The 55,697-nt window shown below is 75.1% G+C and carries 55 protein-coding genes (2 of these 55 only partly in view); 29 read left to right on the top strand and 26 right to left on the bottom strand.

What is annotated here, in order from left to right; genetic code table 11:
* The 6 genes in view from G8D98_RS04375 to G8D98_RS04350 are tightly spaced (at most 1 nt apart) and all read right to left on the bottom strand, a layout consistent with a single transcriptional unit that may run on beyond the window.
* Positions 1-1,409: the 5' portion of a dipeptide ABC transporter ATP-binding protein gene (locus tag G8D98_RS04375; RefSeq protein ID WP_166099583.1), read on the bottom strand. It extends 268 nt beyond the left edge of the window; 1,409 of the gene's 1,677 nt are visible here — the first part of the coding sequence; the start codon lies at positions 1,407-1,409; its stop codon lies off the left edge, out of view.
* Complete coding sequence (locus tag G8D98_RS04370; protein ID WP_166099580.1) at positions 1,406-2,569, bottom strand: serine hydrolase domain-containing protein; 1,164 nt, start codon at positions 2,567-2,569, stop codon at positions 1,406-1,408. Before G8D98_RS04370 ends, G8D98_RS04375 begins: the two co-directional genes overlap by 4 nt.
* The gene (locus G8D98_RS04365) at positions 2,566-3,756 is read right to left on the bottom strand and encodes an anhydro-N-acetylmuramic acid kinase (RefSeq protein WP_166099578.1); all 1,191 of its coding nucleotides are present in this window, start codon (positions 3,754-3,756) and stop codon (positions 2,566-2,568) included. The genes G8D98_RS04370 and G8D98_RS04365 overlap by 4 nt, the downstream gene beginning before the upstream one ends.
* Positions 3,756-4,640: an ABC transporter permease gene (locus G8D98_RS04360; protein ID WP_166099575.1), complete on the bottom strand. Its 885-nt coding sequence runs from the start codon at positions 4,638-4,640 to the stop codon at positions 3,756-3,758. The genes G8D98_RS04365 and G8D98_RS04360 overlap by 1 nt, the downstream gene beginning before the upstream one ends.
* On the bottom strand, positions 4,637-5,614 hold the full coding sequence (locus tag G8D98_RS04355) for an ABC transporter permease (RefSeq protein WP_166099572.1): 978 nt from the start codon (positions 5,612-5,614) through the stop codon (positions 4,637-4,639). Before G8D98_RS04355 ends, G8D98_RS04360 begins: the two co-directional genes overlap by 4 nt.
* A gap of 1 nt (position 5,615) precedes the next feature.
* Positions 5,616-7,142 carry an ABC transporter substrate-binding protein gene (locus tag G8D98_RS04350; protein WP_166099570.1) on the bottom strand — a complete coding sequence of 509 codons (1,527 nt, stop codon included), beginning with the start codon at positions 7,140-7,142 and terminating at the stop codon, positions 5,616-5,618.
* 166 nt (positions 7,143-7,308) lie between these two features.
* Here G8D98_RS04350 and G8D98_RS04345 point away from each other — a divergent pair, with 166 nt between their 5' ends.
* The 13 genes from G8D98_RS04345 to G8D98_RS04285 all read left to right on the top strand — a co-directional run bounded on the left by G8D98_RS04345 (position 7,309) and on the right by G8D98_RS04285 (position 20,372).
* Positions 7,309-7,944: a LysE family translocator gene (locus tag G8D98_RS04345; protein ID WP_166099567.1), complete on the top strand. Its 636-nt coding sequence runs from the start codon at positions 7,309-7,311 to the stop codon at positions 7,942-7,944.
* A 79-nt stretch (positions 7,945-8,023) separates the two neighbouring features.
* Positions 8,024-9,292 carry a serine--tRNA ligase gene (gene serS / locus G8D98_RS04340; protein WP_166099564.1) on the top strand — a complete coding sequence of 423 codons (1,269 nt, stop codon included), beginning with the start codon at positions 8,024-8,026 and terminating at the stop codon, positions 9,290-9,292.
* 84 nt (positions 9,293-9,376) lie between these two features.
* Complete coding sequence (locus G8D98_RS04335; protein ID WP_166099562.1) at positions 9,377-10,768, top strand: sensor histidine kinase; 1,392 nt, start codon at positions 9,377-9,379, stop codon at positions 10,766-10,768.
* Positions 10,765-11,469 carry a response regulator gene (locus G8D98_RS04330; RefSeq protein WP_268238619.1) on the top strand — a complete coding sequence of 235 codons (705 nt, stop codon included), beginning with the start codon at positions 10,765-10,767 and terminating at the stop codon, positions 11,467-11,469. The genes G8D98_RS04335 and G8D98_RS04330 overlap by 4 nt, the downstream gene beginning before the upstream one ends.
* Positions 11,470-11,520: 51 nt before the next feature.
* Positions 11,521-12,405, top strand: coding sequence for an ABC transporter ATP-binding protein (locus G8D98_RS04325; RefSeq protein ID WP_166099556.1), 885 nt, complete (start codon positions 11,521-11,523; stop codon positions 12,403-12,405).
* Positions 12,402-13,589, top strand: a complete 1,188-nt coding sequence (locus G8D98_RS04320) for an ABC transporter permease (RefSeq protein WP_166099554.1) — start codon at positions 12,402-12,404, stop codon at positions 13,587-13,589. The genes G8D98_RS04325 and G8D98_RS04320 overlap by 4 nt, the downstream gene beginning before the upstream one ends.
* Before the next feature lie 272 nt (positions 13,590-13,861).
* The gene (locus G8D98_RS04315) at positions 13,862-14,917 is read left to right on the top strand and encodes an iron-siderophore ABC transporter substrate-binding protein (RefSeq protein ID WP_166099551.1); all 1,056 of its coding nucleotides are present in this window, start codon (positions 13,862-13,864) and stop codon (positions 14,915-14,917) included.
* Positions 14,914-15,966, top strand: coding sequence for a FecCD family ABC transporter permease (locus G8D98_RS04310; RefSeq protein ID WP_229661863.1), 1,053 nt, complete (start codon positions 14,914-14,916; stop codon positions 15,964-15,966). Before G8D98_RS04315 ends, G8D98_RS04310 begins: the two co-directional genes overlap by 4 nt.
* 2 nt (positions 15,967-15,968) lie before the next feature.
* Positions 15,969-17,021, top strand: coding sequence for a FecCD family ABC transporter permease (locus tag G8D98_RS04305; RefSeq protein ID WP_166099549.1), 1,053 nt, complete (start codon positions 15,969-15,971; stop codon positions 17,019-17,021).
* Positions 17,018-17,854: an ABC transporter ATP-binding protein gene (locus tag G8D98_RS04300; protein WP_166099547.1), complete on the top strand. Its 837-nt coding sequence runs from the start codon at positions 17,018-17,020 to the stop codon at positions 17,852-17,854. The genes G8D98_RS04305 and G8D98_RS04300 overlap by 4 nt, the downstream gene beginning before the upstream one ends.
* Positions 17,851-18,684 (top strand): siderophore-interacting protein, encoded by an 834-nt coding sequence (locus G8D98_RS04295; protein ID WP_166099544.1) that lies wholly within the window; start codon positions 17,851-17,853, stop codon positions 18,682-18,684. The genes G8D98_RS04300 and G8D98_RS04295 overlap by 4 nt, the downstream gene beginning before the upstream one ends.
* A 44-nt stretch (positions 18,685-18,728) precedes the next feature.
* A complete protein-coding gene (locus tag G8D98_RS04290; RefSeq protein WP_166099541.1) occupies positions 18,729-19,523 on the top strand; it encodes an HAD family hydrolase in 795 nt (264 codons plus the stop codon).
* 54 nt (positions 19,524-19,577) lie between these two features.
* Positions 19,578-20,372: a DUF1206 domain-containing protein gene (locus G8D98_RS04285; protein ID WP_166099538.1), complete on the top strand. Its 795-nt coding sequence runs from the start codon at positions 19,578-19,580 to the stop codon at positions 20,370-20,372.
* Here the strand turns inward: G8D98_RS04285 and G8D98_RS04280 are convergent.
* A complete protein-coding gene (locus G8D98_RS04280; protein WP_166099536.1) occupies positions 20,357-21,088 on the bottom strand; it encodes a phosphatase PAP2 family protein in 732 nt (243 codons plus the stop codon). The two genes, G8D98_RS04285 and G8D98_RS04280, sit on opposite strands and share 16 nt — an antisense overlap.
* Positions 21,085-21,831 (bottom strand): phosphatase PAP2 family protein, encoded by a 747-nt coding sequence (locus G8D98_RS04275; RefSeq protein WP_166099534.1) that lies wholly within the window; start codon positions 21,829-21,831, stop codon positions 21,085-21,087. The genes G8D98_RS04280 and G8D98_RS04275 overlap by 4 nt, the downstream gene beginning before the upstream one ends.
* A gap of 59 nt (positions 21,832-21,890) precedes the next feature.
* Between G8D98_RS04275 and G8D98_RS04270 the strand changes: the two genes are divergently transcribed.
* Complete coding sequence (locus tag G8D98_RS04270) at positions 21,891-22,697, top strand: TrmH family RNA methyltransferase (RefSeq protein ID WP_166099531.1); 807 nt, start codon at positions 21,891-21,893, stop codon at positions 22,695-22,697.
* A 99-nt stretch (positions 22,698-22,796) separates the two neighbouring features.
* On the top strand, positions 22,797-23,432 hold the full coding sequence (locus tag G8D98_RS04265) for a VOC family protein (RefSeq protein ID WP_166099528.1): 636 nt from the start codon (positions 22,797-22,799) through the stop codon (positions 23,430-23,432).
* Positions 23,433-23,459: 27 nt separating this feature from the next.
* Here G8D98_RS04265 and G8D98_RS04260 read toward each other — a convergent pair whose 3' ends face one another.
* Genes G8D98_RS04260 through G8D98_RS04245 form a run of 4 tightly spaced genes read right to left on the bottom strand, consistent with a single transcriptional unit; the run spans position 23,460 to position 28,178 of the window.
* Positions 23,460-25,784: a heavy metal translocating P-type ATPase gene (locus G8D98_RS04260; RefSeq protein WP_166099526.1), complete on the bottom strand. Its 2,325-nt coding sequence runs from the start codon at positions 25,782-25,784 to the stop codon at positions 23,460-23,462.
* A gap of 1 nt (position 25,785) precedes the next feature.
* The gene (locus G8D98_RS04255; RefSeq protein ID WP_166099522.1) at positions 25,786-26,106 is read right to left on the bottom strand and encodes a metal-sensitive transcriptional regulator; all 321 of its coding nucleotides are present in this window, start codon (positions 26,104-26,106) and stop codon (positions 25,786-25,788) included.
* Positions 26,107-26,156: 50 nt separating this feature from the next.
* Positions 26,157-27,608, bottom strand: a complete 1,452-nt coding sequence (gene purB / locus G8D98_RS04250; protein WP_166099520.1) for an adenylosuccinate lyase — start codon at positions 27,606-27,608, stop codon at positions 26,157-26,159.
* 57 nt (positions 27,609-27,665) lie between these two features.
* A complete protein-coding gene (locus G8D98_RS04245; protein WP_166099518.1) occupies positions 27,666-28,178 on the bottom strand; it encodes a low molecular weight protein-tyrosine-phosphatase in 513 nt (170 codons plus the stop codon).
* Positions 28,179-28,253: 75 nt separating this feature from the next.
* On the opposite strand from G8D98_RS04245, the gene G8D98_RS04240 reads away from it, so the two are divergent.
* Genes G8D98_RS04240 through G8D98_RS04225 form a run of 4 tightly spaced genes read left to right on the top strand, consistent with a single transcriptional unit; the run spans position 28,254 to position 31,268 of the window.
* The gene (locus G8D98_RS04240) at positions 28,254-28,484 is read left to right on the top strand and encodes a FeoA family protein (RefSeq protein ID WP_205859699.1); all 231 of its coding nucleotides are present in this window, start codon (positions 28,254-28,256) and stop codon (positions 28,482-28,484) included.
* Positions 28,481-30,448: a ferrous iron transport protein B gene (gene feoB, locus G8D98_RS04235; protein ID WP_229661864.1), complete on the top strand. Its 1,968-nt coding sequence runs from the start codon at positions 28,481-28,483 to the stop codon at positions 30,446-30,448. Before G8D98_RS04240 ends, feoB begins: the two co-directional genes overlap by 4 nt.
* On the top strand, positions 30,445-30,759 hold the full coding sequence (locus G8D98_RS04230) for a hypothetical protein (protein WP_166099515.1): 315 nt from the start codon (positions 30,445-30,447) through the stop codon (positions 30,757-30,759). Before feoB ends, G8D98_RS04230 begins: the two co-directional genes overlap by 4 nt.
* A 38-nt stretch (positions 30,760-30,797) precedes the next feature.
* Complete coding sequence (locus tag G8D98_RS04225; protein WP_308788818.1) at positions 30,798-31,268, top strand: DUF1003 domain-containing protein; 471 nt, start codon at positions 30,798-30,800, stop codon at positions 31,266-31,268.
* 28 nt (positions 31,269-31,296) lie between these two features.
* Here the strand turns inward: G8D98_RS04225 and G8D98_RS04220 are convergent, their stop codons facing one another.
* Both G8D98_RS04220 and G8D98_RS04215 read right to left on the bottom strand, forming a co-directional pair.
* A complete protein-coding gene (locus G8D98_RS04220) occupies positions 31,297-31,851 on the bottom strand; it encodes an NADPH-dependent FMN reductase (RefSeq protein WP_166099512.1) in 555 nt (184 codons plus the stop codon).
* 175 nt (positions 31,852-32,026) lie between these two features.
* Positions 32,027-32,755, bottom strand: coding sequence for an AIM24 family protein (locus G8D98_RS04215; protein ID WP_166099510.1), 729 nt, complete (start codon positions 32,753-32,755; stop codon positions 32,027-32,029).
* Between the two features lie 109 nt (positions 32,756-32,864).
* On the opposite strand from G8D98_RS04215, the gene G8D98_RS04210 reads away from it, so the two are divergent.
* On the top strand, positions 32,865-33,329 hold the full coding sequence (locus G8D98_RS04210) for a hypothetical protein (RefSeq protein ID WP_166099508.1): 465 nt from the start codon (positions 32,865-32,867) through the stop codon (positions 33,327-33,329).
* Positions 33,330-33,351: 22 nt separating this feature from the next.
* Here the strand turns inward: G8D98_RS04210 and G8D98_RS04205 are convergent, their stop codons facing one another.
* The 9 genes from G8D98_RS04205 to G8D98_RS04165 all read right to left on the bottom strand — a co-directional run bounded on the left by G8D98_RS04205 (position 33,352) and on the right by G8D98_RS04165 (position 43,146).
* Positions 33,352-34,194, bottom strand: coding sequence for a M56 family metallopeptidase (locus G8D98_RS04205; protein ID WP_166099506.1), 843 nt, complete (start codon positions 34,192-34,194; stop codon positions 33,352-33,354).
* Between the two features lie 142 nt (positions 34,195-34,336).
* Positions 34,337-34,777, bottom strand: a complete 441-nt coding sequence (locus G8D98_RS04200) for a BlaI/MecI/CopY family transcriptional regulator (protein ID WP_166099504.1) — start codon at positions 34,775-34,777, stop codon at positions 34,337-34,339.
* Between the two features lie 2 nt (positions 34,778-34,779).
* Positions 34,780-36,429: a thiol reductant ABC exporter subunit CydC gene (gene cydC, locus G8D98_RS04195; RefSeq protein ID WP_166099502.1), complete on the bottom strand. Its 1,650-nt coding sequence runs from the start codon at positions 36,427-36,429 to the stop codon at positions 34,780-34,782.
* Positions 36,426-38,012 carry a thiol reductant ABC exporter subunit CydD gene (gene cydD, locus G8D98_RS04190; protein WP_166099500.1) on the bottom strand — a complete coding sequence of 529 codons (1,587 nt, stop codon included), beginning with the start codon at positions 38,010-38,012 and terminating at the stop codon, positions 36,426-36,428. The genes cydC and cydD overlap by 4 nt, the downstream gene beginning before the upstream one ends.
* Positions 38,013-38,031: 19 nt before the next feature.
* Positions 38,032-39,063 carry a cytochrome d ubiquinol oxidase subunit II gene (gene cydB, locus G8D98_RS04185; RefSeq protein WP_166099497.1) on the bottom strand — a complete coding sequence of 344 codons (1,032 nt, stop codon included), beginning with the start codon at positions 39,061-39,063 and terminating at the stop codon, positions 38,032-38,034.
* A gap of 17 nt (positions 39,064-39,080) precedes the next feature.
* On the bottom strand, positions 39,081-40,538 hold the full coding sequence (locus tag G8D98_RS04180; protein ID WP_166099495.1) for a cytochrome ubiquinol oxidase subunit I: 1,458 nt from the start codon (positions 40,536-40,538) through the stop codon (positions 39,081-39,083).
* A gap of 249 nt (positions 40,539-40,787) precedes the next feature.
* Positions 40,788-41,807, bottom strand: a complete 1,020-nt coding sequence (galE, locus tag G8D98_RS04175; RefSeq protein ID WP_166099493.1) for a UDP-glucose 4-epimerase GalE — start codon at positions 41,805-41,807, stop codon at positions 40,788-40,790.
* Positions 41,808-41,849: 42 nt separating this feature from the next.
* The gene (locus tag G8D98_RS04170) at positions 41,850-42,236 is read right to left on the bottom strand and encodes a phage holin family protein (protein WP_166099491.1); all 387 of its coding nucleotides are present in this window, start codon (positions 42,234-42,236) and stop codon (positions 41,850-41,852) included.
* Between the two features lie 67 nt (positions 42,237-42,303).
* The gene (locus G8D98_RS04165; protein WP_166099489.1) at positions 42,304-43,146 is read right to left on the bottom strand and encodes an aldo/keto reductase; all 843 of its coding nucleotides are present in this window, start codon (positions 43,144-43,146) and stop codon (positions 42,304-42,306) included.
* Between the two features lie 59 nt (positions 43,147-43,205).
* On the opposite strand from G8D98_RS04165, the gene hisC reads away from it, so the two are divergent.
* The gene (hisC, locus tag G8D98_RS04160; RefSeq protein ID WP_166099487.1) at positions 43,206-44,324 is read left to right on the top strand and encodes a histidinol-phosphate transaminase; all 1,119 of its coding nucleotides are present in this window, start codon (positions 43,206-43,208) and stop codon (positions 44,322-44,324) included.
* Between the two features lie 29 nt (positions 44,325-44,353).
* Entirely contained in the window at positions 44,354-45,415 is a 1,062-nt protein-coding gene (locus tag G8D98_RS04155) for an NAD-dependent epimerase/dehydratase family protein (RefSeq protein ID WP_223179076.1), read from the top strand.
* A gap of 24 nt (positions 45,416-45,439) precedes the next feature.
* On the opposite strand, the gene G8D98_RS04150 is transcribed toward G8D98_RS04155, so the two are convergent.
* Positions 45,440-46,825, bottom strand: a complete 1,386-nt coding sequence (locus G8D98_RS04150) for a hypothetical protein (protein WP_166099482.1) — start codon at positions 46,823-46,825, stop codon at positions 45,440-45,442.
* A 125-nt stretch (positions 46,826-46,950) separates the two neighbouring features.
* Here G8D98_RS04150 and G8D98_RS04145 point away from each other — a divergent pair, with 125 nt between their 5' ends.
* Genes G8D98_RS04145 through G8D98_RS04130 form a run of 4 tightly spaced genes read left to right on the top strand, consistent with a single transcriptional unit; the run spans position 46,951 to position 49,884 of the window.
* Positions 46,951-47,610: a glycosyltransferase family 2 protein gene (locus G8D98_RS04145; RefSeq protein ID WP_166099478.1), complete on the top strand. Its 660-nt coding sequence runs from the start codon at positions 46,951-46,953 to the stop codon at positions 47,608-47,610.
* Positions 47,607-48,272: a TIGR04282 family arsenosugar biosynthesis glycosyltransferase gene (locus G8D98_RS04140; RefSeq protein ID WP_205859698.1), complete on the top strand. Its 666-nt coding sequence runs from the start codon at positions 47,607-47,609 to the stop codon at positions 48,270-48,272. The genes G8D98_RS04145 and G8D98_RS04140 overlap by 4 nt, the downstream gene beginning before the upstream one ends.
* The gene (locus tag G8D98_RS04135; RefSeq protein WP_223179078.1) at positions 48,269-49,462 is read left to right on the top strand and encodes a molybdopterin-dependent oxidoreductase; all 1,194 of its coding nucleotides are present in this window, start codon (positions 48,269-48,271) and stop codon (positions 49,460-49,462) included. Before G8D98_RS04140 ends, G8D98_RS04135 begins: the two co-directional genes overlap by 4 nt.
* Entirely contained in the window at positions 49,459-49,884 is a 426-nt protein-coding gene (locus G8D98_RS04130; RefSeq protein ID WP_166099474.1) for a hypothetical protein, read from the top strand. Before G8D98_RS04135 ends, G8D98_RS04130 begins: the two co-directional genes overlap by 4 nt.
* A 27-nt stretch (positions 49,885-49,911) precedes the next feature.
* Here G8D98_RS04130 and G8D98_RS04125 read toward each other — a convergent pair whose 3' ends face one another.
* Both G8D98_RS04125 and G8D98_RS04120 read right to left on the bottom strand, forming a co-directional pair.
* Positions 49,912-51,708, bottom strand: a complete 1,797-nt coding sequence (locus tag G8D98_RS04125; protein ID WP_166099471.1) for an alpha/beta hydrolase — start codon at positions 51,706-51,708, stop codon at positions 49,912-49,914.
* Between the two features lie 91 nt (positions 51,709-51,799).
* Positions 51,800-52,294, bottom strand: coding sequence for a hypothetical protein (locus G8D98_RS04120; RefSeq protein ID WP_166099469.1), 495 nt, complete (start codon positions 52,292-52,294; stop codon positions 51,800-51,802).
* 169 nt (positions 52,295-52,463) lie between these two features.
* On the opposite strand from G8D98_RS04120, the gene pdhA reads away from it, so the two are divergent.
* The 3 genes in view from pdhA to G8D98_RS04105 are tightly spaced (at most 15 nt apart) and all read left to right on the top strand, a layout consistent with a single transcriptional unit that may run on beyond the window.
* A complete protein-coding gene (pdhA, locus tag G8D98_RS04115) occupies positions 52,464-53,663 on the top strand; it encodes a pyruvate dehydrogenase (acetyl-transferring) E1 component subunit alpha (protein WP_373868499.1) in 1,200 nt (399 codons plus the stop codon).
* Positions 53,660-54,631, top strand: coding sequence for an alpha-ketoacid dehydrogenase subunit beta (locus tag G8D98_RS04110; protein WP_166099467.1), 972 nt, complete (start codon positions 53,660-53,662; stop codon positions 54,629-54,631). Before pdhA ends, G8D98_RS04110 begins: the two co-directional genes overlap by 4 nt.
* A gap of 15 nt (positions 54,632-54,646) precedes the next feature.
* Positions 54,647-55,697: the 5' portion of a dihydrolipoamide acetyltransferase family protein gene (locus G8D98_RS04105; RefSeq protein ID WP_166099464.1), read on the top strand. The gene runs 458 nt beyond the window's last position; 1,051 of the gene's 1,509 nt are visible here — the first part of the coding sequence; it begins with the start codon at positions 54,647-54,649; its stop codon lies off the right edge, out of view.

The following is a 55,697-nucleotide window of genomic DNA, read 5'->3' as shown; positions in this document are numbered from 1 at the left end:
ATGACGACGAGCTGCGGGTCGAGCGCGAGCGCCCGCGCGATGGCGACCCGCTGCCGCTGGCCCCCGGAGAGCTCGTGCGGCCGCCGGGACGCGAGGTCGGCGGGCAGCGCGACCCGCTCGAGGAGGTCGCGTACCGCCCGGCGGCGATGCCCCGCGTCGCCGACGCCATGGACGACGAGCGGCTCGGCGACCACCTGCTCGATCGTGTAGCGCGGGTCGAGCGAGGCGTAGGGGTTCTGGAAGACCGGCTGCACCGCGCGCCGGAACCCGCGCAGCGCCCTCCCGTGCCGGTGGGTGACGTCCTCGCCGGCGAACCGCACGGTGCCGGCGTCGGCGTCCTCGAGCCGCAGCGCCAGCCGGGCGGCCGTCGACTTCCCCGACCCGGACTCCCCGACGACGGCGACCGTCTGCCCGCGCGGCACCGCGAGGTCGACGTCGTCGACCGCCACGAGCGGCTCGCGCCGTCCCCGCACCCGGTAGCGCTTGACCGCACCGGAGAGCACGAGCAGCGGTTCCTCGCAGCCACCGGAACCCGACGACCCACCGGAGCCCTCGGAGGCGCCCGCCCGCCCCTGGACCGGCTCGACCACCGACACCTTCCGCTCGGCGATGCCCGGGGCGGCCGCCAGCAGGCGCCGGGTGTACTCCTGCTGCGGGCGCTCGGCGACCTGCTCGGCCGGCCCGGTCTCGACGACCTGGCCGCGGTACATGACGACCACCCGGTCGGCCCGCTCGGCCGCGAGCGCGAGGTCGTGGGTGATGAGGACGACGGCGGCGCCGACGTCGGCGGCGAGCTCGGCCATCTGGTCCAGCACGAGCCGCTGCACCGTGACGTCGAGTGCGGAGGTGGGCTCGTCGGCGACGAGCACCTCGGGCCGGCAGGCCAGGGCCATCGCGATGAGGACCCGCTGGCGCATCCCTCCGGAGAACTCGTGCGGGTACTGGTCGACCCGGGTCGCGGCGTCGGCGATGCCGGCCCGTGCGAGCAGGTCGGCGGCCTGCGCCCGGGCCTGGCGCCCCTGGGCGCGGCCGTGCACCTCGAGGGCCTCGGCGATCTGGGCCCCGACCGTCATCACCGGGTTGAGCCCGGTCATCGGGTCCTGCGGGACGAACCCGACCCGCCGGCCGCGCACCTCCCGCAGGGTGCGCTCGTCGGCGCGGGTCAGGTCCAGGTCGCGCAGCATCACCGTGCCGGCCGCGATCCGGCCGTTGTCGGCGAGCAGCCGGGTGACGCATGCGGCGAGCGTCGACTTGCCCGAACCGGACTCGCCGACGACGGCGACGGTCTCGCCCGCGGAGACCTCGAGGTCGGCCCCGCGGACCGCCTCGATCTCGCCGCGTGAGGTGGCGAAGGCCACGGTGAGGTCGCGGACGGACAGCAGCGGCCTCGCGGGAGGGAGGGCGGTCATCGGCTGGTCTCCTTCGGCGGATGCGCCGCCGCGAGGACGACGTCGCGGATCTGCTCGCCCGTGGCCAGGCCGGCGAGCGGGCCGGGGCCCCGGGAGGCCGAGGGCCGGGTGCGCAGCGGACCGGTCGTGCCGTGCAGCCGGGTCGCGCCGCCGGCGACGACGGTGCCCGAGCGCGGCTCGAGCGCCCAGACCGTGCCGGTGAACCCGCCGTGCCACAGCCAGGTCACGGGCGCGCCGTGCGGGCCGGGCCGCTCGAGCAGACGGAGACCGAGCCCCTGGGTGGGGTCGGCCGGAGTCGGGTGGGCCGCCGCCTCGAGGGTGGCGGGTGCGAGCAGTGTGCCGTCGCACAGGGCGGCGCCGAGGGCGAGCAGGTCGGCGGCCTGGCCGAAGAGCCCGGCATGGCCGGCGGCCCCCCCGAACGCGTGCGCCGCGTTGCCGTCGTGGGTGTCGCCGCGCACCGGGGTGCCGCGCCAGCCGGCGAAGTCCTCCGGCGAGGCCTCCACGGGGTAGGGCTCGCCGCGGGCGACCATGACCTGCTCCACGACGTCGCTGTCCGCGCTCGTCGCCGCCCACACGGCGGGCACCGGCCCGAGCCGCAGCGAGAGGCCCAGGGGGGCGGCGACGTGCCGGCGGAACGCGGTCGGCAGGTCGAGCCCGGTGACCCGCTCCACGACGTGCCCGGCGAGGACGAGCCCGAGGTCGGAGTAGCGGCGCACCTCTCCGGGGGCGCTCACCAGGGGCAGGCCGACGACGGCCGCCGTCGCCGCGGCGACGTCGGTCGCGCGGCAGTACAGCGGCTCCCAGGCGGCCAGGCCGGAGGTGTGGGTCAGCAGGTGTGTGACGGTGACCCGCTCCCGGCCTCCGCCGGCGAACCCCGGCACCTGCCGGGCCACCGGCTGGTCGAGGTCGAGCTCGCCGGCATCGGAGAGCAGGAGGAGCAGGAGGGTCGTCGCGGCGACCTTCGTCACCGACGCCCAGTCCAGCCAGGTGTCCCGGGTCATCGGCACCCCGTCGGACTCCTGCGTCGGCAGCACGGCCCACCCGCCGGCGGCGACGGAACGCCGGGCCGGCGTGTGCACCCCGACGACCGCGCCCGCCGGGGCGCGCCCGAGGTCGCCGAGGGCGAGCAGCCGCTCGAGGGGCTGGGCGAGGAGGGTCATCGGGTCGCGTCCTCGACGACCAGGCGGCTCGGCCACCCGGCGAGCGGTGCGGGCGGCAGCCACCCGCCGGTCGGCGCGGGGGTGACCCGGCCGAGCACCCGGGGCCCGTCGGCGCCGGTGCAGCTCGGGACGTTCCCGGGCAGGCCGTGTGCGGTCGCCCAGCCGATGAGCGCGAACGCCAGCGCCTCCTTCTCGCCCGCGGGGACCCCGAGGTCGTCACTCGGGCGCAGCGGGGTCGGCGCGACGAGCTCGGCGAGACGGGCGTGGAGCACGCGGTTGCGCACCCCGCCCCCGGAGGCGACGAGCACGTCGAGGCGCGCGTCCGACACCGCCCGGGCGACCGTGCGCGCGGTGAGCTCGGTGAGCGTCGCCACGAGGTCGGGCAGCTCGGGCCGGGTACCGACCGCGTCGAGCGCCGCCTCGACGTAGCCGAGGTGGAACAGCTCCTTGCCGGTGCTCTTCGGTGGCGGCAGCGCGTAGTACGGGTCGTCCAGCAGGTGCTCGAGCAAGGGCTCCTGCACGCTACCGGCGGCGGCCAGCCGGCCCCCGTCGTCGAAGGCCGAGCCACCGTCGGTGGCCGCGCTGACGACGGCGTCGACGAGCGCGCCGGCCGGGCCGATGTCCCAGGCCACGGGCTCGGTACCCGGCGCGCAGACGGTGAGGTTGGCGATGCCGCCGAGGTTGAGGGCGCCGGCCCGGCGGCCGTCGGCCACGGCCTCGGCGAGCAGCAGCCGGTCGAGGACCGGCACGAGCGGGGCGCCGTGCCCGCCGGCGGCCAGGTCGGCGGCCCGCACGTCCGAGACGACGGGTCGGCCCGTCGCCTCGGCCACCCAGGCGGGCTGCCCGAGCTGCAGGGTCCCGAGCGCCTCGCCGCCCTCGACCCAGTGGAAGACCGTCTGGCCGTGCGAGCACACGAGGTCCACCGGCCCGGGGGCGGCGGCCACGGCCGACCGCGCCGCCGCCGCGAACGCCCGCCCGATGCTCGTGTCGAGCTCGCAGACCACGTCGAACCCCACGGGCGCCGGCGGCAGGGCCCCGGCGAGCCGGCGTCTCAGCGCCGGCTCGTACGGCACGGTGCCGGTGTGCTCGAGCCGGGCCCGCAGGGTCTCGCCCTCGACGTCGAGGTCGACCACCGCCACGTCGATCCCGTCGTGCGAGGTGCCCGAGATCATCCCGAGGACGCGCATCAGCGTCCCCCCGCCCGGGGGTCGAGGACCGAGCGCAGCGCGTCGCCGATGAGGTTGAGGCCGATGACGGCGACGACGAGGCCCACTCCGGGAAAGACGAGCAGCCACGGCGCGACGCTGGTCAGCGCCTGGGCGTCGTAGACCATGCCGCCGAGCGACGCGGCCGGGGGTGGGGTCCCGAACCCGAGGAAGCTCAGCGAGGCCTCGGTGAGGATCGCCCAGGACAGCGACAGGGTCGTCTGCACCACGAGGATGCCGGCCATGTTCGGCACGACGTGCTCGACGAGGGTCGAGAGCCGCGAGCGCCCGACGGCCTGGGCGGCGAGGACGTAGTCGGCCGTGCGCAGGCTGAGCACCGGCCCGCGCGCCACCCGCGCGAAGATCGGGACGTACACGACGGCGATCGCCACGCTCACCGTGACCCAGCTGCGGGAGAGGGTCGCGGCGAGGGCCAACGCGAGCAGCAGCGACGGGAACGCGAAGAGCACGTTGGTCACCACCCCGACGAGCCGGTCGACGACGCCCTGGAGGTAGCCGGCGAGTACCCCGAGGGTGATGCCCACCGCGGCCGAGACGGCCACCGAGACCGCCGCGACCCGCAGCGAGTTGGCGAGCCCGGACGCGACCCGGGAGAAGACGTCCCGGCCGAACTGGTCGGTGCCGAACCAGGCGTCACCGCTCGGGCCGAGGAGCGAGCGGCCGACGTCCTGGGCGGCGGGGTCGTGCGGGAGGAGGCCGAGGGCCGACAGGGCGGCGAGCACGAGGACGACCGTCATGAGGGCCACGCCGGTGACGCCGGCCGGGGTGAGGAACGCCGAGCGCCACGCCCGGGTGCGCCCCGTGGGCTCGGCCGGGGCCTCGAGGCCGGTCTCGGTGGCGCTCATCGCAGCCGCACCCGGGGGTCGACCACCCGGTAGAGGACGTCGGTGAGCAGGTTGACGAGGACGAACATCGCCGCGATGACGAGGACGGTGCTCTGCACGACGGCGTACTCCTTCTGCTGGAGGCCGAGGAGGGTCTGCCGGCCGATGCCGGGGATGGCGAAGATCTGCTCGGCGACCAGGGCTCCGGAGAGCAGGAAGCCGAACTGGAGCCCGGTCATCGTCACGACGGGGATGAGGGCGTTGCGCAGGACGTGCCGCACCTGGAGGCGACCCGGGGGGACGCCCTTGGCCTGCGCGGTCCGCACGAAGTCCTCGGCGCGTACCCCGAGGATGGCCGTCCGCGTCGTCTGCAGGACGGGAGAGGCGATGCTGATCCCGAGGACGGCGGCCGGCAGCACCATCTGCTGGAGGTTGAGCCAGGGGTCCTCGGCGAGCGTGCGGTAGCCCTCGCCGTTGGGGTACCACCCGAGCTGGTTGGCGAGGAAGGTCGCGACCGCCGTCGCGAGGAGGAAGGACGGCACCGACAGCGAGAGCAGGCTGGCGACCTGGGTGCCCCCGTCGCGGGCGGCCCCGGGCCGGCTCGCGGCGAGCATCCCGCCGGGAACCCCGAGTGCCAGCCCGACGAGGATCGCGAGGACGGCGAGCTCGACGGTGTTGGGCAGCGCCTGCGCGGTGAGTGCGGCCACCGACAGCCCCGAGGTCGTCGAGACCCCGAGGTTGCCGGTGACGACGCCACCGAGCCAGCCGAGGTACTGCACCGGCCAGGGCTGGTCGATGCCGTAGTACTCCCGCAGCGAGGCGATCTGTTCGGGGCTCAGCTCACCGGCGGCGATGCCGTAGGAGGCCGTGATCTGGTCGCCCGGGACGACGCGCAGGACGACGAAGGTGAGCAGCGAGACGCCGACGAGCGTGACGAGGGCCTCGCCGAGCCGGCGGACGGCGGTGTGGCCGAGGACGGCGCGCAGGCGGCCCATGTCAGCCCAGGGAGGCCTTCCACAGCTCGGAGTAGCTGCCGTCGGTGCGTGCCTCGAGACCCGACATCGACGAGGTGTGTACGACGAAGAGCTTCGGGGTGAACAGCCAGACCCACACCGCGTTGTCGACGAGCTCGGCGCTGATCTCGGAGTAGACCTCGGCGCGTTCGTCGGTGTCCGTCGTCGCGATCCCCTGGGCGAAGAGGGTGTCCAGGCTCTTCGAGGAGTACCCGGCCACGGTGTTGAAGCTGCCGTCGCTCGTGAAGTAGCGGGCGTACATCGTGTTGGGGTCCGAGCTGCCACCGTTGAGCGCGATGGCGGCCTCGAAGTCGCCGGCGAGCCAGCGGTCGACGTAGTCACCGGAGTCGAGGCTCTCGAGCTGGACGTCGATGCCGACCTTGCCCAGCTGGGCCTGGATGGCCTGCGCCTCGTCGACGGCGGTCGAGTACAGGCCTTGGGACGTCATGAGCTTGAGCGTGAAGCCGTCCGGCGTGCCGGCCTTGGCGAGGTACTCCCTGGCCCGGTCGAGGTCCTGCTCCGGGCAGGGCTGCGCGGCCGGGTCGGAGCGGTACTCCGGCGAGGTGACCGGGCCGGTCACCTCGCCGGCGCCGAGCGCCGCGGAGTCGACGACGTCCTGGCGGGAGACGGCGCACTGGATGGCGAGGCGGGAGTTGACGTCGGAGAGGACGGGCGAGGCCGCCCGCAGCTGGAGGACGTGGTAGCTCAGCGAGTCCACGGGCGTGCTCGTGACCGAGCCGGTGCCGGCGGTCTTGGCGGTGACCGGGTTGTCGAAGACCGTGAGGTTGACCGACCCGGTGCGCAGGGCCGAGACCATGGACTGCTCGTCCGGGATGACGCGGAACTCCAGGTGTGCGGCGCCGGGCGTGCCCTTGAAGTAGGAGTCGTTGCGCGCCAACGTGATCGACTGGTTTGGCGTGCGCTTCTCCCACGCATAGGGACCGGAGCCGAGCGGTGTCTTCTCGAGCGTCGCCGGGTCGGCGTCCGAGGGGACGATGCCGGTGTTGACGCCGGTCAGGCCCGAGGGGAAGGAGGCGTCGGGGTGCTCGAGCGTGACGACGACGGTGCGCGGGTCGGGAGCCTCGACGCTCTTGACCGAGCCGAAGTAGGAGGCCGAGGAGGCCTTGGAGTCGGGGTCCATGATCGTGTCGAAGGTGTACTTGACGTCCTCGGAGTCCAGCGTCGACCCGTCGGTGAAGGTGACGCCCTCGCTGAGGGTGAACGTGTACGTCAGGCCGTCGTCGGACACCTCGGGCAGGTCGGCGAGGCCGGCGACCGGCTCGGAGCTCTCGCCGGTGTCGAGCAGGGTGCTGTACACCTGCGAGAGCACCTGGATGGCCTGCTTGGAGGTCACCGTCCACGGCAACATCTGGGTGGGGTCGGCGGTGATGCCGACGACGATCGTCCCCTCCCCGGGGCTGGCCGCCGGCTCCTCGCCCCCGCCGCCGCAGGCGGTCAGGGCCAGGGCGGCGGCCGCGGCGAGGACGGCGGTGGAGCGGCGGAGGGTCATCGGCGTGGTCTCCTCAGGTCGGTCACCGGGCCTCCCGGGCGGGAGCGGGGGCCCTCAGGCGCACGATGCTAGGTCAACCAGTTCCGGCTTGGATAGATCGAGCGGAATTTTTTTACACCCTGGAACTCGGGTGCGTGCGCGGCCCCGAACCGCGCATGCTGCTCACGTGCCCCCGCTCACCTCGGTCGCCGCGTTCGCCCTGGCCTCGCTCGCCATCGTCGCCGTCCCCGGTCCCTCGGTCCTCTTCACCGTCGGCCGGGCACTCTCGGCCGGTCGCCGGGTGGCGCTGCTCACCGTCCTCGGCAACGCCGGAGGCATCCTCACCCAGATCGTCGCCATCGCCGTCGGTCTCGGACCACTGGTCGCCTCGAGTGCGGCCGTGTACTCCGGGCTGAAGGCCGTCGGGGCGGGGTACCTCGTGTGGTTGGGGGTGCAGTCGGTGCGACACCGGCGCGCGCTCGCGGGGTCGCTGCACGAGAGGCTCGCTGCCGTCCGGGCGACGCGCGCCGTACGGGCGGGTTACCTCGTCGGCGTGACCAACCCGAAGTCGCTCGTGTTCTTCATGGCCCTGCTGCCCCAGTTCGTCGACCGGTCCGGCCCGGTCGCGCCGCAGCTGCTGGTGCTCGGCGCCGTCTTCGTCGTCGTCGCCCTCGCCATGGACGGCTCGGTGGCCCTCGCGGCCGCGCGCTGTCGGGACTGGTTCGCCTCCTCGCCGCGTCGGCTGGAGCGGGTGGGCGGTGCCGGCGGGCTGATGATGGTCGGTCTCGGTGCCGGCCTGCTCGTCACCGGTCGCTCGGACTGACTCTCCGCCGGCTCGCCGCGGCCCCGGCCTGCCGAAAAGCGGGGCGAGCCCGGCCGGGCGCCGTCGATAGACTCGCCCGGTGATCGACATCAAGCTGCTCCGGGAGGACCCCGACACGGTGCGCGCCAGCCAGCGCGCCCGCGGCGAGGACGACGCCGTCGTCGATGCCGTGCTCGCCGCCGACGAGCGCCGTCGGTCCTCGCTCACCGCCTTCGAGCGGCTCCGGGCGGAGCAGAAGTCGATGGGCAAGGAGGTCGCCCGGGCCCAGGGGGAGGCGAAGCAGGACCTGCTGGCAAGGACCAAGGAGCTTGCCGCGCAGGTGAAGTCGCTGCAGGCGACGGCCGACGAGGCGCAGGCCGAGCTCGACCGGCTGATGCGCACCATCGGCAACGTCGTCGAGCCCGAGGTGCCCGCCGGCGGCGAGGACGACTACACCGTCCTCGAGGAGGTCGGCACCCCGCGCGACTTCGCGGCCGAGGGGTTCCAGCCCCAGGACCACCTCGACCTCGGGGAGGCGCTCGACGCCATCGACATGGCCCGGGGGGCCAAGGTCGCCGGTGCCCGGTTCTACTTCCTCAAGGGCGTCGGCGCGCGCCTCGAGATGGCCCTGCTCGGCCTGGCGATGCAGCGTGCGGTCGAGCTCGGCTTCGTCCCGCTCATCACGCCGACCCTCGTCACGCCGGAGGTGATGGCCGGCGCGGGCTTCCTCGACGCGCACGCCGACGAGGTCTACCGGCTCGAGGCCGACGACCTCTACCTCACCGGCACCTCGGAGGTCGCGCTCGCGGGCTACCACGCCGGCGAGGTCGTCGACCTGAGCGACGGCCCGCTGCGCTACGCCGGCCAGTCGACCTGCTACCGCCGCGAGGCCGGCTCGTACGGTAAGGACACCCGGGGCATCATCCGGGTCCACCAGTTCAACAAGATCGAGATGTTCGTCTACTGCCGGCCCGAGCAGGCCCAGGCGGAGCACGAGAACCTCCTACGGCTCGAGAAGGAGATGCTCGCCGCCGTCGAGGTGCCCTACCGGGTCATCGACACCGCGGCCGGGGACCTCGGCGGGCCGGCCGCGCGCAAGTACGACTGCGAGGCCTGGGTGCCGAGCCAGGGCCGCTACCGCGAGCTGACCTCGACGTCGAACTGCACGACCTTCCAGGCGCGCCGGCTCGGCACGCGCTTCAAGGGCGAGCACGGCAACGAGGTCGCCGCAACCCTCAACGGGACGCTCGCGACGACCCGCTGGCTCGTGGCGATGCTCGAGAACCACCAGCAGGCGGACGGCTCGGTCACCGTGCCCGAGGCACTGCGCCCCCTCGTCGGCCTCGACGTGCTCACCCCGGTGCGCTGACCCCGGGGCTCCGGCGGCCGGCTGAGCCCGCCCTCCCCCGAGCGAGGGAGGGGGCGGCGGCCCGCGCTGCCTAGGCTGGAGGGCATGACGCGCCTCCCGCCCGCCGCCACCCGCCTCGCGGGGTGGTTCGGTGTCGGTGACCCGTGGGAGCGTCCCCGCCCCGCGGTCGGCCGGGCGGACGTCCTCACGGCCGCCGTCGTCGAGCTCATCGGCCTCGTCGGCCTCGAGCTGGTCCGCAGCATCGGCAACGAGACGCTCCAGGACCTGCCCTTCCCGTGGTGGCTGCAGTGGCTCGCGGTCAGCTCGGGCGCGGCCCTGCTCGTCGGCCGGCGCCGCTGGCCGGTCGCGGTCGCGGCGCTCGCCGCCGGGCACATGATCCTCGTCGGGGTGACGATGCCCGTCGTCATGGGGCAGTTCACCCTCCAGGTGGTCTACTTCGTCGCCCTGATGTCGGGGGTCGCCTGGGCGCGCGACCGCCGGTGGATGCTCGTCGTCGTCGGGTTCATCGTCGTCGTGATGTTCGCCTGGATCGCCCTGCAGTTCGCCGTCGGCAGCGCGCTGCAGGGGCTCGTCGACGACTACGCGGGCACCCCCCGGCACGGCGTCCTCGCGCCGGTGCCCGCCGCGGTGCTGCTCACGGTGCTCGTCAACGTGCTCTACTTCGGCGGCGCGGTCGTCATCGGGGGGCTGCAGTGGCGCTCCGCCCGTGACCGTGCCCTCCTCGCCCGGCAGGCGGCGACCATCAGCGCCCAGACCGAGGCGCTGCGCACCCGGGCGGTCGCCGAGGAGCGCCTGCGGATCGCGCGCGAGCTGCACGACGTCGTCGCCCACCACGTGTCCGTCATCGGCATCCAGGCCGCGGCCGCCCGTCGGGTGATGGACCGCGACCCGGCCGCCACCCGCAGGGCTCTCGAGGGCATCGAGGGGTCCTCGCGCGCGGCCGTGTCCTCGATGCGCGGCCTGCTCGGCACCCTGCGCTCCAGCGACGCACCGCAGGACGGCACCGGCCCGCGCCCCCGCAGCCCGCAGCCGGGCCTCGAGGACCTGCCGGTGCTCGTCGAGGCATGCTCGACCCCGGGGCGCCGGGTGGGCTACGACCTCGTGGAGAGCTCGCCGGGCGCCGCCGGCCGGTGCTCCCCGCCGCTGGCCCACTCCATCCACCGCACGGTGCAGGAGGCCCTGACGAACGTCGAGAAGCACTCGACCGCGACCCGGGTCTCGGTCGTCGTCCGCCTCGAGGAGGGGCGGTTCGCCGAGCTCGAGGTGGTCGACGACGGGCGGCCGCGGGCCGGCTCCTCCGGAAGCGGTCTGGGCCAGCTCGGCATCCGGGAGCGCGCCGCCCTGCACCGCGGCAGCGTCGAGATCGGGCCCCGAGCGGGTGGCGGGTACCGGGTGCGGGTGCGCTACCCGTGGCCGGACGACGTCGCCGCCGACGCGGCGCCGGCCGCTCCCACCGCCGTGGGAGGTCGCCGGTGACGGCCACCCCGGCGGCCCCGCAGCCCGCCCCGCCACCCGCCCGGCCGCTGCGCGTCCTGCTCGTCGACGACCACGCGATGGTCCGCTCCGGCTTCGCGATGATGCTCTCGGTCGAGGACGACCTCGAGGTCGTCGGGGAGGCCTCCCACGGCGCGGAGGCGGTGGTCCGGGCCCGCGAGACCCTGCCCGACGTCGTCCTCATGGACGTCCAGATGCCCGTGCTCGACGGCATCGAGGCCACCCGCCGGCTCGTCGCCGAGGGGCTCGGGCGGGTCGTCATCCTCACGACCTTCGACCGTGACGACTACCTGTTCGACGCGCTCGAGGCCGGGGCGAGCGGCTTCCTGCTGAAGAACGCCGAGCCCGAGCAGCTCGTCGACGCCGTGCGGGTCGTCGGCTCCGGCTCGGGGATCCTCGCCCCGGAGGTCACCCGCCGGGTCATCGAGCGGATGACCGCCGAACGCCCCTCCCGCCGGGCCGCCCCCGCGGGCCTGGAGCGGCTCACCGAACGCGAGCGGGAGGTGCTCGTCCTCGTCGGGAGGGGGCTGTCCAACGCCGAGATCGCCGCGCGCCTCGTCCTCGGCGAGGCGACCGTGAAGACCCACGTGTCCAGCTGCCTGGCCAAGCTGCACCTGCGCGACCGGGTGCAGGCGGTCGTCCTCGCCCACGAGACCGGCCTCCTCACCGGGACGGAGGGCTGAACCCACCCGAGGGTGGATCCGCCCGGGCCGGGCCGTCCCTACCGTGGGGGCATGCTCGAGATCGAGGGCCTCACCCGGCGCTTCGGCGACGTCACCGCCGTCGACGACGTCAGCTTCGACGTCCGCGACGGCATCCTCACCGGCTTCGTCGGGGGCAACGGCGCCGGCAAGACGACGACGATGCGGATGGTCATGGGGGTGCTCGGCATCGACGCCGGGCGGGTGCTCTGGCAGGGCCGGCCGGTCACCGCGGCCGACCAGCGCCGCTTCGGGTACATGCCCGAGGAACGCGGGCTCTACCCCAAGCAGCGGGTGCTCGACCAGCTGGTCTACCTCGCCCGGCTCAAGGGCCTTCCGGACGCCGCCGCGCGCCGCACCGCCCAGGAGCACCTCGAGCGTTTCGGGCTCGCCGAGCGGGCCGAGGACCGCCTGCAGGCGCTCAGCCTCGGCAACCAGCAGCGGGTCCAGATCATCGCCGCACTGCTCCACGGGCCCACCGCGCTCGTCCTCGACGAGCCGTTCTCCGGGCTCGACCCGAGCGCGGTCGACGCGATGGCCGACATCCTGCGCGAACACGCGTCGACCGGGGTCCCGGTGTTGTTCTCCAGCCACCAGCTCGACCTCGTCGAGCGGCTGTGCGACCGGCTCGTCATCCTCGGTCACGGCCGGGTCGTGGCGGTCGGTGGGGTCGACGAGCTGCGGGCCCAGGGGCCGGTCCGCTACCGCCTCGCCCTGGACCGGGACGCCGGCTGGGTCCGCGAGGTGCGCGGCCTGCACGTCGTCGACGTCGAGGGGCCGGTCGCGCTCGTCGAGGTGGTCGAGGACGGTGCGGAGCAGGCTCTCCTGCGCGAGGCGGCCGGGCGGGGCGCCGTGCGCGAGTTCACGCCCGTACGACCCGCCCTGGCCGACATCTACCGAGAGGTGGCCGCCCGATGAGCAGCGTCCCGTCGACGCAGCGAGAGGCCGGCTGGGCGCTCGTCGCCCGCCGCGAGATCGTCGTCAAGATCACCGACCGCGCGTTCCTCATCGGCACGCTCGTCACGCTGCTCCTCATCGGCGGCCTCATGGGCTACCAGGTGTGGGACGCCGGGCGCACCGCCACGTACACGGTGGCGGCGACCTCGGACGTGCGGCCGGTCGCGGACCGGCTCGCCTCGGACGCGCCCTCGCTGGACGAGCAGGTCGCCGTCGAGGTCGACGCCGTCGCCGACGACGCGGCCGCCCGGGCGGCCGTCCGTTCCGGGGATGCCGACGCCTGGCTGCACCGCGGTGACGACGGCTGGGTGCTCACGACGGACTCCGAGGAGAAGGGCGCGCTGACCCGCGTCACCCAGGACGTCGTGCGCGACGTCGCTCTCGAGGAGCAGGCCGCCGACCTCGGCACCACCGTGCAGCGGCTGCGGGCCGGGAGCACCGTGACGACCGCGCTGCTGCGGGGCGACGCCGAGCAGTCCCAGCTCGCCGGTGGGGTCGCGTACGCCTTCGCGTTCCTCTTCTACGTCGCGACCCTGACCTTCGGCATCACGCTCGCCAACAGCGTCGTCGAGGAGAAGCAGTCCCGGGTCGTCGAGATCATCGCGACGTCGGTCCCGGTCCGCCAGCTGCTCATCGGCAAGGTCGTCGGCAACAGTGTGCTCGCGATCGCCCAGATGCTGCTGTACGCCGGGGTCGGGCTCGTCGGGCTGTCGTTCACCCCGTACGCCTCCCTCGTCCCCGGTGTCGGCGGGCCCGTTGCGTGGTTCGTCGCGTTCTTCGTCGCCGGCTTCGTCGCGCTTGCGGCGTTGTGGGCGGTCGCCGGCGCGCTCGCCTCGCGCGTCGAGGAGGTCCAGAGCACCGCCACGCCGCTGACCTTCCTCGTCCTCGCGGTCTTCCTCGGTGCGCTGCTCGTGACCGGGACCGCGCGCACCGTCCTGTCGTTCGTGCCGCCGTTCTCCGCGGTGCTCATGCCGACCCGGCTCCTCGAGGGGGACGCCACGTGGTGGCAGGCGGTCCTCGCCTTCGCCCTGCTCCTCGCGGCGGCCGGTGGCGTCGTCGTCGCCGCCGAGCGCCTCTACCGGCGCTCCCTCCTGCAGACCGGCGGCAAGCTCTCCATGCGCCAGGCCTGGTCCGCCCCCGAGTGACCCGCGCGCCCCGTCCCCGCCGTGCCTCATTCGACCAATAGGTCACCTCAGGTACGCCTCCCCGTGCTTCTCGTGACCAATAGGTCACGTCAGGTACGCCTCCCGTGCTTTTCGTGACCTATTGGTCGAATCAGGCACGCCGGCGTGTGTCTGGCGTGACCTATTGGTCGAATCAGGCACGGGCGGGGGCGGAGGGGGGGCGTTGACGGGGGTGGGAGCGCGCTGGGTAAGGTAAGCCTGACCTTAGTGACCGTCCCCGTCTGGAGACCATCGTGCCCTCGCGCCGCCGGCTGCTCGCCGCCGCCCCCCTGCTCGCCGCAGCCCTCGCCGTGTCCGCCTGCTCGACGGGCCCGAGCGGGGGCGAGGAGGCCCAGTCCTCCGCGAGCACGACCGCGCCGGCCGACGCCTTCCCGGTGTCGGTCGAGCACACCTACGGCACGACGACGATCGAGGCGGCGCCCACCCGGGTCGCCACCGTCGGCTGGGCCGACGCCGACACCCTCGCGGCCCTCGGCATCGTCCCCGTCGGGGCCCCGAAGATCACCTGGGGCGGCAACGAGGCGGGCTCGACCGACTGGTTCGACGAGCAGCTGGCGAGCATCGGCGCCGACCCCTCGGACGTGACGCGCTACGACGACTCGGCCGGCATCCCGTTCGACAAGATCGCCGCGACGGCGCCGGACCTCATCCTCGGCCTCAGCTCCGGCATCAGCGAGGAGGACTACGACAAGCTGACCAAGATCGCCCCGACCGTGGCGTGGACCGAGAAGGCCTGGGGGACGCCCTGGCAGGAGCAGGTGCGGACGATCGGCGAGGCGGTCGGCCGCTCGCAGGACGCCGAGCAGCTCGTCACCGACACCGAGCAGACGATCAGCGACGCCGTCGCCGCGCACCCGGAGATCGAGGGCAAGACGGCTGCCTGGGCCTGGTTCACGACGACCGACCTGTCGACGGTCGGGCTCTACACGACCTCCGACCTGCGCCCGCAGATGCTCACCGAGCTCGGCTTCGAGCCCTCCCCGACCGTCGTCGAGCTGAGCGCGAAGGACCCCTCGGCCTTCACGACGAACCTCTCGGCGGAGAAGGCCTCGAGCCTGCAGGCGGACATCATCGTCTTCTACGCCCAGGACGAGAGCACCGCGCAGGCCCTGAAGAAGAACGACCTCATCGGGCAGATCCCCGCGCTCGCCGACGGGCACTACGTCGCGAGCACCGACAACGCCGTCGCGCTGTCGATGTCGCTGCCGAGCCCCCTGTCGATGCGCACGGCCGTCGAGGAGTTCCTGCCCAAGCTCGTCTCCGCGGTGAACGGCACACCCGCGTCGTGACGACGACGGCGCCCGCCCCGAGCCGCCCCGCCCCGGTCGCCGGGCCGCGGGCGGGCTCCGGACGGGTGCCCACCTCCTGGGCGCTCGCGGCGGGCGTCGGCACGGTCCTCCTGGCGGTGCTCGCCTCGGTGCTCCTCGGCGTCCAGCACCTCGCGCCCCCGGCGGTGTTGCACGCCCTGCTCGGCGACGGCTCCGACCCGCAGACGGCGGCGATCGTCGCCGCCCGCGTCGACCGCACCGTCATCGGGCTCGTCGTCGGGGCCGCGGTCGCCCTGAGCGGGGTCGTCCTGCAGGGGCTGACCCGCAACCCGATCGCCGAGCCGGGGATCCTCGGGCTGAACTCCGGGGCGGCGCTCGCCGTCGTCCTCGGCATCCGCTTCCTCGGGCTCGGGACGGTCGGCGGGTACGTCGTGGCCGCGATCGTCGGCACCGTCGTGGTGGCACTGCTCGTCCAGTCGCTCACCGCGTTGGCCCCCCGCGCCGCGGCGCCGGTCTCCATGGCCCTCGCCGGTGCCGCGGTCATGGCCCTGGCCCAGAGCCTCATCGGTGCCGTGCTCGTCACCGACCGCGCCTCCTTCGACAGCTTCCGCTTCTGGCAGGTCGGCTCGGTCGCGGGCCGCGACGCCGGCCAGGTGCTCGAGATCCTCCCCGTCCTGCTTCTCGGAGCCGTGCTCGCGCTGAGCTCGGGGCCGACACTCGACGCCGTCGCCCTCGGCGACGACCTCGCGCGTGGCCTCGGCCAGCGGGTGCTGCTCCACCGCGGGCTCGCCGCCGCGGGGGCGGTCCTCCTCGCCGCCGGGGCCACGGCCCTCGCCGGCCCGATCGCGTTCATCGGACTCGTCGTGCCGCACGTCGCACGCGCCCTCGTCGGTGTCGGGCACCGCCGGCTGCTCCTCCTCTCGGCGCTGCTCGGCCCCGCCTTCGTCGTCCTCGCCGACGTCGTCGGCCGGCTCGTCGCCCCGCCGTCGGAGGTCCAGGTCGGCATCGTCTGCGCCGTCCTCGGGGCGCCGATGCTCGTCCTCGTCGTGCGCCGGGTCAGGGGTGTGTGACGATGGCCCTGCTCGAGACCGTGGAGCGCCCGAGCACCGCCGACGCGCTGGCCGCCGCGCGCCGGGGTCCACGCCGCCGGCGCCGCGTCGTCGTCGTCACCCTGCTCGTCCTCCTCGTGGCACTCGTCGTCGTGCGGGCGCTGCTCGGGGACTACCGGGTCTCCCTCCCCGACGCCGTGCGGATCCTCGGAGGCGAGCAGATCCCCGGCGCGTCCTTCGTCCTCATGGAGTCGACGCTGCCGCGGGCGGTCATGGGGGTGCTCGCCGGTGCCGCGTTCGGGGCGGCCGGCTCGGCCTTCCAGGTGATGCTGCGCAACCCGATCGCCAGCCCCGACGTCCTCGGCGTCACCCTCGGCGCCAGCGCGGGCGCCGTCCTCGCCGTCGTCGCCTTCGGCGTGCGGGGCGCGCCGGTCACCCTCGCGGCGCTCGCCGGCGCGGTCCTGGCCGCCGTCGTCATCCTCAGCCAGGCTGGCGGTGGTGGCGGCGCGACCGGGCGGATGGTCCTCGTCGGCGTGGCCCTGGCGGCCGGGCTCTCCGCGCTCGTCCAGTGGCTCCTCGTGCGGGCGAGCACCTACCAGGCTCAGGACGCCCTCGTGTGGCTCAGCGGCAGCCTCAACACCGTGACGTGGACCGACATCGCCCGCCTGCTCGTCCTCGACGCACTGCTCCTGCCGCTCCTGCTCGCGATGGCGGGCCGGCTGCCGGTGCTGGGCCTCGGCGACGACCTCGCCGCCGGTCTCGGCGTGCGGGTCACCCGGCTGCGCGTCGGCGTGACCGTCCTCGTCGTCGGCCTCGTCGCGGCCGCCACCGCGCTCGTCGGGCCGGTCGCCTTCGTCGGGTTCCTCAGCGGCCCGATCGCCCGCCGGCTCACCCCGGGCCGGCCGGCCGTCGGCGTCGCGGCACTCGTCGGCGCCGTCGTCGTCGTCGCGGCGGACTACGCCGCGGCCTACGCCATCCCCGGCACCGCGCTGCCGGTCGGTCTGGTCACCGGCCTGCTCGGTGCCCCCGTCCTGCTGTGGATGCTCCGCTCCCGACCGACCCCGGAGGGCCGATGACCGTGACCGACTTCCCCGGTGAGGCGACCCGAGCCCGGGTCGCCGCCCCCGCGCCGCTGGCCACCGACACGGTCAGCCTCGGCTACGACGGCCGGGTCGTCGTCGACGGCCTGAGCCTGCGCGTCCCCCAGGGGCGGACCACCGTCGTCGTCGGCCCCAACGGCTGCGGCAAGTCGACACTGCTGCGCGGCCTCGGCCGGCTGCTGCGGCCCTCCGGTGGTGCGGTCCTCCTCGACGGCGAGGACATCGGGGGGCTGCCCACCCGGGAGGTCGCCCGGCGGGTCGGGCTGCTGCCCCAGCAGCCGGTGGTCCCCGAGGGCGTGACCGTCCTCGAGCTCGTCGAGCGGGGGCGCCACCCGCACCACGGCCTCTTCCGCACCTGGGGGCGGGCCGACGAGGAGGCGGTCGCCGCCGCCCTCGAGCGCACCGACCTCGTCGACCTCGCCTCGACCCCGGTCGACAGCCTCTCCGGCGGCCAGCGGCAGCGGGTGTGGCTGGCGCTCGTGCTCGCCCAGGCCACCCCGGTGCTCCTCCTGGACGAGCCGACGTCGTTCCTCGACGTGGCCCACCAGCTCGACGTGCTCGACCTCGTGCGGGGCCTGTGCGAGGACGCGGGCTGCACGGTCGTCATGGTGCTCCACGACCTCGGGATGGCCGCCCGCTACGCCGACCACCTCGTCGCCATGCGCGAGGGCCGGGTCGTCGCCGAGGGGCCGCCGTCGGAGGTCGTCACCCCCGAGGTCGTCGAGGCGGTGTTCGGCGTCACCGCGGCGGTGCTCACCGACCCCGAGAGCGGGGCGCCGGTCGTCGTGCCGCGCCGGAGGACGTCGTGAGCCGCGCGGGCCTGCGGGCCCACCGCCGCGCCGACCTCGCGACCGCGGTCGTCCGCGAGCAGCCCGCGCAGTACGAGGCCACCGTCGTCGCCGTCTCCGACCTCGGGGGCGGGATGCGCCGGGTCAGCTGCGTCGCGGACGACCTGCGCGACTTCGTCCCCTGCGGGCCGGACGAGTACGTCGGCCTGCTCATGCCCCCACCGGGGCGAGCGCTCGTCATGCCCGACCCCGAGCCGGCCAACGTCCGGGCCACGGTCGCGGCGCTGCCGGCCGAGGAACGGCCCGCGCTGCGCTGGTACACGGTGCGCGAGCACGACCCGCTGCGTGGCCGGCTCGACATCGACATCGTCACCCACGGGGACAGCGGGCCCGGGTCGGCGTGGGCCTGCCGCGCCCGGGTCGGGGACCCGGTGGGCATCCGGGCCAGCGGTGCCCTCTACCGCGGCTTCGACGTCGGCGGGCGCCAGGTGCTCGTCGCCGACGAGACGGCGGTGCCTTCGGTCGCGGCGATCCTCGACGCCTGGGGCGGGCCGGCGGACGCGGCCGACCACGGGGTGGAGGTCCACGTCGAGGTCGCCGACCCGCGGGTGCTCGACTCCTACGACCTCGGCGACGCCCACGTGCACGTCCGCACCGGCATCCCGGGCAGCGCCGTGCTGCCGGCCCTGGAGACCACCCTCGGTGCCCGGCCGGGCCGGATCGCCTACGGCTGGGCCTGCGGTGAGGCCGACCTGGCCGCCGGTGCCCGCCGGGCGCTCGTGCGGCACGGCGCCGACCGCCGGCACGTGTTCTTCTGCGCCTACTGGAAGCTCGGCCGCCCCCGCCCGTGAGGCGCCCGCCGCCGGCGCCCCGGTCGTCGGTAGCGTGAGGACCGATGAGCGCTTCCCACCTGGTCTGTCTCGACATCGACGGCACGACCGTCGACCACGACGGTGAGCTGCACGAGCCCGTCCGAGAGGCCGTGCGCGCCGTGGTCGACGCCGGCCACCGGGTCGTCCTGGCCACCGGGCGTGGCGTCCTCGGGACGCTGCCGGTGCTCGACGCCCTGGGGCTGCTCGACGGCTACGCGGTGTGCGCCAACGGCGCCATCACCCTCGGCCTCGACCCCCGGCTCGACGACGGCTACGAGGTCCTCGACGCCGTCACCTTCGACCCCGCGCCCGCCCTGCGGGTGCTGCGCGAGGAGTTCCCCGCCGCGCTCGTTGCGGTCGAGGAGCTCGGGGTGGGCTTCAAGGTCTCGGCCCCCTTCCCCGACGGGGAGCTCGAGGGCACCCCCGAGGTGGTCCCGTTCGAGGAGCTCATGGCCCACCCGGTGACCCGGTTGACGATCCGCGACCCCGAGAGCACGAGCGAGGCCTTCCTCGCCGGTACCGACCGGATCGGGCTGCACGGCGTCGAGTACGCGGTCGGCTGGAGCGCCTGGCTCGACATCACCCCCGAGGGCGTGTCCAAGGCGGCGGCCCTCGAGGCGGTGCGCCGGCGGCTCGGGTTCGAGCCCTCCGCGACGCTGGCCGTCGGCGACCAGCGCAACGACCTCGAGATGCTCCGGTGGGCCGCTCGGGGGGTCGCGATGGGCAACGCCCCCGACGAGGTCAAGGCGGCCGCGGACGAGGTGACCGGGCACGTCGACGACGACGGTCTCGTCGCCGTCCTGCGCTCGCTCCCCTAGCGGCCCGCCACCTGTCTCGACGGCACGTCCTCGCAGGTGGCAGGGTGTGCCACCATGAACCCCACCGACGTGACCCGAGCCACCCGTGAGGCCAACGAGAGCCGGGTGGTGGAGTGGGGCGCACGCACCGGGTTCGCGGTCCTTGGCGGTCTGCACCTGCTCATCGGCTACCTCGCGCTCAGCGTTGCGTGGGGGGTCGGCGGCGGGTCCCGCGAGGCCGACCAGTCCGGTGCGCTGCGCACGCTCGCCGGCTCGCCGGTGGGGGAGGCGCTCCTGTGGGTCGGGGTGGTCGGGTTCGTCCTGCTCGCCCTGTGGAGCCTCACCGAGGGGGTCATCGGCCGCTCCGAGGTGGCCGACCGGGCCAAGCTCTTGGCCAGGGGCATCCTCTACGGGTTCTTCGCCTGGAGCACGATCAAGGTCGCGGCGCTCGGCGGGACGGGGAACAGCGAGCGGCAGACCGACGACGTCACCCAGCGGCTCATGAGCAGCCCCGCGGGGCAGGTCCTCGTCGGCATCGTCGGGCTCGTCGTGCTCGGGGTGGCGGTCCACCACGTCGTCAAGGGCTGGCGGGCGGGCTTCCTCGAGGACCTGCGTGAGCACCCGGGCCGCTGGGCGGTGCGCGCCGGCCGCTTCGGGTACGTGGCCAAGGGCCTGGCGCTGGCGGTCGTCGGGGTGTTCTTCCTCGTCGCGGCCTGGACGCAGGACCCGCAGGACGCCAAGGGCCTCGACGGAGCCCTCAAGACGCTCAAGGACATGACCGCCGGGCCGCTGGTCCTCACCGTCGTCGCGCTCGGCATCGCCGCGTACGGGGTGTACTCCTTCGCCCGGGCGCGCTACGCCCGGCTCTGAGCGCTCTCGGCGACGGGCGTCGTCTCGCCGGTGGAGCCGGTGTCGCGGCGCAGGTAGCACCACCCGAGAACGGCGCACACGAGGCCGTTGGCCAGGGCGACGACGACGTCGCTGACGTGGTGGGCGCCCCGGTACACCCGGGCGAACGCCACGAGCAGCGGCACGAGGGCGCACAGGCCGACGAGCAGCCGGCGCACGCCGTCGTGCCGGATGCGCGTGGCCATGAGCGCGAAGGAGACGTAGAGCGCCGTCGAGGCGCCGACGTGCCCGCTCGGGTAGCTCGACGTCGGCGGGGTCGGGTCCAGCCGCTCGACGGGGGGCCGCCCCCGCCCGACGACCGCCGCCGCGAGGACGAACCCGGTGGCCTGCACCGAGATCGACACGAGCGGGACGAGCGCGAACCACCACGCCCGGGTGCGCCACGCGACGAGGAGCGCCACGAGCACGCCCATCGCGACGACGTACTCCGTGTTGCCGGCCGAGGACATCACCAGGGTGAGCGTCTCCCCGGTGGGCGTGCGGCGGGCCTGGAACCACCGGTTGACGGCGTTCTCGGCCTCGAGGCCCCGCAGCGGGCCCATGATGACCAGCCCGACCGTCACCACGAGCGTGAACCACGGCACCGCGGGGAGCACGGCCCGCACGGCGACGTCCCGCACGACGTCGACGGCCCGCGGCCGCGAGGGGTCCTCGTCCCAGCGGGTGAGCAGGCTCATCGCGACTCCTCGGGCACGGCGCGGTGGGTGCCGCCGGCCGGCTGCGGGGCGGGCGAGGCGCTCGCGTCCCGGGGGCTCCAGCCCCGGTAGCCCGCGTAGGAGGCCAGGGCGAGCCCGGCGCCGGTGGCCACGCCCACGGTGACGTCGGTGGGGTAGTGGACACCGAGGAGGACCCGGTCGAGGGCGGTGAGCCCGACGACCGCCGCGCCGGCGACGACGAGCGCGGACCGGGCGAGGGGGCGGCGCACGAGGGGCCACAGGAGCAGGACGAGCACGCACACCCACGCCGCCGAGTTCACGGCGTGCCCGGAGGGGAAGGAGTAGCCGGGGGCCTGCTCGAGCGGGTCGGGGAGGACCGGCCGCGCCCGCTGGAAGAGCCCCTTGGCGGTCAGCCCGAGGATCCACGCGAGCATGAGGGTCGCGAACGCCCACCAGGCGCGGGTGCGCAGGCCGCGGGCCAGCCACACCCACAGGCACACCGCGGTCCCGACGAGATGCAGCCCGAGCGGCTGGGTCAGGGACTGCCAGGCGAGCAGCGGTCGGCGCAGCCCGGGATGCTCGCGGGTGACCTCGGTGAGCCGACGCACGATCGACTCGTCGAGGTCGACCAGGGGGCTCCAGGTTCCCCGGACGAGCAGGCCCACCCCGACGAGGACGGCGGCGGTGAGCACCGCGTACAGCCCGGCCCGGAGGAGACGGCGGGCCCGGCTGCGCGGCGACCCGGCCGCCTCGGTGCTGGTCATCGGGTCTTTCTACCGCACCCACCGGCGGGCCGGGCCGCGCATGGGATGCTGTCCCGGCCATGCCCGAGCTGCTCGTGACCTCCGCGACGAACCCGCGCCTCAAGGCGGTCGCCGCGCTGCGCCGCCGACGGGTGCGCGACCAGGAGGGGCTGACCGTCGTCGACGGCTACGACGAGCTGGCCCTGGCCGTCGACGCCGGGGTCGTCCCCCGCACGCTGCTGTACTGCCCCGAGCTCATGCTCGACCCGGACGCGCAGTCCGCCCTCGTCGAGCGGGTCCGGGGCCTCGGCGCCACGACGGTACGGTGCGGCCGGACCGCCTTCGAGAAGGTCGCCTACCGGGAGGGTCCCGACGGCTTCCTCGCCGTGGTGCCGGGCGCCGGGCGCCGCCTCGAGGACCTCGTGCTCGGGCCCGACCCGCTCGTCGTCGTCGTCGAGGGGCTGGAGAAGCCGGGCAACCTCGGCTCGGTGCTGCGCAGTGCGGACGCCGCGGGGGTCGCGGCCGTCGTCGCCGCCGACCCGGCCACCGACTGGGGCAACCCGAACGTCGTGCGGGCGAGCAAGGGCACCGTCTTCACGGTCCCGGTCGCGTCCGCACCCCTGGCAGGGGTACTCGGGTGGCTCGCGGGTCACGGCATCCGGCTCGTCGCGACGACCCCGGACACGGCCACCCTGCACACCGAGGTCGACTGGACCGGTGCGGTGGCGGTGGCGGTCGGGACGGAGAAGACCGGCCTGACACCCGCCGCCCTCGCGGCGGCCGACGAGCGCGTCCGCATCCCGATGGCGGGACGGGTCAACTCGCTCAACGCCGGCGTCTCCGCCGCCGTCGTGCTCTACGAGGCGGTGCGCCAGCGGGGGATGTGAGCCGTGCCTCGTGCGGTGCCTGGTGCGGATGGGGCCGCCGAGGCGTACCCTTCCACCCCTCGTCCGGAGCACCCCCGTCCGTGTGCGACCATGAACGGCATGCGAGTTGACCACGTCGTCTATGCGGCCGAGCACGACGGGGTGCACGCGACGGCCGAGCGCCTCGCGAAGCTCATCGGCGTCCGTGCGGTCGACGGTGGGGTCCACCCCCGCTTCGGCACCCGGAACGTCATCCTCCCGCTGGCCCACGAGCGCTACGTCGAGGTCGTCGAGGTGCTCGACCACCCGGCGAGCGACAAGGCGCCGTTCGGGCAGGTCGTGCGCGCCCGCTCCGAGGCCGGGGGCGGCTGGCTCGGCTGGGTCGTGCGCGTCGACGACCTCGCCCCCCAGGAGAAGCGCCTCGGCCGTCAGGCGGTCCAGGGCAACCGGCACCGCCCCGACGGCGTCGAGCTGCGCTGGAAGCAGCTGGGCATCCGCGGCCTGCAGGCCGACCCTCAGCTGCCCTTCTTCATCGCCTGGGAGGACGGCACCCCGCACCCGTCGGAGGACGCCGACACCGAGGTGACCATCGAGTCGCTGACCATCGCCGGCGACCCCGAGCGGGTGCGCGACTGGCTGGGGCTGCCCGCCGACTCCACCTCCTCGGTCATCGACTTCTCCTTCGTCGCGCCGCACGGCACGCCGGGCCTCATGGCCGTCACCTTCGACACCCCCCAGGGTGAGGTCACGGTCTGAGCACCGCCCCGCCGGGCACCCGGCGGGTCAGCCGCGGGGCGACCAGCGGCGCAGCCGCAGGCTGTTGGAGACCACGAGCACGCTCGAGAGGGCCATCGCGCCGCCGGCGACCATCGGGTCGAGCACCCCGGCCACCGCCAGCGGGATCGCCGCGACGTTGTAGCCGAAGGCCCAGCCGAGGTTCTGCCGGATGGTGCGCAGCGTCGCCCGGGAGAGGTCCATCGCGTCGACGACCGCCGGCAGCTCCGAGCGCAGCAGGACGATGTCGGCCGCGTCCGCCGCCACATCGGTGCCGCTGCCCATCGCGATGCCGAGGTCGGCCTGGGCGAGTGCGGCCGCGTCGTTGACGCCGTCCCCGACCATGGCCACGACCCGGCCGCGGGCCTGGAGGTCGGCGACCATGGCGTGCTTGTCCTGCGGGCGGACGTCGGCGACCACCCGGCCGACGGGGATGCCGACGTCACGGGCCACCGTGAGCGCGGCCCGGTCGTGGTCGCCGGTGAGCAGGTAGCAGAGCAGCCCGGAGGCGTCGAGCGCCCGGATGGCCCGGGCCGAGCTGCGGCGGACGGTGTCGGCGACGGTGAGCGCCGCCCGGGCGCGCCCGTCCCAGCCCAGCCACACGGTCGTGCCCTCCGCCGAGGGTGTCGCGAGCTCGCGGGGGACCTCGGCGAAGAGGTCGGCGCGCCCGACGAGCACCTCGGTGTCCTTGATGCGCGCGCGGGCACCGGCACCGGGAAGGGCCTGAAAGTCGGTCGTCTCCGGCAGGTCCAGCGCTCGCGAGCGGGCCGCGGCGAGCACGGCCCGGGCCACGGGGTGCTCGCTGCCGGCCTCGACCGCGGCGGCGGCGCGCAGGGCCTGGTCCTTGGGCAGTCGCCCGGCGGTGACCACCTCGACGAGCGTCATCTCGCCCGAGGTCACCGTGCCGGTCTTGTCGAGGACGACGGTGTCGACCCGCCGGGTGTCCTCGAGGACGTCGGCCCCCTTGATGAGGATGCCGAGCCGGGCTCCGCGGCCGGTGCCGACGAGCAGCGCCGTGGGGGTGGCCAGGCCGAGGGCACAGGGGCAGGCGATGACGAGCACCGAGATGGCGACCTCGAGCGCGCGGGCCGGGTCACCGCTCGCGAGCCACCAGCCGAGCAGGGTCAGCGCGGCGAGGGCCAGGACGAGCGGGACGAAGACGGCCGAGACCCGGTCGGCGAGCCGCTGGACCGGTGCCTTGGAGGCCTGGGCCCGCTCGACGAGCCGGGCGATGCCGGCAAGGGTGGTCTCGGCGCCGACCCGGGTGGTCCGCACGACGAGCCGGCCGGTGGTGTTGACGGTCCCGCCGGTCACCTCGCTGCCGGGGGCGACGTCGACCGGCTGGGACTCGCCGGTGACGAGCGCGGTGTCGAGCGCGCTGCGCCCGTCGAGGACGACCCCGTCGGAGGCGACCTTCTCGCCGGGCCGGACGACGAACCGGTCGCCGACGGCCAGCTGGTCCACGGGCACGCGCTCCTCGCGCTCGGCGCCGGAGGCCGGGTCGGTGACCAGGACGGCGACGTCCTTGGCCCCGAGGTCGAGGAGGCGGCGCAGCGCGTCGCGGGTGCGGTCGGTGGCCCGGGCCTCCATCCACCGGCCGACGAGGAGGAAGGTCGTGACGACGGCGGCCGTCTCGAACCACACGTGCGAGCCCTCGCCGCTCATCCCGGTGGCGGCGTTCCCCGTGAGGACGACGCCGAGCGACCACAGGTAGGCGGCGAGCACCCCGAGCGAGACGAGGGTGTCCATCGTCGAGGCGCCGTGCCGGGCGGTGAGCGCCGCCGCGCGGTGGAACGGCCACGCGGCCCAGGCGACGACGGGCGTCGCGAGCACCAGCTGGAGCCAGGGGGAGGCCGCGACGTCCAGCCCGGGGACCATGGCGAGGACGACGACGGGCACGGTGAGCACGGCCGCGACGACCGCGCGCCGACGCAGGTCCTCCTGGCGGGAGACCTGGTGGCGACGGCTCGGTGCGGCGGCCCGCTCGACCGGGTGGGCCTCCACGGTGTCGGTGGACGCCGGGCCCGGCCCGGCCACGGCGGGGGGCACACCACCGGTCGCCGTGCCCGTCGTCGCCCGCAGGGGCGCGTCGGTGCTCAGCACCTCGGCGCCGTACCCGGTGCGGCGCACCGTCTCGAGGAGGTCCTCGACGGTGAGCGGCCCGCTCCAGCGCACCGTCGCCTTCTCGGTCGCGAGGTTGACCACGGCGTCGACCCCGTCGAGCTTGCCGAGCTTGCGCTCGATGCGCGCCGAGCACGAGGCACACGTCATCCCGGTGATCGCGAGGTCGACCTCGTGGGGCTCCTCGAGGGGCCGGTCGGTCGTCTGGGTCATCTCAGCTCCTCACGAGCCGGGTCACCGCGGCGACGACCTCGTCGACCTTCTCGGCCGCCGCCTCGTCCGACTCCCGGGCGGCGTCGACGACGCAGTGCGCGATGTGCTCCTCGAGCAGCCCGAGGCTGACCGCCTGCAGGGCGCGGGTCACGGCGCTGACCTGGGTGAGGACGTCGATGCAGTAGGTGTCGCTCTCGACCATCCGGGCGATGCCGCGCACCTGCCCCTCGATCCGGCGCAGCCGCTTCAGGTGGGCGTCCTTGGTGTCGGAGTAGCCGGGCGGGCGGCCGCCGACGGGCGCGGAGGACGTGGGGGTGCTCATGCCCGCCATCATACCCCTGCGGGGTATCTGCGGGGAGGGGGGTGGTGGCGTCAGGGCAGGTGGTCGACGAGGTCGGGGGCGAGCCCGACGTAGGTGGCGGGGGTCATCGCCGCGAGGCGCTCCTCCACCTCCACCGGCAGCCCGAGGGAGCGGACGAAGGCGACGAGGTCCTCGCGCCCGATCCGCCGGCCCCGGGTGAGCTCCTTGAGGCGCTCGTAGGGCTCCTCCATCCCGGGCACGCCCTGGGCGGCGAGCGCGCGCATCGCGGACTGCACGGGCTCCCCGAGCACCTCCCAGTTCGCGTCGAGATCGGCGGCCATCGCGGCCGGCACCGCGTCCAGGCCGGCCAGGCCGCGCTGGACGTTGTCGACGGCGAGCAGGCTGTGGCCGAGGGCGGAGCCGATGTTGCGCTGCGTCGAGGAGTCGGTGAGGTCGCGCTGCAGCCGGCTCTGGACGAGGGTCGCCGAGAGCACGTCGAGCAGCGCGTTGCTCACCTCGAGGTTGGCCTCGGCGTTCTCGAACCGGATCGGGTTGACCTTGTGCGGCATCGTCGAGGAGCCGACCGTGCCCTGGCCCCGGACCTGGGCGAAGTAGCCCAGCGAGATGTAGGACCACACGTCGGTGCACAGGTTGTGCAGCACCCGGTTGAAGCGCGCGAGGTCCGCGTAGAGCTCGGCCTGCCAGTCATGGCTCTCGATCTGGGTGGTCAGCGGGTTCCACGTCAGGCCGAGGTGCTCGACGAAGCTGCGGCTGACCGCCTGCCAGTCCGCCTCCGGGACGGCCGCCAGGTGCGCGCCGTAGGTGCCGGTGGCGCCGTTGAGCTTGCCGAGGAACTCGGCGTCCTCGACGCGCGAGAGCTGCCGGCGCAGCCGCCAGGCGAGGACGGCCAGCTCCTTGCCCATCGTCGTCGGCGTGGCCGGCTGGCCGTGGGTGTGCGCGAGCAGCGGCACCTCCCGCAGCGCGCGGGCCAGGTCGCCCAGCTGCTCGAGCAGCGCGGTGGCCCGGGGCAGCCAGACGTCGCGGACCGCCCCTCGGACCATGACCGCGTAGCTGAGGTTGTTGACGTCCTCGCTCGTGCAGCAGAAGTGCACGAGCTCGGCCAGGCCGGCGTCCTCGGGAGCGGGCGCGACCTCGCGCACCCGCGCCTTGAGGAGGTACTCGACGGCCTTGACGTCGTGCTGGGTCACCCGCTCGGTCGCCGCCAGCTCCTCGATCTCGGCCGCGCCGAAGCCGGTGACCACCGCCCGCAACCGGGCCTGCTCCTCCTCGGTGAGCCGGCGCACGCCGGGAAGGACCTCGTGCTCGGTGAGGTGGATGAGCCACTCGACCTCGACGTGCAGGCGCGCGCGGTTGAGTGCCGGCTCGGAGAGGTGGTCGACGAGGGGGGCGACCGCCCCGCGGTAGCGGCCGTCGAGGGCGCCGAGCGCGATCGGCGGGTCGAGGTCGGCGAGGCACTGGGCGCCGGGGAGGGCGCTCGGGGTGGCGTCGGTCGTGCGCGGCATGGCGCCAGTCTCCCAGAGCCGGCCGGGGCGGCGTCGTCCGTGCCCGGCGCCGGCCGGTCAGCCGGCGCCGAGGTGGGAGCGCACGTGCTCGACGATGCCGGGCACGGCCGCGCGGATCTCCTGGTAGGTCTGCTCGTAGTCGGCGTCGCCGCCGTACCACGGGTCGTCCATCCCGAGCTCGCCGGCGGCGACGGCCTCGGGGTCGAAGGAGCGCACGAGGCGGACGCGGCGGGCCTCCTCGTCGGTGCGGGCGAGGTCGAGGAGCCGGTCGGCGTGCGGGTGGTCGGCAGCGAGGACGAGGTCGAGGTTCTCGAACCACTCGGGCCGGAACTGCCGCGCGCGGTGCCGGGACCAGCCCAGGTCGCGGTGTCCGTGGCGCTGCAGCGTGGCGAGGGTGCGCCGGTGGGGCGGGTTGCCGACCTCCTCGCTCGAGGTGCCCGCGGAGTCGACCTGCACCCGGTCGGCCAGCCCGGCGTCCTCGAACGCCTCGCGCAGCAGGAACTCGGCCATCGGGGAGCGGCAGATGTTGCCGTGGCAGACGACCGTGACGCGGTAGGGGCGCTCGCTCATCCCGCCATCCTCCCGGGCGGCCGGAGCCCGACCGTGATAAGGGAGGCCTAACCGCTCAGTGCTACCGTCGACGTCGTGACGACCCTGGACCGCGCGCCCTTCGGGGTGACCGTCCGGATCGCCCCCGCCGACCGGTCCGACGCCCTCGAGCGACGCCTCGCCGAGCTCGGGCTGCGTGGCGGCGTGGAGGTCCGGTGTCTGCAGCGCACCGCCGGTGGCGGCCGGGTCGTCGACGTCGCGGGCGCGCGCATCGCGCTCGGCCGCGAGGTCCTCCAGCGCGTGCGGACCGAGCCGACGGGGCCGTGACCACCCGCCCCGCCGAGCGGGCCCCCGCTGCGCCCTCCTGCCACGGCGACACGGGGGGTCCGGCCGCGCCTCCCGGCAGCCCGACGATGGCGCTCGCGGGGGCACCCAACGTCGGCAAGTCCACCCTCTTCAACGCCCTGACCGGCGCGCGCCGCACCGTCGGCAACTGGCCGGGGACCACCGTCGAAGTCGGCCGTGGCGCGGTCGCGGTCGGGCCGCAGACCGTCGCCGTCGTCGACCTGCCCGGCGCCTATTCGCTGGACCCGATGAGCCCCGACGAGCAGCTCACCCGGGACCTCCTGCTCGCCACCGACGGCTCGGCGCCGGACGTCGTGGTCGTCGTCGCGTCCGCGGCCCACCTCGCCCGCAGCCTCTACCTCGTCGCCCAGCTGCGGGAGACCTCGCGCCCGGTGGTCGTCGCGCTGACCATGGAGGACGTCGCGGCCCGCCGGGGCCAGCGGGTGGACGCCGCCGCCCTGACGGCCGCCCTCGGCTGCCCGGTCGTCGCGCTCGACCCGCGCCGCCGTTCGGGGACCGAGCGGCTCGTCACGGCCGTCGAGCACGCCCTGCACTGCGGCCCCCTCGTGCCGCGGCCGGGCGCCCGGCCCGCCGGCGACGAGGACCCCGAGGCCGACCTGCGGCTGGCGGACGAGCGCTTCGGCTGGGTGGAGCAGGCGGTCACGGCCGCGGTCCACGAGACCGGCGCCCGGGCCCGCACGTGGTCGGACCGCATCGACCGGGTCGCCACCGCGCCCGTCGTCGGGCCGCTGCTCTTCCTCGCGGTCATGTGGGCGGTCTTCCAGGTGACCACGACGGTGGCCGCCCCGCTGCAGGACGCCCTGGACGCCCTCGTCACCGGGCCCGTCTCCAGCGGTGCGTCGTGGCTCGTCGGCGCCGTGGGGCTCGGGGCGACCCCGGTGGAGGGCTTCGTCGTCGACGGGCTCGTCGCCGGAGTCGGGATGCTGCTCACCTTCGTCCCGCTCATGGCGCTGATGTTCCTGCTGCTCGCCGTCCTCGAGGACTCCGGCTACATGGCCCGCGCGGCGGTCGTCACCGACCGCCTCATGCGTCGGATCGGGCTGCCGGGGAGGGCCTTCCTCCCGCTCGTCGTCGGGTTCGGCTGCAACGTCCCCGCCGTCGCGGCGACGCGCATCCTGCCGACGGTGCGCCAGCGGGTGCTCACGGCCCTGCTCGTGCCCTTCACCTCGTGCTCGGCGCGGCTCACGGTCTACGTCCTGCTCGCCCGCACCTTCTTCCCCGAGCACGCGGGCACGGTCGTCTTCGCGATGTACCTCGCCTCGATCGTCCTCGTCGTCCTCGTCGGCCTCGCGCTGCGCTCGACGCTGTGGCGCAGCATGGGCGCCGAGCCCCTCGTCATCGACCTGCCGCCCTACCAGCGGCCCACCGTGCGGCTGTCGCTGTCGGTCATGTGGCTGCGTCTCCAGGGCTTCCTGCGCACCGCCTCGGGGATCATCGTCGTCACCGTCGTCGCCGTCTGGCTCCTGCAGTCGCTGCCCGCGGGCGGTGGCAGCTTCGGCGAGGTGCCGGTCGAGGACAGCGTGTACGCGTCGATCTCGCGGACGGTCGCCCCGGCGCTCGACCCCGCCGGCTTCGGCCAGTGGGAGTCGGTCTCGGCGCTCGTCGTCGGCTTCGTCGCCAAGGAGGCCGTCATCTCCTCGTGGGCGCAGACCTACGCGCTCGCCGAGCCCTCCTCGGCGCGCTCACCCGGTGCCCTCGGCGACCAGCTGACCGCGACCTTCGACGCCTCGAGCGGCGGCCACGGCGCGGTCGCGGTGCTGGCCTTCATGGTCTTCCTCCTCGCCTACACCCCGTGCGTCGCGACCCTCGCGGCGCAGCGCCGCGAGATCGGCACCCGGTGGACCGTGTTCGGCGTCCTCGTCCAGCTCGTGGTCGCCTGGACCCTCGCCGTCGTCGTCTTCCAGGTCGGGCGGGTCTTCTGGTGAGCGCGACGACCCCCGGGGCGGGCGGCCCGCTGACGGCCGTCCTGCAGGCCTTCCGGGACGGGGTGCACTCGCTCGACGAGGTCGGTGAGCGCACCGGGCTCGCGCGCGACGTCGTGCAGGCCTGCGTCGACCACCTCGTGCGCCTCGGCCGGCTCGAGGCCCGCGAGCTCGCCGTCGGCTGCCCCACCGGAGGGTGCGGCACCTGCGCCTCGGCCACGGCGACGGGGCAGGCGGGCTGTGGCGCGGTGGCCCCCTCGGCGACCCGCTCCGGGCCGGCGCTCGTCACCATCTCGGTGCGCCGACCGGCCTAGCGTGGGGGTGGCCCCGTCACCCGCCCTCGGAGGTCGCGATGAGCGAACACCAGCACCACCCCACCCTGACCAGCGCCCGCCTTGTCCCCGAGGTGAACTGGCACCAGCGGCGGACGGCGGCCCTCGGCCTCGGCGACCGGGCCGCGGACGGGCTGCGCAACGGGATGGGCAGCTGGGGCTTCGTCTTCGCCTTCCTGGCGTTCATGGGCCTGTGGGCGCTCGTGAACTCGCTCGGGCGCGCCTGGGACCCCTACCCGTTCATCCTGCTCAACCTGTTCCTGTCGATGCTCGCCGGGCTGCAGGGAGCGATCCTGCTCATCGCCGCCAAGCGCCAGGACGCCGTCGCCGCCGCCCTGGCGCAGCACGACTACGACACCAACCGGGCCGCCAAGGAGGACGTCGAGGTCCTCCTGCGGGTCAGCGCCGAGCAGCTGCGGACCCTGCGTGCCCTCCAAGCCGACCTCACCGAGCGGCTCGAGCGGATCGAGCGGCGCGAGCGCGGGGCCTAGCCGAACCCGGCCCCGGGGGGAGGCGTGCTCAGGCGGCCGAGTGCGCGGCCTCGGCCTCCCGGGCCAGCCGCTGGACCAGGTCGCGCAGGGCGGTGTCGAGCTCGGCGTCGGTGAGCCGGCCCTCCTCGAAGGCCTGGAAGGCCGAGCCGACCCCGATGGTGTCGGGCAGCACGCGCGCGCCGGCCACGGTGAGGATCCGCACGCCGTCCTCGCGGGCCCACTGGGCGGCGCGCGGGGACCCGCTCGCCCCGAGCACGGCCGCGGGCACGCCCGCGATGACCGAGGCGCCGCGCGGGCGGGAGGCCCAGTCGACCGCGTTCTTCAGGCTGCTCGGCAGTGAGCCGTTGTACTCCGGGGTCACCAGGAGGATGGCGTCGTGGTCGGCCACGGCGTCCCGCAGGTCGCGGGCGACCTCCGGCAGCGTGTCGTCGTGGTCGAGCTCCTCGGAGTAGTGCGGCAGCTCGGCCAGCCGCTCGAAGAGCGTCGTCCCGACCCCGGCGGGCAGGTGGGCGACGGCGGCGTCGGCGAGCTGGCGGTTGGTCGAGCCGGGGCGCAGGCTGCCGACGAGGACGAGGACGTTCACGGAGGACTCCCGGGGGTGGGCGGCACGGACGGGGTCGGCGCTGACCTGAACGCGTGAACCGTCGTCGGCCCTCGCGAATTCCCTCTGCGGGCAGCCGTGCTGCCGACGTGGGCGGCCGCGTCCGGACCTCCGGTGCCGTCGCCGCGCGGGCCGGCGGGGCCGCCCGTCGCAGGGCTCAGCCGCCGAGGAGGTCCCCGAGCATCCCCCCGCCCTTGCCGCCGCCGCCCTGGTGGCCGCCGTCGACGACGTTCTCGCTGGGCTGGACCAGCACGTACCCCTGGCCGCCGAAGGCCATCTGGAGCAGCTCGCCGGTGCCACCGCGGATCATCGAGCCGAGCCCGCCGGTGTCGACCCGCACGTCCATCGTCACGCCCGCGGTCCACAGGACGACGGCCTGGGCGTCGGCGAACGTCGGGGACGAGGCGACGTCGAGGGCGATGGGGTCGCCCTTGGTCGTCACCGCGACGTAGCCCGTGCCCCGCAGCGAGACGTTGTACAGGCCGCCGGTCATCATCGCCCCACGGGCCTGGATCCGGTGGATGTCCCACTGGATCGAGCTGGAGAAGGCGAGGACGTTGCGGCCGTTGACCGAGATGGCGTCGTCCTCGAGGTACATCACCTGGACCTCCGCCGCCTCGTCGGCGAGGAACAGCTCGCCGCTGCCGGTGCACTCCATCATCCGCACGCCCTCGCCGGTGGCCGCGGCCTTGAGGAACTTGCCCATCCCGCCCGAGCCGCGGTTCTGGAAGCGGACGTCCCCCTGGTAGGCCACCATCGACCCGGTGCGCGCCTGGACGGGGCCGTAGCGCATGTCCACCCGCAGCAGCTTCTTGTTCTGCAGCGAGAACGGGTCCTGGCTCGGCTTCTCCGCGAAGTCGGTGAACAGGGAGCCGTGGATGGTCATCGTGCCGCCTTCGGTGTCGGGGAGCGTCGTCGCTGCGGTAACGCTAGAGCAGACGTGAGGTTCGGGGCTATGGTTCCGGCAGTCCGAGGGACGAGGCAGGGAGGACCCGATGAGCTTCTTCGAACGCGCCAAGGCCGCCGCGAACGACCTCGCGGCGAAGGCCGACGTGGCCATGTCGTCGGCGGGGATCAGCGTGCCGGGGATGGGGGCGGACCGGGCGCTGCGCGACCTCGGTGTCCTCGCCTGGCTCGGGGCCACCGGTCGGCCGGTGGACCCGGCCGACCGCGAGCGCGTCATGGGCACGCTGCGGCAGCTGGAGTCCGAGGGGCGTCTCGGGTCGCTCACGGTGACCCCTCCGCCCGGCTACGGCGCGCCGCCCCCGCCCGGGGGGTCCGGCGCGGCGTCGGCGCCACCGCCGCCCACGGAGGGGACGTCGGCCCCGGTGTCGCCCGCCCGGGACACCCCCGCACCGCCTCCCCCGGGGACCGCCGCCGACGAGCGTCCCGACCTGCCCCCGCCGGCGGACGAGCCGCCGACGGCCCCGCCACCGCCTCCCCCGCCGAGCTGGGCCTGAGCGCGCGCCGGCGCCGGACGGCTCAGCTCCAGGCGGCCGAGAGCAGGACCACCGGCGCACCGACGGCGACCACCGCGCCGAGGTAGGCGGTCGCCGACAGCACCGGGTGCGGGCCGACCGCCAGCAGGTGCATGCGCACCGGTGCCGAGGTGCCGGCGCCCATCGCCTCGTCGGGGTAGCGGCCCTGGGCGATCGCGACGAGGGCGCGCGCGGTCGCGACCTCACCGCTGCGCCGCACGGCCGCCCGGTCGGCGAGGGCCTCGACGAGCAGGCGCACCTCGGTGAGCGCACGGTGCGAGCGCAGCGGCGGCGGCACGGACTCGTGGAGCACGGTGAAGAACTCCAGGAGGAGGTCGTGACGGGCCTTCAGGTGGGCCTTCTCGTGGGCGAGCACGGCGTCCAGCTGCCGCTCGGGCAGCGTGTCGAGGACCCCCTGGGAGAGGACGACCCGGCTGGAGCGCCCGGGGATGCAGTACGCGGTGGCGGTGGGGTGCTGCAGCACGCGGACACCGCCGCGGTCGTGCTCGGCGACGATGTCGACGATCTCCCGGTGGCGGGCCCGGGCGGCGCGGACCCGGGTCCCGACGAGGTGGCCGGAGAGCAGGAGGCGGGCCAGGACGACGATGCTCGCGACCGCCGCCAGCGCGACGAGCGCCGGGTGGTCGGCCATCGGGTCCCCGCCGAGCAGCTCGGGCACCGCCGCGGGCGCGACGAAGAGGGCCGCGAGCACGCCGCCGAGGGACACGGCCTGCCAGGCCACGAGGGCCGCCCGCGGCGCACGCCGCAGCCGCACCTGACGGGCCAGGAGGCCGGGCGCCACCCAGACGAGGACGACGGCCAGCCCGGCGAGAGCGAGCGGGAGCACGCCCCCTATGGTGACAGGCGCCCCGGCGGGGCGTCAGCCGCCCGTCGAGACCCGGACGTGTCCGGTGTCCGGCCGGGGGCCCGTCCCGGCGGGAGACCCGGGGGCCGGTGTGGTGGAGTCGTGGCCGTCGGCTACGGGGCGGTCAGCGCCGCAGCCGGCCGCGTAGACCCCGCGGGGCGCTCGCCTCCTCGTCCGCCCGCGACTCGACCACCGCGAGGGCGGCCTTGAGGTCGGCGATCTCGTCCGAGCTGGCGCCGTCGAGGAAGTGCAGCAGCGCGGCCCGCCGGTCGGTGACGTCCATGTCGTCCAGGGTGCGGCGCATCGTCTGCGCCGTGAGCGCCTCCCGGGTGTCCGCCGGGAAGTAGCGCCAGGCCCGTCCGTCGCGCTCGCGGGTCACGAGCTCCTTCTTGGCGAGCCGGTCCAGGACGGTCATCACCGTCGTGTAGGCGATCTCCCGGTCGCGTTCGAGGGCCTCGTGGACGTCGCGGACCGTGGCGCCGTGGGTGCGCCCGGCCTCCCAGAGCCGCTCCATGACGAGCCGCTCGAGGTCACCGAGGCGAGGGGTGGAGGTCGAGTGCGGCATGGCTACTCCTTCGGGTGGGATGAGGTCGGGCGGGCCCCGAGGTCGACGACGGCGTCGACCCGGTCCAGGGCCTCGTCACGGTGGCTGACGAGCACGACGGAGCGCTCGCGCGTGGCGTCGAGGACGTCGTCGAGCACCGCGGTCGCCGTCGGGTGGTCCAGGTGGGCGGTGGGCTCGTCGAGGAGGACGACGGGACGGTCGGCGAGCACCGCACGGGCGACGCCGAGCCGGGTGCGCTCCCCGCCGGAGACGCCGCGACCGCCGGTGCCCAGCCGGGTGTCGAGGCCGTCGGGCAGCTCGGCGGCCCAGCCCGCGAGGCCGGCGAGGTCGAGGGCGTGCCGGACGGCGTCGTCGTCGGCGTCCGGGCGGGCCAGGCGGAGGTTCTCGGCGAGCGTCGTCGCGAACACGTGCGGCTCGTCGTCGACCACGGCCACCTGGGCGCGGGTCTCCTCGAGCGGCAGCTCGCGCACGTCGGTGCCGTCGACGGTGTGCCGGCCACCGCTGACGTCGAGGTGGCGGGCGAGCACGGCGAGCAGCGTGCTCTTGCCGCTCCCGTTGGGGCCGACGACCGCGACGTGGCGCCCGGGGGCCAGCTCGAGGTCGGTCGCGGCCAGCTGGTCGCCCTCGCCGCCCCACGACGCCCGTGCCCCCTCGAGCCGTACGAGCGGCCCCGAGGTGGTGCGCTCGGCGGTGCACGGGGCGGGGGCCTCCGGGTCGCGCACGGCCGGGTCCTGGGCGAGCAGCGCGCCGAGCCGGGCGTTGCTGCCCTGTGCGCGGGCCAGGGCCCGCATGGTGTCGGTGAGCGGGGCGAGGGCCTCCCCGACGGCGACCGGCACCAGGACGAGCAGCGCGGCCACCGGGGCGCCGGTGACGCTGGGGTCGACGACGGTCGCCGCGGCGACGGTGGCGGCGGCCGTCCCGACGAGCACGAGAGCGGCGACGAGCGCGCGGCCGCGGCTCTGGCGCCGGACCGCGGCGCGGAGGGTGGCGTGGGCCTGCTCGAGCCAGCCGAGGGCGTCCTCGCCGGCGCCGATGGCCCGCAGCTCGCCGGCCTGCCGGGCGACGAGGTCGGCGACTCGCGCGGTCTCGGCACGGGCCTCGAGCAGCTCGTCGCGCGACCGGGACTCGGCACGCCACGCCAGGGCGCAGCCGAGTGCGAGGACGACGAGGAGCCCGGCGACGACGAGCCCGACGGCCGGGGCGAACGCCGCCGCGAGCACGGCGGCGCCGAGGCCGGCCACCGCGCTGGAGACGAGCGGCACGGTGACCCGCACCTGGGCCTCCACGACGTCGGTGAGGTCGTCGACGACACCGGTGAGCACCCGCGAGCGGGCCCGGCGGCCCAGCCGTGCGGGTGTGAGCGGCACGAGCGCCGCGTAGAGGGCGCTGCGCCGGTCGGCGAGGTCGCCGAGGGCGGCGTCGTGGGAGACGATGCGTTCGAGGTAGCGGAAGAACGGGCGGGCCATGCCGAAGGCGCGCACGGCGACGATGGCCGCGAGCAGGGTGAGGATGACCGGGCGCTCGCTGGCGCGGACGATGAGCCAGCCCGAGGTGGCCGTCAGGGCGATGCCCGCCGAGGTGGCGGCGCCGCCGAGCAGGCCGGCGAGCAGCGTGGCGCGGGTCGGCCGGACCACGGCCGTGGCGGCGGTCATCCGTGCACCTCCGCTGCGGTGGCGGTGACGACGAGGTGCCGGTCGGCGAGCCGCACGAGCTCGGGCCGGTGGGTGACGGCGAGCACCGTGCGGCGCTCGGCGAGGTCGCGCAGCAGAGCGTGGACGAGCTCACTGGAGGCGGTGTCCAGGTGGGCCGTCGGCTCGTCGACGAGCAGGACGGGGGTGGTCGAGAGGGTCGCCCGGGCCAGGGCCACCCGCGCCCGCTGCCCCGCCGACAGCCCGACGCCGTCGTCACCGAGTCGGGTACCGAGGGCGTGCGGCAGCCCGGCGACGAAGCCCTCGAGACCCACGCTGCGCAGGGCCTCCCACAGCGCGTCGTCGGGGGCGCCGGTGCCGAGCGCGAGCGCCTGGCGCAGGGTGCCCGCCGGGAGGAAGGGCCGCTGGGTGACCAGGTGCGCCGGGCCGGCGCTCACGACACCGCTCGTCGGGACGCGCAGCCCGGCGACGAGCTCGAGAAGCGTCGACTTCCCCGCGCCCGAGGTGCCGGTGACGACCGTCAGGCCCGGCCCGACGGCGAGGTCGACCTCGGCCAGCACCGGCGTGGTGGCGCCGGGGTAGGTGTAGGAGACCCGCTCGAGGGTGACGCCGAGCTCGGGTGCCGACGGCGAGGGGACGGGGGCGGCCCGGCCGGCGTCGACGTCCTCGAGGACGGCGGCCACCGCCTCGGCTCCGTCGGCGGCGTTGTGGAACTCGGCACCGACCCGGCGGATCGGCCAGTAGGCCTCGGGGGCCAGGAGGATGGCGAGCAGGCCGGTGTGCAGGCTGACCGTGCCGTAGGTGAGGCGCAGCCCGACGGTGACGGCGACGATGGCGACCGAGATCGACGCGAGCAGCTCCAGGGCCGCGGAGGAGAGGAAGGCCAGGCGCAGGGTGCGCATCGTCGCGGCCCGGTGCCGGCGGCTGACCTGTGCCACCACCTCGACCTGGCGGTCGGCGCGACCGTAGCCGACGAGGGTCGGCAGGCCGCGCATGACGTCGACGAAGTGCCCCGCGAGGGCCGAGAGCGCCTGCCACCGCCGCTCGGTCTCGTCGCGGGTGGCCGCCCCGATGAGCGCGGCGAACAGCGGCAGCAGCGGCAGGGTGAGGACGACGACGAGCGCGCTCACCCAGTCGACCCCGACGAGCGCGGCGACGGCGAGGACCGGGACGACGGCCCCGGCCACCAGGGCCGGCAGGAAGCGGGCCGCGTACGGCTCGACCGCCGCGACCCCCTGCGCCGCGAGGGTGGCTCCGCGGTCGGGGTCGGGCCGGCCCTCGGCGGGCACCGCGAGCCACCGCCGCAGCAGCGCCGAGCGCAGGGCGGCCGTCACCTCGACGCCCGCCCAGGCCGCGACCCGCTCGGCGACCCAGGACAGCACGGCCCGGGCCAGCAGCAGCGCCGCGAGCCAGCCCGCCGGCCCGACGAGCCCCGACCCCTCGACGACCGCGACGACGAGCGCCGCCAGGGCGAACGCCGTCCCGATCGTCGCCGCGCCCTGGAGCACACCGACGAGCGCCAGCACGGCGACCGGTCGGCGCGCTGCCGGGGCGACGGCGAGGACGCGGGGGTCGAAGGGCCTCATCGCGGGCCGGGTCTCCTCGTCACTTGACCGCGACGGCAGCGGGGATGTGCTGGGTCCCGATCCGCTTGCGGAAGGTGTAGTAGGTGTAGGCGGTGTAGAGCAGGACGATCGGCGTGAAGACCAGGGCCGCGCCGGTCATGATCTTCAGCGTCAGCGGGCTGCTCGAGGCGTTCTCGATGGTCAGCGAGCGACCACCGGTGAGCGAGCTCGGCATGACGTCGGGGTAGAGGGCGAGGAAGTACGTCGCCACCGCCATCGCCGCGGTGACCGCGGTGCCGACGAAGGCCCATCCCTCCCGGCGCTTGGTGTTCGCGAAGATCGCCCCGAGCAGCGCGCCGGCCGCGATGACCGTCGTCACCCAGGACCACACCGAGCCGGTCGAGACGCCGAGCCACAGGAGGGTGACGACGGCCAGGCCGGCCGCGACCAGGCCGAGCGTCGTCCCCATCCGGCGGGCGTCCTCGCGGATCGTGCCCGTGGTCTTCAGGGCGAGGAAGAACGCGCCGTGGGTCAGCGAGAGGGCGAGCACGGTGAGGCCGCCGAGCAGGCTGAGCGGGTTGAGCAGGGTGAACAGGTTGCCGGTGTACTCGCTGTCGCCGTCGAGCGGCACGCCGTGCACGACGTTGGTCAGCGCCACGCCGACGAGGAACGGCGCGACGACCGAGCCGCCGATGATCGCCCAGTCCCACCGCGCGCGCCAGGTGTCGTCGTCGCGCTTGCCGCGGTACTCGAAGCCCATGTTGCGCACGATGAGCGCGACGAGGACGAGGAGCAGCGGCAGGTAGAAGGCGGAGAACATCGTCGCGTACCACTCGGGGAAGGCCGCGAAGGTGGCGCCACCGGCGGTGAGCAGCCAGACCTCGTTGCCGTCCCAGTGCGGGCCGATCGTCGTGAGCATGACCCGGCGGCGCTTCTCGGTCTCGACCGCGTCGCGGCCGGCGCCGAGGGCCGGGAGCAGGGCGCCGACACCGAAGTCGAAGCCCTCGAGGACGAGGTACCCCGCCCACAGGAGGCCGATGAGGCCGAACCAGACGAGCTGCAGAGTGTCCATGTCAGTAGTCCCTGGTGTCAGTAGGCGAACTGGAGGGGGGCGTCCTCATCGGCGTCGGCGTGCTCGGAGGGGTCCTCGTAGGGGTCCGCGCCACGCTTGACGTAGGTGAGGAAGAGCTTGACCTCGACGACCGCGAGCGCGGCGTAGACGAGGGTGTAGACGACCATCGACACCCACACCTCCCCGACGCTCACCGACGGGGAGACCCCGGTCGCCGTCGTCATGAGGCCGTAGACGAGCCACGGCTGGCGGCCCATCTCGGTGAAGATCCAGCCGAAGCTGTTGGCGATGATCGGCAGCAGCGGGGTGAGCACGGCGACCCAGGTCCACCAGCGCGACTGGGGCACACCGCCCTTGCGGGTGGTCCACAGCGCCATGGCGGCGAAGATCATCGTGAGGAAGCCGAAGCCCATCATCAGCCGGAAGGTCCAGTAGGCGACCGGGATGATCGGCGTGTAGTCGTCGTCGGCGACGAGCACCGCGACGTCCGGGCCGTACTGGTCGGCGACCTTCTGGGCCATCTCGCGCTCGGTGACCTTCAGGTCGTTGATGCCCTCGACCGTGCCGTCGAAGCTGCCGGTGCCGAGGAAGGAGAGCAGGCCCGGGACCTCGATGATCCGGGTGGCGCTGCTGCCGTCGAGCGCACCGATGGACAGCACCGAGAACGGCGCGTTGGACTCGGTGTCGTAGAGCGCCTCGGCCGCGGCCATCTTCATCGGCTGGACCTCGGTCATGATCTTGCCCTGGACGTCGCCGGAGACGACGACCCCGACCGAGGCCACGAGGGCGACGACCGCGCCGACCCGGACCGCCTTGCGGTAGACCGGCTCGTCGTCGGTGCCGCGGTCACGCCGCAGCAGCCACAGCCCGACGCCCATGATCACGGCGCCGCCGACCATGTAGGCCGACAGGACGACGTGCGGGAAGGTCACGAGCTGGACCTTGTTGGTGAGGACGGCGACGAAGTCGGACATCTCGGCGCGGCCGGTGTCCGGGTTGAACGTGTAGCCGACCGGGTGCTGCATGAACGAGTTCGCCGCGAGGATGAAGTACGCGGAGAGCACGGTGCCGATGTGGGTGAGCCACATCGTGCTCGCGTGCAGCTTCTCCGGGACGCGGCCCCAGCCGAAGACCCAGACCCCGAGGAAGGTGGACTCGAGGAAGAACGCCAGGAGGGCCTCGAACGCCAGCGGGGCGCCGAAGATGTCGCCGACGAAGCGGGAGTAGTCCGACCAGTTCATGCCGAACTGGAACTCCTGGACGATGCCCGTGACCAGCCCGAGGGCGAAGTTGATGAGGAACAGCTTCCCGAAGAACTTGGTCAGCCGGTAGTACTCCGGGCGGTGCGTGCGGACCCACTGGGTGTGGAAGTACGCGACGACCCCGGACATCCCGATCGTCACGGGGACGAAGAGGAAGTGGTAGACGGTCGTGATGGCGAACTGCCATCGAGCGACGTCGAGCGAAGATCCCATGTCCTGGCTCCTGGCGAGGGGTGATGTACGACGTGACGTAGTACAAACTACACGGTGTCGTAGACCTCGGTCGCGCTCGCGCCGTGATCCGCCCCACCCGGCCGGCGTCGAGTGCGCAAGTGGTGGCCGGGGCAGCCGGGTGCGCACTCGCGGTGGGGGCCCGCGGGTGGTGAGTGCGCAAGTGGTGGCCGGGGCAGCCGGGTGCGCACTCGACGCCGGGAAGGCCGGGGAGGCCGGGGGCCGGGGGAGTCAGGCGTCGGGGTAGCCGCGGGGGTTGCGCGACTGCCAGCGCCAGGTGTCGGCGCACATGTCGTCGACCGTGCGGGTGGCCCGCCAGCCGAGCTCGGCCTCGGCGCGTGCGGGGTCGGCGTAGGAGGCGGCGATGTCCCCGGGCCGCCGGGCGACGACCTCGTAGGGCAGCTCGTGCCCACAGGCCCGCTCGAAGGCGTGCAGCAGCTCCAGGACGGAGGTGCCGTGGCCTGTGCCGAGGTTCCACGTCGAGACCGGGGCGCTCGTCTCGCCGAGCCGGTGCAGCGCCGCGACGTGCCCGGCGGCGAGGTCCTCGACGTGGATGTAGTCGCGCACCCCGGTGCCGTCGGGGGTGGGGTAGTCGTCGCCGAACACCATGAGCTTCTCGCGCCGCCCCACGGCCACCTGGGCGATGAACGGCATGAGGTTGTTCGGCACGTCCGAGGGGTCCTCGCCGATCGTCCCGGAGGGGTGGGCCCCGACCGGGTTGAAGTAGCGCAGCAGGGCCACCCGCCACGTCGGGTCGGCCGCGGCCACGTCGCGCAGGACCTGCTCCTGCATGACCTTGGTCCAGCCGTACGGGTTGGTCGCCGAGGTCGGCAGGTCCTCGTGCATCGGGACGGGCGCGTCGGCTCCGTAGACGGTGGCGGAGGAGGAGAAGACGAGCCGGCGCACGCCGTGGCGCCGCATCGCGCGCACGAGGGAGAAGGTCGACCCGAGGTTGTTCTCGTAGTACTCCAGGGGCTTCTCGACGCTCTCGCCGACCGCCTTGAGCCCCGCGAAGTGGATGACCGCGTCGAAGCGCTCGTCGGCGAAGAGGTGCTCGGTCTTGTCGCGGTCGGTCAGGTCGAAGGAGCGCACGTCGAGCGGCTGCCCGGTGAGCGCCTCGACCCGCCCGACGACCGTGGGCTTGGCGTTGGCGAAGGAGTCCACGACGACGACGTCGTGCCCGGAGCCGACGAGCTGGACGACGGTGTGGGACCCGATGTAGCCGGCACCGCCGGAGACGAGGACGCGCATGGCGACGACCCTAGCCGCCGGCGAGCGCGCGGTGGCGGGTCGTCAGTCGTCGTCGGGGAGGACGACGTTGAGCACCCAGGACACGAGGGTGATGACGATCGCGGCGCCGATCGCCTGCCACCAGAACTCGTCGATGGAGAACGAGAGCCCGACGGCGTCGCTGATCCACTCGGTGATCTGGAGCATGAAGGCGTTGACGACGAACGTGAACAGCCCGAGCGTCAGGACGACGAAGGGGAAGGAGAAGAACTTCACGACCGGCTTGATGACCGCGTTGACCAGGCCGAAGAGGAGGGCGACGAGGACGATCGTCACGACCTTGGTCGTCCACGTCGTCTGGTCTGCGGCGAGGTCGACGCCGGGCACGACGAGGGCGGCGACCCAGAGGGCGACCGCGTTGATGCCGACCCGGATGAGGAAGTTCGTCACGTCACGATCATGACAGGTCCGCGCGCCCGCCGTCTCGGGGCGCCACCGCGCCGGGGCGGACGCCGGCTCACATCTCCTCGTGGGTGTCGGGGTCGCCGCCGAAGAGCCGCCCGTCCGCGCGCCCGAGCGCCGAGACCGCGGCGACCTCCTCGGCGGTCAGCCGGAAGCCCGTGACCTCGAGGTTCTCGCGCTGGCGGTGTGGCGTGGCCGACTTCGGCAGCGGCATCGACCCGAGCTCCAGGTGCCAGCGCAGGATGACCTGGCCGGGCGTCACGTCGTGCGCCCGGGCCGCGGCGAGCACCGGCTCGGCGTCGAACGGCGCCTGCCGCTTCCCGAGCGGGCTCCAGGCCTGGGTGAGGATGCCGAGGCGGGCGTGCACGGCCCGCATCCGCTCCTGGGGGAAGAGCGGGTGCATCTCGACCTGGTTCAGGGCCGGCGTCACACCGGTCTCCTCGATGACCCGGGTGAGGTGGTCCTCGGTGAAGTTGCTGACGCCGATGGTGCGCACCAGGCCCTCCCGCTGGGCCTCGACGAGTGCCTGCCAGGCCTGCGGGTAGAGGCCCCGGCCGGGGTTCGGCCAGTGGATGAGGGCGACGTCGATCTGCTCCACCCCGAGCCGGGCGGCCGAGCCGCGCAGCGACTCCAGGGCCCGCTCCCGCTCGTGGTCGCGCCCCGGGACCTTCGTCGCCACGGTCACCTGCTCGCGGGGGAGCCCGCTGCGGCGCAGGGCCTCGCCGACCTCGGCCTCGTTCTCGTAGTTGACCGCGGTGTCGAGGTAGCGGTACCCGGCCTGCAGGGCGGAGACCATGGCCGCGACGCCCTCCTCGCCGCGCAGCGGGTAGGTGCCGAAGCCGACGAGGGGGAGGGACGTGCCGTCGGCGAGACGGTGGGTGGTGCTCTCGGCTGTCATGCCGGTCCACGCTACGCGGCGGCGGGGGCGCCGGCGCGCCCGCACCTACAGTGGGAGCCATGACTGCCGTCCCCCCCGCCCAGGGCGCCGCCGACGGTGCCCCGGTGCGCCTGCGCGGTGCCCTCGACGCCCTGCCCGTCTACACCCCCGGCCGGCCCGCGACGGTGCGCGAGGGCCTGACCGCCTACAAGATCAGCAGCAACGAGAACCCGTTCCCGCCGCTGCCCTCGGTGCTCGAGGCCGTCCGGGGTGCCGCGGGCGGGGTCAACCGCTACCCCGACCTCGCGGTCGCCGAGCTCACCGAGGCCCTCGCGGCGCACCTGGGGGTGCCGGCGCAGCGGATCGCCACCGGCCCCGGCTCGGTGGGGGTGCTCGACCAGCTGGTCCGGGCGACGTGCGACGACGGTGACGAGGTCGTCTTCGCGTGGCGCTCCTTCGAGGCCTACCCCATCCTCACGACGCTCGCCGGGGCCCGGCCGGTCATGGTGCCGCTCGCTCCCGGTGCCCGGCACGACCTCGCGGCGATGGCCGACGCGGTGACCGAGCGGACCCGCCTCGTCCTCGTGTGCACCCCGAACAACCCCACGGGGACCACCGTCGGGGCCGCCGAGCTCGAGGCGTTCCTCGACCGGGTGCCCCCGGAGGTGCTCGTCGTCCTCGACGAGGCCTACCTCGAGTTCGTCGACGCCCCGGACGCCCCGGACGCGATGGCGCAGCACCGGGCCCGGCCCAACGTCGTCGTGCTGCGCACCTTCTCCAAGGCCTACGGGCTCGCCGGGCTGCGGGTGGGGTACGCCGTCGCCCACGAGCCGGTGGCCCGGGCCCTGCGGGCCTGCGCGCTGCCCTTCGGTGTCAACTCGCTCGCGCAGGTGGCGGCGGTGGCCTCGCTCGAGGCGGCCGACGAGCTCGCCGTGCGGGTCAAGGAGATCGTCGCCGAGCGCGAGCGGGTGGTCGCCGCGCTGCGGGAGCAGGGCTGGGAGATCCCCGACCAGCAGGCGAACTTCGTGTGGTTCGACCTCGGGGAGGAGACCCCGGACTTCGCGCAGGCCTGCGACGCCGAGGGTCTCACCGTGCGCCCCTACGGCCTCGACGGCGTCCGCGCCACGGTCGCCGAGCCCGAGGCCAACGACCGGCTCCTCGAGGTGGCCGGGCGCTTCCGGCGGGCGCGGCACGGCTGACCCGCCGTGCCGGGCCCCGGCAGGGCAGGATGGCCGGCGTGCGCGTTCTGCTCACCGGCGCGGCCGGTTTCGTCGGGACGGCGACCTGGCGCCGGCTGGTCACCGCCGGCCACGACGTCGTCGCCGTCGACCTGCTCCTGCCCGAGGCGCACGGGCCCGGGACCCGCGAGCACCCGCCCGGCGGCCTGCACGTGCTCGACACCCGTGAGGCGCCGGCCTGGGGCGACCTCCTCCAGGGGGTCGAGGTCGTGGTGCACCTCGCGGCGATGGTCGGCGCCGGCGCCAGCGCCGCCGACCTGCCGGCCTACGCGGGGCACAACGACCTCGGCACCGCGGCCGTCCTCGCGGCGATGCACGCCACCGGCGTGCGCGGCGTCGTCCAGGCCTCCTCGATGGTCGTCTACGGCGAGGGTCGCTACTCCTGCCCGGAGCACGGTGCCCAGGCGCCCGGGCCGCGCACCCGCGAGGCCCTCGACGCCGGCCGGTTCGACACCCCGTGCCCGGTCTGCGCGGGGCCGCTCGACTGGGAGCTCGTCGACGAGGAGGCCCCGCTCGACCCGCGCTCGGCCTACGCCGTGAGCAAGGTGGCCCAGGAGGGGTACGCGGCGGCCTGGGCGCGCCAGTCCCCGGGGTCCGCCGTCTCGCTGCGCTACCACAACGTCTACGGGCCGGGGATGCCGCGGGACACCCCGTACTCGGGCGTCGCCGCGATGTTCCGCTCCTCGCTCGAGCGAGGCGAGCCGCCGACGGTCTACGAGGACGGGCGCCAGATGCGCGACTTCGTCCACGTCGACGACGTGGCCCGGGCCACCGTGGCCGCCGCCGAGGCCGTGCTCACCCGGCCCCGGGCGACGCACACCGCCTACAACGTCTGCTCCGGCCACCCCGTCGCGGTGGCCGACGTCGCCCGGCACGTCGCCGCCGGCTCGAGCCGGCAGCTGCACCCCCGGGTCACCGGGCAGTACCGCATCGGCGACGTCCGCCACGTCGTGGCCTCGCCCGAGCGGGCCCGGGCCGAGCTCGGGTTCACCGCCCGGGTCACCCCGCAGGAGGGGCTGGCCGCCTTCGCCACGGCGCCGCTGCGGCCCTGAGCCCGGGCTCGCCGGCCGACCGGGTCACCACACGGTGTCCACGGTGTGGGCGAGGAGCAGCCCCAGGACCGCCTGCGCGGGCAGCCCCCACCGGCGCCAGCGGGGCGGCAGCCAGAGCACGCCGAGCATCAGCCACGGCAGGAACGGCAGCCAGATCCGCTCCACCTCGGCCTTGCTGAGCAGGGAGACGTCGGCGAGGAGGACCATCGCGCCGCCGGCGGCGAGCAGCGGCCCCGCCGCCCGCTCCCAGGGTGCGGCGGCCGCCCGGCCCGCCCGGGTCGTCAGGCGCCACACCGGCGCGGCCGCTGCCCCCACCCCGGCCGGCAGCAGGAGCCCCGCGGCGAGCACGAACGCCCCGAGGTTGCCCACGACCCAGTAGCCCGCGGGCCGGCTGCTCGCGAGACCCGCCCGGTAGCGGTCGTGGAGCACCGGGAAGGCCTCCCACCACGCGAACCCCGCCGCCGCGACGCCGAGGACCACCGCGAGCGCCGCCCCCGCGCACAGCGCCCCCGCGACGGCCCGGGCACGCCCCGGGACGCGCGCCGCGAGGAGCACACCGACGGCGAGCAGCCCGGCGAGGACGAGCCCGTAGGACTCCATGACCGCCCAGCCGAGCAGCAGGCCCGCGACGACGGCGAGCGCTCCTCGGCGGACCCCGGTGGCCGCGGTGGCCGCGGCGAGCGCCGCCGCGCCCCAGGCGACGGTCGCGGCGAAGACCGCGTCCGCGGAGACCGCCATGAGCACCGCCGCGGGTCCGACGGCGAGGAAGGGCAGCAGCGTGCGGGCGCTCGCGCGCGCCCCGAGGCGGTCCAGCGTGACCGCGACGGCCGCCGGGACGCTCGCCCCGACGGCGACGACGACCGGGCCGGCCGCCTGCCACGCCCCGAGGCCCAGCCGGTCGAGCGCGACGAAGACGAGGACCGCCCCCGGGGGGTGCCCCGCGAGGTGGACCGGCCAGTGCCGGGGTGCGCCCAGGGGGATGCGCGTGACGTACTCCCGCAGCAGCTGCCCGACGTCGTCGACACCGCGGGCGCTGCGCAGGTACTCCGTGCCGGCGTCGAGGATGCGCCCCATCCCGGCGTAGCCGTCGACGAGCGCCAGGGAGACCATCCACCCGGCCGCGAGGAGCCAGGACGCCGCGAGCAGCCGACGCCACGACATCCGGTCGGCAGAGCGGCGCAGCCCGGGGTGGGCGGTGAGCGCGACGACGCCGAGCGCGACGGCGCTCGAGGGTCCGACGCGCACCATCCAGTCCCCGAGCAGCGGTGCCGCGGTGCCGGCGGTGACCTCGAGCCCGAGCACGGGCGGCAGCAGCATCGAGACGGAGACGAGGAGCAGCCCCACGCCGAGCCCCCACCGGGCCCCCCGGCCGGTGCCACGGCGGGGGGGCGCGGAGCGGGCGGCGGGCATCCGCCCAGCATGCCGTGCCCCCACCCCGCGGCCGGTGGCCCGCGAGCGGGCCGACCCTCGACGTCACGGGACCGTAAGGCCCGCAGCCGGTGCCGCCCGGGCCCCACGCACCTAGGGTCGCCAGGGTGACGACGACGTGCGACCTCGTGCTCCCGTGCCGGGACGAGGCGGCGGCCCTGCCCGGGTTGCTGGCCCGGGTGCCGGGCGACTTCCACGTCGTCGTCGTCGACAACGGCTCACGCGACGGCACCGCGCAGGTCGCGCGGCGGCACGGCGCCACCGTGGTGTCGGAGACCCGGGCGGGGTACGGCGCAGCGGTCCACGCCGGCGTCGTGGCGGCCCGCGGTGAGTACCTCGCGGTCCTCGACGGCGACGGCTCGATGGACCCCCGCGAGCTGCTGCCCCTGCTGGCGCTGGTGCGCTCCGGTGCGGCGACGATGGCCGTCGGGCGCCGCCGCCGCGCGGCCCGAGGGGTGTGGCCGTGGCACGCGCGGCTCGGGAACGCGGCGGTCCTCGCGTGGCTGCGCCGACGCACCGGGCTCACCGTGCGCGACATCGCCCCGGCCCGGGTCTGCCGGCGCCAGGACCTGCTCGACCTCGGGGTGCAGGACCGGCGCTTCGGCTACCCGGTCGAGCTGCTCGTGCGCGCCCGGCGCGCCGGCTGGACGATCGTCGAGCACGACATCTCCTACCACCCGCGGGCCGCGGGGACCCGCTCGAAGGTCTCCGGCTCGCTCAGCGGGACGCTGCGGGCGGCGCGCGACTTCGCGCGGGTGCTGCCGTGAGGGGCAGCATCCTCGTCATGGCCAAGGCCCCGGTGCCCGGCCGGGCCAAGACCCGCCTGGCCGCGGGCGTCGGGGACGAGGAGGCGGCCGAGCTGGCGGCCGCCGCGCTGCTCGACACCGTCGAGACCGCCGCCCGGGTGTGGCCCCGCGGGCGACGGGTCCTGGCGCTGGCCGGGGACCTGGCCGGCGCCACCCGCGAGGCCGAGCTGCGGGCCGCCGTCGCGGACTGGCACGTCGTGCCCCAGGGCGGCGCCTCCTTCGCGCAGCGGCTCGTCGACGGGCACCGTCAGGCACACCGGCTCGCCGGCGGGCCGGTCGTCCAGGTCGGGATGGACACCCCCCAGGTGACCCCCGCCGTCCTGCGGGGCGTCGCGACGCTGGCCCGCGAGCACGCCGCCCCGGTACTCGGCCCGGCGCTCGACGGTGGCTGGTGGGTTCTCGTGACGACCCACCCGCACCAGGCCCGCGTGCTCGCCGGCGTCCCGATGAGCCGGCCGGACACCGGCCGGCTCACCGCGGCGGCCCTCGACGCGGCCGGCCACCCGCCGCTCGAGGGGCCCCTGCTGCGCGACGTCGACGAGCTCGAGGACGCGGTGGCCGTGGCCGCGCAGGCGCCCCGGACCCGCTTCGCGCGGCGGTGGCGCGAGCTGGTGCGGCGGTGAGCGGGTCAGCGGTCGGGGAGCGGAGGCTGCGCGGGGTCGCCGGCCGGCTCGAGGCGCTGCTGCCGCGCCCGCAGGACTTCCCGAGCCCGCTGCGGGGACCGCGGACCGCGGCCCGGGTGGGCGGGTGGCTCGGGGCGGCCTTCCTCGTGTGCTTCGCGACCGGGCTCTACAGCCACCTGCTGCAGCACCCCGTGGCCTGGCTGCCGCTGCCGACCCGCCCCGCACGTCTGTACCAGGTGACCCAGGGGCTGCACGTCGCCTCGGGCACCGCGGCGGTGCCGTTGCTGCTCGTCAAGCTGTGGTCGGTCTTCCCCCGGCTGTTCGTGCGCCCGCCGCGCGCGCCGCGCCGGCTGCTCGGGCACCTGCTCGAACGGGTCTCGGTGGCGGTGCTCGTCGGCTCGTGCGTCGTGCAGCTCGCGACCGGCCTGGCCAACAGCGCCCAGTGGTACCCGTGGGGCTTCGACTTCGTGCGCACCCACTTCGCCCTCGGCGCCGTCGCGGCCGGGTCGGTGCTCGTCCACGTCGCCGTCAAGCTCCCGCTCGTGCGGGCGGCGCTCGAGCAGCGGGTCGAGGACCGGCCGGAGCGGGCGGGGGCACCCTCGCGGCGCTCGCTGCTGCGGATGACCTGGCTGTCGGCGGGGGTGGCGGTGCTCGCGACGACGGCGGCCGGGGTGCCCGGGCTGCGGCGGGTCGCCGTGCTCGCCGTGCGGTCGGGGGCGGGGCCCCAGGGGGTCCCCGTCAACCGCAGCGCGGTGGCCGCCGCGGTCACCGACCTGGCCGCCGACCCGGGCTGGCGGCTGCTCGTGCGCGGGCCCGCGGGCAGCACCCGGCTCTCCCGCGAGGATCTGCTCGCCATGCGGCAGCGCACGGCGGTGCTCCCGATCGCCTGCGTCGAGGGCTGGAGCGCCAGCGGCACGTGGGGCGGGGTGGCGGTCCGTGACGTCGTCGCCCTCGTCGGGGGCACACCGCAGGACGACGTCACCGTCCGCTCCCTCCAGCGCCGAGGTGCCTACCGCGAGAGCACCCTGCCCGCCGCCTGGGTGGCCCGGGACGACTCGCTCCTCGCGCTGACTCTCGGCGGGGAGCCGCTGCACCCCGACCACGGCTACCCGTGCCGGCTCATCGCACCGGCGCGCTCCGGGGTGCTGCAGACCAAGTGGCTCGGCGAGGTCGAGGTGGTCCGGGCGTGAGCGCCGGGCGGGTGGTGCTCGGGCTGGCCGGTGCCGCCCTGGTCGGCTGGGGGCTGGTGCTCCTCGCGGGGCTCTCCGGTCAGCTCCTCGAGATCGCCGCGTGGCTCGCCGGCGGCATCGTCGTCCACGACGCGCTGCTCGCTCCGCTCGTCCTCCTCCTCGGCGCCCTCGCGGCGCGGCGGGTGCCGTCGTGGCTGCGCCCGCCGCTGGTCCGGCTGCTCGTCGTCCTCGGCCCGCTCACCCTCGTCGCGGTTCCCGTGCTCGGGCGCTTCGGTGCGCGCGCGGACAACCCGACGCTGCTCGACCGCCCCTACCTCGCCGGCTGGCTCGTCGTCGCCGCCCTGGCCGTGCTCGGCACCGCGCTCGACGCCGCACGCCGCCGGCGCGCCGTCGCCGGGCCGGTCCCGCCGCCGACACCCTGACGCCGGCCCCGCAGCGACCGGGAGGGCTCAGGGGGCGATGGTGACCGAGGACGTGCCGTAGGGGTGGGGCCGCCCGGCCAGCACCCGCGCGAGCCGGGTCAGCCCCGCCGAGTCCCACCCGGGCGGCTGGGTGATCGCGACCCAGGCCCGCTCGTTCGCGGGCGCGGAGTACAGGTGCCCGTAGCCCATGGGAACGCTCCCGGCCCCGGGCAGGTCCAGGAGCACCTGGACCATCGTCACCATGGGGAACCACCCCATCCGGGGGGAGACGTCCGGGCCGCGCTGGCCGTCGCTCAGCCACTGCGGTGGGGCGAAGGCGAGGTCGCTGTCGAAGAAGACGACCGGGTCGGAGGCGTGCTGGAGGTAGACCACCCGGGTCGGGCCCCAGGGTCCGGGGGTGCGGGCCGCCCCCTCCTGCTCGGAGGCGAAGCGGACCGTGCGGCCCTGGCCGTAGACCGGCAGCGACGCCGGCGAGCCCGGGTCGCGCTCGGCCGTCAGCTGGTCGTGGACCGGGCTGACGAACGGCGGCCCGACGAGCAGCGCCCCGTCGATGGGCTCGTTGAGCAGGTTGATCGACCCGAGGATGCTCTCGACCCCGTAGGCCCCGAGCGAGAGCCCGTAGAGGTAGAGCTTGGGGCGGGAGGACTCCGGCAGGGTCGACCAGTAGCGGTGCACGGTCGTGAAGACCGCCTGCGAGGTCGCCTGCACCGTGTCCTGGTCGGCGAGCAGGGAGATCCAGCTCGGCAGGTAGGAGTACTGGACTCCGGCGATCGCGGTGTCGCCGTTCCACAGGTACTCCAGCGGGTCGGTGCCGTTGCTGTCGAGGTAGCCGGTACCGGTGGTCGTGGCGAGCACGAGGACCTTGCGCTCGAAGGCGCCGGTCCGCTTGAGCTCGGCGAGCACGAGGTCGGCGCGTTCCTGGACGGTGTCGGCACTGCGCAGCCCGACGTAGACGCGTACCGGCAGCCGGGCGCCGCCTCCGGTCACGGCGTCGATGTCCTCGACGCTCGGGCCACCCGAGACGAAGCTGCGTCCTTCGGCGCCGAGGTCGTCGTACGAGACGAGCGACCCGGGGCCTCCCGAGCGCACCCGCGCGGTCGGCGGCGTGCTGTCGGCGCTGACGACCTGGTCCGACGGCGCGAAGAGCGCGTTCGCCCCGGCGAAGAAGCCGTTGACGAGGACGCCCGTGAACAGCGCCCAGCAGACGACGACGACGACCGCCCCGCCGAGCAGCGTCGCGAGCCGCCGCGGCAGGAGCCGCCCGAGGGCCCGGCGCACCGTGCGGAACGCGGCCCCGACGACCCGCCCGAGCAGCAGCAGCGCGACGGCGACGAGCACCGTGACGGCCGCGACCACCGGCCAGCCCTGCGGGCCGATCGGTGGCATCCCGTACAGCCGGCGGATGTCGTTCTGCCAGCCGACCTGCTTCCAGGCCGCGAGGAAGAGCAGCCCGACGCACACGGCCACCGAGGCGCCGACGAGCCCTTCGCGCAGCCGGCCACGCGGCTCGGGCACCCCGAGGTAGCGGCAGGTGGCCGCCGCGGCCGTCCCGGTGCCGTAGCCGACCGCGAGGCTGACGCCGCTGATCACCCCCTGGACGACCGAGGGGCGCGGCAGCAGCGACGGCAGCAGCGAGGCCGCGGCGAAGACGCCGCCGAGGGTGAGCCCGACCCCCGAGAAGCGGGGCTCGACGAGGGAGGTCGGCCGGCCGAGGGGCGGCTCGAGGCGCTGGATGAGGCCACCGGCGGCGACGGCGTGGCGCAGGACGGGGACGGAGCGGCGGCGCTCCTGCTCCGGACGCGCGCGCGCCTGCACTGTGCTCATCCCGACCTCCGGCCGCTTCTCGACCCCCAGCAGGGTACGGGGCCGCCGCGCTCGGGGGTCGGTGGTTCCGCGGTGTGGCCCCGGACGTCGCTCAGGCGCCGGGCTCCGGCGCCGCGCGCCGCTCGAGAAGGGCGCGCGCCCGCTGCATCCGCACGGCGGTGTTCAGGCTGCAGAGCAGTGCCATGCCCGCGGCGACGGCCCACACGGCCCACGACGGCCACTCGAGGTGCTCGGCGAGCTCGTAGGTCTCCTTCGTCGCGATGAGCAGCGCCCCGACCGCGACGAACAGCCATCCCGTGGCCTTGGAGGTGAAGGCGACGAACTGCTCCAGGTGCCGCGGGGTCATCGCCTCGACCACTCGCCGCTGGTAGGCCTCCGACTCGCGCCGCCGCAGGACGTAGGCGACCGGCGGCAGCAGCCACCACCACGGTGACGTGCGCTTCGGTGGCGTCACCTCCTCGGCGAGGGCACTGATCTCGGAGCGCTCGACGTCCATCTCCGACAGCTCGACCGCCGCCTGGTAGACCGGCCCGGCGACGAGCAGCCAGCCGCCGGCGAAGCCGCACCAGAGGATGAGGGCGTGCATGGCGGCGAGCCTATCCGCCGCCCGCCGTGGGCCCCGGGCACTCCCGCCGGCCCCGGGAGGCCCGGTACCGTGGGGCCGACCCTGGCCGTGACCGCTGCCACACCCCGCACCCGGTCGCGACGCCTCGAGAACGGCCCCGCCACCCCGGGGCCCTGGCGAAGGAGTGCCCGTGAGCGACGACGAGGTCGCCCCCCTGGAGACCGCATTCGGAGTGGACCATCACGTGACGCACGCGGAGCTGCCCGACCGGCCCGCGCACGAGGGCGGCCCGGACATGGTCCAGCTGCTCACCCCCGAGGGCGAGCGCGTCGCCCATCCCGAGCTCGACCCCCTCGTGGAGGCGCTCTCGCGCGAGGAGCTGCAGGGCCTCTACCGCGACCTCGTGCTCATCCGGCGCTTCGACGCCGAGGCCACCGCGCTCCAGCGCCAGGGCGAGCTCGGGCTGTGGGCCAGCCTGCTCGGGCAGGAGGCGGCCCAGGTCGGCTCCGGGCGGGCGCTGCGCCCCCAGGACCACGCCTTCCCGACCTACCGCGAGCACGGCGTGGCCTGGTGCCGCGGGGTCGACCCGGTGAACCTGCTCGGGATGTTCCGCGGCGTCAACCACGGCGGCTGGGACCCCGACGAGAAGAACTTCCACCTCTACACGATCATCATCGGCGCACAGACCCTCCACGCGACGGGCTACGCCATGGGCGTCCAGCGCGACGGCGACGTCGGCACCGGCGACCCCCAGCGGGACACCGCGGTCATCGCCTACTTCGGCGACGGCGCGAGCTCCCAGGGGGACGTCTCCGAGGCGCTCGTGTTCGCCGGCGTCAACAACTCGCCCGTCGTCTTCTTCTGCCAGAACAACCAGTGGGCGATCTCCGAGCCGAACGAGAAGCAGACCCGCGCCCCGCTGTGGCACCGCGCGCGAGGCTTCGGCTTCCCCGGCATCCGGGTCGACGGCAACGACGTGCTCGCCGTCTACGCGGTGACCGCCCAGGCCCTCGAGAACGCCCGCTGCGGGCAGGGCCCGACGTTCGTCGAGGCCTACACCTACCGGATGGGGGCGCACACGACCTCCGACGACCCGACGAAGTACCGGGTCTCGGCGGAGGTCGAGGTGTGGAAGCACCGCGACCCGATCGAACGGTACAAGCGCTGGCTGACCACGAGCGGCACCGCCGACGCGGCCTTCTTCGAGGCGGTCGAGGCCGAGGCCGACGAGCTCGGCCGCTCGGTGCGCGAGCGGTGCCTCGCGATGCCCGACCCCGACGGCACGGCGATGTTCGACCACGTGTACGCCGAGGCCCATCCGGTCACCGCCCGCGAGCGGGCGTGGTTCACCGAGTACCAGGCCTCCTTCGAGCAGGAGGTGGCCCGGTGAGCACGACGACCCTGGCCAAGGGCATCACCACCGGCCTGCGCGCGGCGATGGAGAAGGACTCGCGCGTCGTGCTCATGGGCGAGGACATCGGCAAGCTCGGCGGCGTCTTCCGGGTCACCGAGGGGCTGCAGAAGGACTTCGGCGAGGACCGCGTCGTCGACACCCCGCTCGCGGAGGCGGGCATCGTCGGCACGGCCATCGGGTTGGCGCTGCGCGGGTACCGGCCGGTCGTCGAGATCCAGTTCGATGGGTTCGTCTACCCGGCCTTCGACCACATCGTCAGCCAGGTCGCCAAGCTGCACGCCCGCTCGCTCGGGTCGGTGCGCGTGCCGATGGTCATCCGGATCCCCGTCGGTGGGGGCATCGGGGCGGTCGAGCACCACAGCGAGTCCAACGAGGCCTACTTCGCGCACACCGCCGGGCTGCGGGTCCTCGCCTGCTCGACGCCGCACGACGCGCACTGGATGATCCAGCAGGCGATCGAGACCGACGACCCGGTCATCTTCTACGAGCCCAAGCGGCGCTACTGGGACAAGGGAGAGGTCGGCGAGGAGCCGGCCGGTGCGCTCGGTTCGGCCCGGGTGGTGCGCGAGGGCACCGACGTGACGCTGCTCGCCTACGGGCCGATGGTCAAGACGTGCCTGCAGGCGGCGCAGGCCGCGCAGGAGGACGGGCACTCCCTCGAGGTCGTCGACCTGCGCAGCCTCTCGCCGCTCGACGAGGAGACGGTGCTCGCCTCGGCGCGGCGGACCGGGCGGGTCGTCGTCGTCCACGAGGCCCCGACCTTCCTCGGGCTCGGGGCGGAGCTGTCGGCGATGCTCTCGGAGCGCGCGTTCTACGAGCTCGAGGCCCCGGTGCTGCGGGTCGGCGGCTACAACGTCCCCTACCCGCCGAGCCGGCTCGAGGACGACTTCCTGCCGGACCTGGACCGGGTGCTCGACGCCGTCGACCGTTCACTCGCGTACTGAAAGGCACTGCTGCAGATGGCTCTTCGTGAGTTCAAGCTCCCCGACCCCGGTGAGGGCCTCACCGAGGCCGAGATCGTCACGTGGCACGTGGCGCCGGGCGACACGGTCGAGGTCAACGACGTCGTCGTGGAGATCGAGACCGCCAAGTCGCTCGTCGAGCTGCCCGTGCCGTTCGCCGGGACGGTCGGGCAGCTGCTCGTGGCCGAAGGCGACACGGTCGAGGTCGGCACCCCCATCGTCACCGTCGACGACGGCGTGGCGGGCGAGCCCGACGCCTCCTCGGCCACCGGTGCGAGCCCCGCGGCCGGCGGGTCGCAGCCGGACGAGCCCGGTGCGTCGGAGAGCGCGGAGGCCTCCTCCGGGCGGACCGCGGTGCTCGTCGGCTACGGCGTCAAGCAGACCGAGGCCGTCCGCCGCCCCCGCCGCCCCGTTCCCGATTCGACCAATAGGTCACCAGAGGTACGGTCCGGCGTTCCTGATTCGACCAATAGGTCACCGGAGGTACGGTCCGGCGTTCCCGATTCGACCAATAGGTCACCGGAGGTACGGGCCGGCGTTCCCGATTCGACCAATAGGTCACCGGAGGGACGGAGGGAGGACGGGCCGGTCCGGGCGAAGCCGCCGGTGCGCAAGCTGGCCAAGGACCTCGGCGTCGACCTGTCCACCGTGGCCCCGTCCGGGCCCGGAGGCGTCGTCACCCGCGCCGACGTCGAGGAGGCGGCCGGTGCCCCGGTTCCCGCCGACGCAGGGGCCCCCTCGGCGCCCGGCCCTGCCGGCGCGTCCGTGGCGCCCCACCCCACCCGCGTCCCTGGCGGCGAGACCCGGGTGCCGGTCAAGGGCGTGCGGAGGATGACCGCCCAGGCGATGGTCGAGTCCGCCTTCACCGCCCCGCACGTCACCGAGTGGGTCACCGTCGACGTCACCGCGACGATGGAGCTCGTCGAGCGCCTCAAGGCCGACCGCGAGTTCCGCGACGCCAAGGTCACCCCCCTGCTCGTCCTCGCCAAGGCGATGTGCGTCGCGCTCCGGCGCCACCCGGAGGTCAACGCCAGCTGGGACGACGCCG

The sequence above is a fragment of the Phycicoccus endophyticus genome (genome assembly GCF_011326735.1).
GTDB lineage: Bacteria > Actinomycetota > Actinomycetes > Actinomycetales > Dermatophilaceae > Phycicoccus > Phycicoccus endophyticus.
This window is presented reverse-complemented; position numbering and strand designations above follow the sequence as displayed.

Coding starts and splice junctions, on each gene's coding strand:
- G8D98_RS04165 (WP_166099489.1), bottom strand. CDS start 43,146: ATGACAGCCGAGAGCACCACCCACCGTCTCGCCGACGGCACGTCCCTC.
- G8D98_RS04360 (WP_166099575.1), bottom strand. CDS start 4,640: ATGAGCGCCACCGAGACCGGCCTCGAGGCCCCGGCCGAGCCCACGGGG.
- G8D98_RS04270 (WP_166099531.1), top strand. CDS start 21,891: ATGCCCGAGCTGCTCGTGACCTCCGCGACGAACCCGCGCCTCAAGGCG.
- G8D98_RS04305 (WP_166099549.1), top strand. CDS start 15,969: ATGGCCCTGCTCGAGACCGTGGAGCGCCCGAGCACCGCCGACGCGCTG.
- G8D98_RS04210 (WP_166099508.1), top strand. CDS start 32,865: ATGAGCTTCTTCGAACGCGCCAAGGCCGCCGCGAACGACCTCGCGGCG.
- G8D98_RS04215 (WP_166099510.1), bottom strand. CDS start 32,755: ATGACCATCCACGGCTCCCTGTTCACCGACTTCGCGGAGAAGCCGAGC.
- G8D98_RS04245 (WP_166099518.1), bottom strand. CDS start 28,178: ATGAGCGAGCGCCCCTACCGCGTCACGGTCGTCTGCCACGGCAACATC.
- G8D98_RS04260 (WP_166099526.1), bottom strand. CDS start 25,784: ATGACCCAGACGACCGACCGGCCCCTCGAGGAGCCCCACGAGGTCGAC.
- G8D98_RS04300 (WP_166099547.1), top strand. CDS start 17,018: ATGACCGTGACCGACTTCCCCGGTGAGGCGACCCGAGCCCGGGTCGCC.
- G8D98_RS04285 (WP_166099538.1), top strand. CDS start 19,578: ATGAACCCCACCGACGTGACCCGAGCCACCCGTGAGGCCAACGAGAGC.
- cydD (WP_166099500.1), bottom strand. CDS start 38,012: ATGAGGCCCTTCGACCCCCGCGTCCTCGCCGTCGCCCCGGCAGCGCGC.
- G8D98_RS04200 (WP_166099504.1), bottom strand. CDS start 34,777: ATGCCGCACTCGACCTCCACCCCTCGCCTCGGTGACCTCGAGCGGCTC.
- G8D98_RS04120 (WP_166099469.1), bottom strand. CDS start 52,294: ATGCACGCCCTCATCCTCTGGTGCGGCTTCGCCGGCGGCTGGCTGCTC.
- cydC (WP_166099502.1), bottom strand. CDS start 36,429: ATGACCGCCGCCACGGCCGTGGTCCGGCCGACCCGCGCCACGCTGCTC.
- purB (WP_166099520.1), bottom strand. CDS start 27,608: ATGCCGCGCACGACCGACGCCACCCCGAGCGCCCTCCCCGGCGCCCAG.
- G8D98_RS04275 (WP_166099534.1), bottom strand. CDS start 21,831: ATGACCAGCACCGAGGCGGCCGGGTCGCCGCGCAGCCGGGCCCGCCGT.
- G8D98_RS04125 (WP_166099471.1), bottom strand. CDS start 51,708: ATGAGCACAGTGCAGGCGCGCGCGCGTCCGGAGCAGGAGCGCCGCCGC.
- G8D98_RS04180 (WP_166099495.1), bottom strand. CDS start 40,538: ATGGGATCTTCGCTCGACGTCGCTCGATGGCAGTTCGCCATCACGACC.
- G8D98_RS04370 (WP_166099580.1), bottom strand. CDS start 2,569: ATGACCCTCCTCGCCCAGCCCCTCGAGCGGCTGCTCGCCCTCGGCGAC.
- G8D98_RS04150 (WP_166099482.1), bottom strand. CDS start 46,825: ATGCCCGCCGCCCGCTCCGCGCCCCCCCGCCGTGGCACCGGCCGGGGG.
- G8D98_RS04290 (WP_166099541.1), top strand. CDS start 18,729: ATGAGCGCTTCCCACCTGGTCTGTCTCGACATCGACGGCACGACCGTC.
- G8D98_RS04225 (WP_308788818.1), top strand. CDS start 30,798: ATGAGCGAACACCAGCACCACCCCACCCTGACCAGCGCCCGCCTTGTC.
- G8D98_RS04355 (WP_166099572.1), bottom strand. CDS start 5,614: ATGGGCCGCCTGCGCGCCGTCCTCGGCCACACCGCCGTCCGCCGGCTC.
- G8D98_RS04325 (WP_166099556.1), top strand. CDS start 11,521: ATGCTCGAGATCGAGGGCCTCACCCGGCGCTTCGGCGACGTCACCGCC.
- G8D98_RS04350 (WP_166099570.1), bottom strand. CDS start 7,142: ATGACCCTCCGCCGCTCCACCGCCGTCCTCGCCGCGGCCGCCGCCCTG.
- G8D98_RS04280 (WP_166099536.1), bottom strand. CDS start 21,088: ATGAGCCTGCTCACCCGCTGGGACGAGGACCCCTCGCGGCCGCGGGCC.
- G8D98_RS04155 (WP_223179076.1), top strand. CDS start 44,354: ATGGCCGGCGTGCGCGTTCTGCTCACCGGCGCGGCCGGTTTCGTCGGG.
- G8D98_RS04265 (WP_166099528.1), top strand. CDS start 22,797: ATGCGAGTTGACCACGTCGTCTATGCGGCCGAGCACGACGGGGTGCAC.
- G8D98_RS04335 (WP_166099562.1), top strand. CDS start 9,377: ATGACGCGCCTCCCGCCCGCCGCCACCCGCCTCGCGGGGTGGTTCGGT.
- hisC (WP_166099487.1), top strand. CDS start 43,206: ATGACTGCCGTCCCCCCCGCCCAGGGCGCCGCCGACGGTGCCCCGGTG.
- G8D98_RS04320 (WP_166099554.1), top strand. CDS start 12,402: ATGAGCAGCGTCCCGTCGACGCAGCGAGAGGCCGGCTGGGCGCTCGTC.
- galE (WP_166099493.1), bottom strand. CDS start 41,807: ATGCGCGTCCTCGTCTCCGGCGGTGCCGGCTACATCGGGTCCCACACC.
- G8D98_RS04255 (WP_166099522.1), bottom strand. CDS start 26,106: ATGAGCACCCCCACGTCCTCCGCGCCCGTCGGCGGCCGCCCGCCCGGC.
- G8D98_RS04365 (WP_166099578.1), bottom strand. CDS start 3,756: ATGCGCGTCCTCGGGATGATCTCGGGCACCTCGCACGACGGGATCGAC.
- cydB (WP_166099497.1), bottom strand. CDS start 39,063: ATGGACACTCTGCAGCTCGTCTGGTTCGGCCTCATCGGCCTCCTGTGG.